The organism is Pseudomonas sp. FG98, assembly GCF_057808595.1.
Genome location: NZ_JBMDIJ010000004.1, coordinates 112175 through 169845, shown reverse-complemented (window position 1 = coordinate 169845; position 57671 = coordinate 112175). Strand labels below are relative to the sequence as shown.

The window sequence follows — 57671 nt, the reverse complement described above, 5'->3', positions numbered from 1 at the left end:
TTGAGCAGCGCCAAGCGCTCCTTGAAGCTGGCGCGGAAGTCCAGCTCGCCGCGCATGGCGCGCTCGGTGATTTCCGAAACCTGCTCGCCGACGCCGGCGGCCTTGGCCAGTTCGTCGATCACTTCGGCTTCGATCAGGGTCGAGTCCATGTCGAACACCGCCAGGCGACGGTTACGGCGGAACAGCGAGTCCTGCTGGAAGGCGATATCCACACCCAGCTCCTGGGCGACGCTGAGGAACTCGGCACGCAGGGCCTGCGGGTCAGCCGGCTCGCCGCGCACGGAAAACTCGATGCAGCCCTTGCTCTGCTCCACCGGGGTATCCAGCGCAACGCGACCGGACAGACGGTCGATATGATCGATGTTCAGCCCGTACTTGGCAGTGATGGAGCTGACCCGTTGCAGTTGCTCGGCGGTCACCTTGCGGGTCAGCAGGGTCACGATATGGCGCGGCTTGCCCTGGTTGGCCACCCAGTTGCGGTAGTCGTCTTCCGACACCGGGGTGAAGCGCACCTGCTGGTTCAGTTCGTAGCCGGTGAACAGCAGGTCCTTGAGTACCGAGGAGCCCTGTTCCGTACCGGGAATCTCGACCAGGATGCCGAACGACAGGGTGTCGTGGATCACCGCCTGGCCAATATCGAGGATATTCACACCGCCACGGGCCAGAACGCCGGTAATGGCCGCGGTCAGACCCGGACGGTCCTCACCGGTGATGTTGATCAAGACGATTTCGCGCAAGACGAGCTCCAGGACGTGCAAAAAATGCGCATTCTACCGCCTTTTACGGACCATCGGGCGCAGTCGATGCTTTGCCGTCCCGAGGCCGCTCGCTATACTGCGCAGCAATTTCTCCGTCATAAAGAGCCGCGCTCAGTGAACCGGCCCACGCCCGTCAAAACCGACAACTTCTTCCTGCTGATCTTCCGTGCCCTGCGTCAGCGTCGCGTGCCACTGGCACTGCGCATCGCCTGCCACAACGTCTTCCTGGTTGCCCTGGCGCTGGTGATCTATGCCTGCGTGATGGGTTTGCAGTTCAAGGAAGCCATGCACGAGCAGGCCGACGCCCTGGGCCAGAGCCTGACCACCCAGACCGCGACCTCGGCCACCGAGCTGCTGGTGTCCAACGACATCCTCAGCCTCAACGTGCTGCTCGGCAACCTGGTGAAGAACCCGCTGGTGGCCCACGCCGCCATCTACAGCGTCGACAACCGCATCCTCGCCGAAGCCGGCCAGCGTCCGAAGAACAGCCTGCTGGGCGAGGCCGAAGGCCTGTACCAGACCAAGATCACCTTCCAGGACGTCACCGCCGGGCAACTGCGCATCAGCCTGGACATGAGCCAGTTCCAGCAGCCGATGACCATCAGCCTGCAGAGCATGGGCATCCTCGCCGGCATCCTGCTGGCCCTGGCACTGACCATGAGCCTGCGCCTCGGCCGCTACATCTCCACGCCGCTGCTGCAACTGCGGGTGTGGCTGCGCGACCTCGACGAATACACCCCGGCCACCGAGCGCCAGGACGAGATCGGCGACCTTGCGCGCCAGTTGCACTCGCGTTTCGCCCCGCCACCGAAGCCGGTCGAGCCGGAACCGGAGATCGAGGGCGGTTTCGAGGAAGAAGACGCCGAACCGTTCGAGGTCCGCGACCTGCGGGATCCGGACTTCGACGAGGCACCTGCGGTGGTGCGCGCGCCCAAGCGCGTGGTGGAAGCCGAAGAAGACGAGGACGACGACGCCTTCGCCGACCTGCGTGATGATGTGGCCCCGGCTGCTGCCCCGCTCGCCGCCAAGCCTGCCGCACCGCGTGAACCGACGAAAAGCGCCGTGCTTGCCGTACAACTGGGCTCCCAGGAGCAACTGCGGCGCCTGCCCCGCACCCGCCTGACCGAGCTGCTGGAACGCTATCGCGACTGCCTGGAGCAAGCCGCTTCGCTGTATGAAGGCGAAGTGCAGACGCTCAACGACGGCAGCACCCTGCTGCTGTTCCACAGCCAGGACAGCGGCGAAGACTACCTGACCAATGCCATCTGCTGCGGCGAGCTGTTGCGCGCCCTGGGCCATGCCTTGCAAGTGGAGGTGGCCGACAGTGGCATCACCCTGCAACTGCAATTGGGCCTGGCCCTGGGTGAAGACCTGAATGGCCTGAGCCAGATCGACCTGCTGCTGACCGAAAAGGCCCAGGACGCCCTGGCGCTGTCGCAACACAGCCGCAACTTGCTGCTGGTGGAGCGCAAGATCAGCGATGACGCCCTGATCCGCCAGCGTGCGCGGATTCGCCCGATTGCCAGCCCTGAAGGTGCTTGCTGCGTAGAGCGGTTGATGGAGCCCTATCCGTCGATGCTGGAGCGCCAACTGGCGCGGATGCATGAGCGGCAGGTGAAAAGCTGAGGGTTGTAGTGCTGCTGATAGCCTCATCGCTGGCAACGCCAGCTCCCACAGTGACCGTGGACACCACTGAACCTGTGGGAGCTGGCGTTGCCAGCGATAGGGCCAGTACAGACAAAGCTGTTTCCAGCACCCAATAAAAAAGCCCGCATCGCTGCGGGCTTTTTCATTGGGCCTCCGGTCAGAACCGGAACACTTCCATATCAGTACGGATCGGCGAAGCCATCGGAATCTTCGGCTTCTCCGGTTCCTTGCGCACCTGAACCGGTGCCGCCGGTTTCTTCGCAGGCGCCTCTTCGGCGATCGCTGGCTGGTTGGCCAGCGGCTTGAGCGCGGTGCTCAGTTGTTCGGCGAGCTTTTGCAGCAACTGGCCCTGGGCCTGCACCTGCGCCGCCGAACTACCTGCATGCGGTTGTTCGAGGTGGACGATACGGTTGTCCCGCACCTGGCCGCGGCGGTCGAGCAAACGCCATTGGGCATCGAGGATCGCCGGCTGGTTGGCACCGGAATCCAGGCGAGTGATCGACAGCAGCACCTGCACATCCGGGTTGAAACCGGTACTGGCAGGCGCCAGGACTACCCGCTGGCTATCCAGGCGCCAGGCCAGCTGACGTACCAGCAATTGATCGATATCGGAGGACAGGCTACCCGCCCAGCGACCGTCCGTCGCCGCAGTGAGGCTGCCGTCGGGCTGGCGCTGCAGCAGGGTCTCGCGTTGCAGGTAGTCAGCGACCGAAACCGGTCCCAGCACCACCGACATGCCGGCAGCCTGCTTTGGCTGCCCCGGCTCACCACTGTCGAGCTGATAGAGCGCGACCGGCTGGTGCATGCTGCACCCGGCCAGGCCGAGCACACCGGTCAGCAAAAGAACAAATGGAAGGCGCAGAAAAGTCATCATCCCATCCAGGCGGCCACCACACGGCACCGCAGTGATACTCAAGAATTCAGTCGGGCACCCGGCCACGCCGACGCCACAAGCGGGCTATCATCCGCGAAAACACGCTCTGACTCCAGCATTTACGCCCGGAACGCGTAGGAAATTACCGTTTCCGGGCGTGTACAAGTCCTACTCGGGAGTGTCGACCAACAACGCATCGACCCGCTGGAAGCCCCGTGGCAGCTTGTTGCCGCGGCGCCCACGCTCGCCCTTGTAGTGCTCCAGGTCTTCACCCTTGAGTGACAGGGTACGCTTGCCGGCTTGCAATACAAGGGTCGCTCCGTCGGCGAGCACAGCCATGTCCGTGACGTATTCCTCACGGCTGGCCACCCGATCACCGGGTATACCGATGATCTTGTTGCCCTTGCCTTTGCCCAGTTGCGGGAGGTCGCTGATCTTGAACACCAGCAGGCGCCCTTCGGTGGTGACCGCCGCCAGCCAGTTCTGCTCGCGATCGGCCACCGGCCGCGGTGCCAGCACCTTGGCGCCATTGGGCAGGCTGAGCAGGGCCTTGCCCGCCTTGTTCTTGGCTTGCAGGTCCTCGCCCTTGACCACGAAGCCATAGCCCGCGTCGGAGGCGATCACGTACAGGGCGTCGTCATCCGGCAGCAGCACGCATTCGAATGCCGCCCCCGGTGGTGGCGTCAGACGGCCGGTCAGCGGCTCGCCCTGGCCCCGTGCCGACGGCAGGGTATGGGCGGCCACCGAGTAGCTGCGTCCGGTGGAGTCGATAAACACGGCGAACTGGTTGGACCGCCCCGCCGCCGCCACCTTGAAGCCATCACCCGCCTTGTACGACAGCCCGGTAGCATCGATGTCGTGGCCCTTGGCGCAACGCACCCAGCCTTTCTCGGAAAGCACCACCGTGACCGGCTCGGTCGGCATCAGCTCGTTTTCGGACAAGGCCTTGGCCTCGGCACGGGCAACGATCGGCGAACGACGATCATCGCCGTAGGTTTCCGCATCCTTGATCAGCTCGCTACGCACCAGCTTGCGCAGCTTGGTGTCGCTGCCCAGCAGGGCCAGCAGCTTGGCCTGTTCTTTCAGCAGCTCTTCCTGCTCGCCGCGGATCTTCATCTCTTCCAGCCGCGCCAACTGGCGCAGACGGGTTTCGAGGATGTAGTCGGCCTGGATCTCGGTCAGGTCGAAGCGGGCGATCAGGGCCTGTTTCGGCTGGTCCTCGGTACGAATGATGTGGATCACTTCGTCCAGGTTGAGGAAGGCGACCAGCAAGCCGTCCAACAGATGCAGGCGACGCTCGACCTTGTCGAGGCGGAACTTCAACCGGCGACGAACGGTAGCGATGCGGAATTCCAGCCACTCCAGCAGCAGCGCCCGCAGGTTCTTCAATTGCGGCCGGCCGTCGAGGCCGATGATGTTGACGTTGACCCGGTAGCTCGATTCCAGGTCGGTGGTGGCGAAAAGATGCTGCATCAGTTCGTCGAGATCGACCCGGTTGGAGCGGGCGATGATGACGATACGGCACGGGTTCTCGTGGTCGGACTCGTCACGCAGGTCGGCGACCATCGGCAGTTTCTTCGCCTGCATCTGCGCGGCGATCTGCTCCAGCACCTTGGCCCCGGAGACCTGGTGCGGCAGCGCGGTGACAACGATATCGCCGTCCTCGATGCGATAGACGGCACGCATGCGGATCGAGCCGCGGCCGCTTTCGTAGATCTTCAGCAGTTCGGCACGGGGGGTGATGATTTCCGCTTCGGTCGGATAGTCCGGCCCCTGGATATGCTCGCAAAGCTGTTCGACCGTGGCTTTCGGCTCGTCCAGCAGGCGCACGCAGGCGCTGGCGACTTCCCGCAGGTTATGCGGCGGCACGTCGGTGGCCATGCCCACGGCGATACCAGTGGTGCCATTGAGGAGGATATTCGGCAAACGTGCCGGCAAAACGGCAGGTTCTTCCAGGGTACCGTCGAAGTTCGGTACCCAGTCCGCAGTGCCCTGGCCCAGCTCGCTGAGCAGCACTTCGGAATAACGCGACAGGCGCGCCTCGGTGTAACGCATGGCGGCGAAGGACTTCGGATCGTCCGGCGCACCCCAGTTGCCCTGGCCATCGACCAGGGTGTAGCGATAGCTGAACGGCTGCGCCATCAGCACCATGGCCTCGTAGCAGGCCGAATCGCCATGGGGGTGGAATTTACCGAGCACGTCACCGACGGTACGCGCCGACTTCTTGTGCTTGGAGTCGGCATCCAGGCCCAGTTCGCTCATGGCGTAGACGATACGCCGCTGTACCGGCTTCAGGCCGTCGCCGACGTGCGGCAGGGCCCGGTCCATGATCACGTACATGGAATAGTTGAGGTAGGCCTGTTCGGTGAAGTCGGCCAGTGACCGGCGCTCTACGCCATCGAGGCTCAGATCAAGGGAGTCGCTCATGCGGGCCTCATCAGTTCAAGGTCTGGCGCAGCAGCAAGGTGCCGCCGCGCTGGGTGAATTCAAGTTGTTTCAGGGCACTCATGCCCAGCAATACCTGGCTGCCATCCAGTCCCGGGACCACCAGGGCGCGAACATCGCGCAGCAGGATATCGCCCAATTGCACGCTGTCCAGACGGGTGCGATAACCCTCGGCGCGGCCATTGGCGGTACTCACGGTCACCGGAGCGCCGCGCTCCAGGCCGAAATCACGGGCCACGGACTCGGGAATCGCCACATCGGTAGCACCTGTATCGAGCAGGAAATGCACGGCCTGACCGTTGATCAGGCCGTCGGCGACAAAATGCCCCTGGCCATTGCCGGCCAGACGTACTTCGACGAAACCTTCGCCATGTTGCGAGGTGATCTGGCTGTTGGGATTGACCTGCTTGTCTTCCCAGGCGCCGAAAAAGCGCGTGGCAAGAAACAGCCCGGCCGCCCAGGCCAGAACCATGAACACCCGCCCGATGCGCTGACCCGGTGCCTGGCTCATTTCTTCGCGCTCCAGCCGCCTTTCGGTGCGGCGAATCGCCAGATGATCGGGCGATCCTCGCCATCGGCACGCACACCGCTGTTGTTGTCGATGCCGATCCAGGCACCCTCGGCGTCAATCACCATGGCTTCGGCCAGTCCGTAGGGCTGGCTGTATTGACGCTGTTCCGTGAGCGCCTCGCCGGCGAACGACCAGCAACGCTCCACCTGCCCGCTCTGCGCGTCGCGGCGACAGATGCGGTAGGCATTGCGTTCCAGGGTGAACAATTTGCCCTCGAACAGGGCCAGGTCGGAGAAGTCCCGGGATACCTCACGGGCCTTGGGGAACTGGTCCGGCTGCATTTCGGTGCCGGCCTCGCTGAGCAGCACGCAGGCGTCGCCGCAGGTCCAGGTGCTCTGCTTGCGGTTGACCAGCAGCAGCCCGCGTCGCTCACGCTCGGCGGCGAGCCACAGGCGGTCACCCGCCGGACTGATGGCAAGGCCTTCGAACAGCGCATTGAAGTGCAGTAGCATGCCGCTGGCCCGTGCCTGGCGAATCATCGCCGGATCGATCTTCAGCCAGTTCGGCTCACCTTCCACCGGCACTTCCAGCACCGCGGCGTGGGCCTCGCTGACGATATAGCGATTGCCCGCCGCATCGCAGCTGATGCCCTCGAAGTCGAGATCACCACCGCGCACCAGCGAAGCGGCCCACTGCCGCGAACGCAGGCCCAGCGGGAAACCGGCATCCGGTACCGGCGGCGCGGCCAGCGGCTCGCCGAGCGCCTGCCACACATGGCTGGCGGTATCGAGCTTGTACAGCAGGTCGTCGTCGCGGTCGGACACGGTCCACAGCACACCGTTGCACTGCGCCAGTCCGGACAGGTTGCCGCCGCGCATACCTTCGACCGGATGCTCGGAGACCAGGCTCAGTTCAGGCCACGGATCGGCCATGGCCGGCACTGCGAGCAGCGCCAGCAGTGCCGTCAACAGCGTACGGATCAAGCCATGACCTCGGCCAGGTTGCCGTTGCTCTCCAGCCAGCTCTTGCGGTCGCCCGCGCGTTTCTTGGCCAGCAGCATGTCCATGACTTCCCGGGTCTGCTCGAAGTCGTCGAGGGTCAGCTGGACCAGGCGCCGGGTGTTCGGATCCATGGTGGTTTCGCGCAGTTGCGGTGGGTTCATCTCGCCGAGGCCCTTGAATCGGGTGACCTGCGGCTTGCCACGCTTCTTCTCGGCCACCAGGCGGTCAAGAATGCCGTCGCGCTCGGCTTCGTCGAGGGCGTAGTAGATTTCCTTGCCCAGGTCGATGCGGTACAGCGGCGGCATCGCCACGTAAACGTGGCCAGCCTCGACCAGCGGGCGGAAATGCTGGACGAACAGGGCGCAAAGCAAGGTGGCGATGTGCAGGCCGTCGGAGTCGGCGTCGGCGAGGATGCAGATCTTGCCGTAGCGCAACTGGCTGAGGTCCGCCGCGCCCGGATCGACGCCGATGGCGACGGCGATATTGTGCACTTCCTGACTGGCGAGCACTTCGCCGCCATCCACTTCCCAGGTGTTGAGGATCTTGCCCCGCAGCGGCAGGATCGCCTGGAATTCCTTGTCCCGCGCCTGCTTGGCCGAACCACCGGCGGAATCACCCTCGACCAGGAAAAGCTCGGCGCGCATCGGGTCCTGGCCCGCGCAGTCGGCCAGCTTGCCGGGCAGCGCCGGGCCCTGGGTGACGCGCTTGCGCTCGACCTTCTTGCTCGCCTTGAGGCGACGGCCGGCGTTGCTGATGGCCAGCTCGGCCAGTTGCATGCCCATTTCCGGGTGAGCGTTGAGCCACAGGCTGAAGGCGTCCTTGACCACGCCGGAAACGAAGGCCGCGGCCTCGCGGGACGACAGGCGTTCCTTGGTCTGCCCGGAGAACTGCGGCTCCTGCATTTTCATCGAAAGAACGAAAGTGATGCGCTCCCAGACGTCTTCCGGAGCCAGCTTGACGCCGCGCGGCAGCAGGTTGCGGAACTCGCAGAACTCGCGCATCGCATCCAGCAGGCCCTGGCGCAGGCCGTTGACGTGGGTGCCGCCCTGGGCGGTGGGAATCAGGTTGACGTAGCTTTCCTGGACCGCATCGCCGCCTTCCGGCAGCCACAGCAGGGCCCAGTCCACGGCTTCCTTGTTGCCGGCCAGGCTGCCGCAGAACGGCTCGTCCGGCAGGCGCAGGTACTCGCTGACCGAGTCGACCAGGTAGGAACGCAGGCCGTCCTCGTAGTGCCACTCGACCTTCTCGCCGGTGCTCTTGTCCTCGAAGGTCACCGTCAGGCCCGGGCACAACACGGCCTTGGCCTTGAGCACATGCTTGAGGCGGCTGACGGAGAACTTCGGCGAATCGAAATACTTCGGATCCGGGGAGAAATACACGCTGGTGCCGGTATTGCGCTTGCCGACCGTACCGATGACTTCCAGCTCGCTGGCCTTGAAGCCGTCGGCGAAGGTCATCTGGTATTCGTTGCCGTCGCGCTTGACCCGCACCCGGACCTGGGTCGACAGGGCGTTGACCACCGAGATGCCAACGCCGTGCAGGCCGCCGGAGAACTGGTAGTTCTTGTTGGAGAACTTGCCGCCGGCATGCAGCTTGGTGAGGATCAGCTCGACCCCGGACACCCCCTCTTCAGGGTGGATATCCACCGGCATGCCGCGACCGTCGTCGCAGACCTCCAGGGAGTGGTCGGCGTGAAGGATCACCTGCACCGAACGGGCATGGCCGGCCAGGGCTTCGTCGACACTGTTGTCGATGACTTCCTGGGCCAGGTGGTTGGGGCGGCTGGTGTCGGTATACATGCCCGGACGCTTGCGCACCGGGTCAAGGCCCGAGAGGACTTCGATGGCGTCTGCGTTATAGGCGCTAGCGCTGGGATTGGCCATGGGGTCTCGTCGTCATTCGTGGGTGAAAATAAGCAATCAAAATACAGAAAAATCCAGGTCCTGATACGTCTTCGCATCAATACCCGCGTAGCTCAGCAGGGCCGGCAGGTGCTGGGCGAAGCGCTGGAAGCTGTGATCGCCTCCGGCCTCGATACGCAGGGCGCAGGCCCGGTAGAAGCGTTCGGCGCGGCGGTAATCCAGGGTTTCGTCGCCGGTCTGCAGCCATACCTGGTAGCGCGCGGCGTCCTGGGGTGGCGCGACTTCCAGCTCGGCCAGGGCGTCCACATGATCATGGGTCAGTTCCCAGGTTTCGCCGGTGTAGTGGTTGGTCTGGGTGCCCAGGTAGCCGTCGAACAACTGGTGCGGATTGACCGCCGGGTTGATCAGCAGCGCTTTCAATCCGTGGCGTTCGGCCAGATGAGTCGCATAGTAGCCGCCGAGGGAACTACCGACCAGCAAAGGCCGGCCCAGTTCGGCGATATCGGCCTCCAGCTGCGCGATGGCCTGGCGCGGATGGTGATGCAGGGCCGGCACGCGCAGTTGCCCGGCCAGGCCGATGCGCTGCATGACCGCCAGCAACTGGCTGGCCTTCATCGAGCTCGGCGCACTGTTCAAACCATGGATGTAAAGGATCGAGCCCGACATTCCGCCCCCGGATTTCCTTGGAGCGCCCGCGAGCAGCGGGCACAAAGACGCGCAGTTTAGCCTGATAAGAGGGAAATGATTCAGCTTTAGAGATTGCGCGATGCTTCAGTAGCCGTTGCCGTAGTCCACGCTGAAGGCAAAATCCTTCAGACGGGAAACTCCGGTCTCCAGCCGACCGTCGTCGTGCAGCGCCAGCCAACGGTAGCCGGGCGGACGCTGTTCATCGACCTTGAAATCGTCGCTGCCCGGCTCGAACTGCACACAGGTCGATGGCGAGGCCAGCAAGCGCAGGTCGCCGCGTTGCTGGTCCCACTCCTGGTGGATATGCCCCCAAAGCAACGCCCGGACCTGGGGGAAGGACTCCAGGCGCTGGAACAAAGCCTCCGGATTGCGCAGGCCAATGGGGGCCATCCAGGCGCAATCGATGGACACCGGCTGGTGATGCAGGCAGACCAGGCAATGGCGCTCGCCGGCGTCCGCCAGGGCCTGTTCCAGCAGTTGCAGCTGGCGTTCGTCGAGATAGCCTGGCACGGAGCCGGGAATCGACGAGTCGAGCATCACTACCCGCCAGTTGCCGATATCGGTCACCGCGTCGAGCAGATCGGTCCCGGCCGCGGCACGCTCCATCGGCAGCGGCTCGTCGTGATTGCCCGCCAGCCAGCGCGCCGGTGCCTTGATGGCTGCGGTCATGTGCCGGAATTGCTGGTAGGACGCATCGGTACCGTCCTGGGAGAGATCCCCGGTCGCCAGCACCAGGTCAACCCGCTCCTGCTCGGCCAGCACCCGCTCGATCACCCGCCGCAGGCTGTCGTGGGTATTCATGCCCAGCAGCGAGCCGTCCGCATCGGCAAACAGATGGCTGTCGGAAAGCTGCACCAACAGGATCGGCGCCGCCTCGGTGGTCGGGCTCGGCAAGGCATAGTCCTCGTAAGAAAGTTCGAATTATGCGGCCAGCGAATGGGACGGCCAACCCCCGGAATGCGCGACCGGTCACACATGCTCCGTCGACCTCAGCATTTCATGGGTCTGCAGGTCGGCGGTATTCGCCTCACCGGCCTGTGGTTTTTCGACAATCTCGCGCCGGGCGCTGTCCAGCACTCCGCCCCGCACATGGCGCAAGCCATCCTTCACGATGCAATCGCTGTCCTCCAGCAACGCCAGCACCTCATCACCCGCTTGCAGTACGTGGGTGATCTTTCCCGGAAACACATGGATGATGCCGGCCTGCTCGAACACCACCGCGCCGCGAAACTCCGAGCGGGTCCTGAGCTTGGCGAGCACCACGCCCTTCCAGCCGGTATAGCGAAAGCGCGGCCGGAATCCGGGCCAGAAACGACACATCTGCTGCTCGCTGAGCAGGCGGACCTTCGACTCGACGAATGCGTCATCCAGGGACTCCAGCAATGCCCGGGCCCGCCCTGGCGTCGGGAACGAGCCGAGGATCGTGTAGCTGCCGTGGGTCAGCACGTAGTTGCGGGGAAGCTGGTCGTGACGGTCGATGCACGGCATCAGGCACGGAAACCACCCATCCATGACAATGAACGAGATCGGCTTCTGCCCGGGCTCGCGGTCTTCGTAGTCCAGGCCCAGGCACACCTGGTAGACCACGTCCAGCACGGGCACGGCCGGCGGGACCAACGACTGGTAGCCGGTGGTATTGACCAACCGATCGACCTCCACGGACTCACCGCCGTCCAGCGACAGGCGTACCCGCCCACCGCCCGCATGCGCCTCCAGCACCTGGCGCTGGCAGCGGACCTCGACACCCGCCGTCGCCAGCCGGGCGCGGAAGTAATCGCGCAAACGCCCACCCAGTACGGCGCTAGGCTCATTGAGGTCGTAGGCCGCCTCCAGGTTCCGATAGCCCGACGCGGAAAGATCGATCCGCCGGCAGCCCGGCGATTCGTGGCAGACCTCGGCAAAGACCTCGCCGGACACCTTCGACGGACGCCCGATGGCATCCAGCGTGCCGTGGGCATAGACCGCGGCCTCATGCGCCACCACCAGCTCCGGGTAGTGCGCGCAAAAGCGCTGCAAGGTGGTTGCGCAGAGATCGCGCGTCGCGCGCGAACGCGGGTAATGCGGCCCTTTGTGCAAGCGGATGCCGAAGCTTCCGGACACCCCGTTGAAAATGTCCGCTTCACGCTCGATCAGCAGTACCCGATGCCCGCGCGCTGCCAGTTCAAGGGCAATGTGACACCCACTCCATCCCGCTCCTGCCACTGCAATATGCATACGTTGCTCCACGTTCGATCACAAAAGCGTGATGGAACGCAGGCTGGCATACAGCAGGACCAACAGTTCGGCGGGAAACAGCGGTGTTGAGCTTTCCTACGCAATTCAGCGAACGATCGCCAATTCATGGCCGCAAGCAAGGCAGTGGGTCAGCCATTCGCCCAGGAACAGGTTGAGCTGGGCCTTTTCGTCCGGCTGGTGCATCGCTTCGTTGGGGTAGGGATAGACGCTGCGGAAACGCCGGGCATGCTCGGCGCTGACCACCTCGGCCATGCGCGCGTCGTGATAGACCTGCACTTCCAGTTGTGGCACCGGCAGCCAGGGCAGGCTGTGCTCCTGGCGTACGCGCAGGGTGGTGGTGTACGGGCAGGCCAGCACCACCTCGAGGGTCAGCACGCCGAGCATCTGGTCGCCCTGGGTCATGCCGATGCGTCGCGAGCTGAGGGAGGTGCGCATTTCCGGCAGCAGGCGCATCAGGCGGGCATAGTTCGCCTCGCAGGCAGCCTGCAAGCCAACCAGATCGACCCGATAGCGCTCGCGCACAAGATTCACGACCACATCCCCCTCACTTCGTCGCGGTTCAGGGCCAGCCATTGCAAGGCGATGATCGACGCCGCATTGGCAATCTGCCCGTCGCGCACGGCCTGCAGGGCATCTTCCAATGCCCAGACCCGCACGCGGATATCTTCACCCTCTTCTTCCAGGCCATGCAGCCCGCCAGCCCCCTCGCTGCTGCAACGACCGAGGTACAGATGGACCAACTCGTCGCTGCCGCCGGGTGACGGGAAATACCGGGTCATCGGCCACAGCGCGGAGAATTCCAGGCCAGCTTCCTCCTGCGCCTCGCGATGCGCAACCTCTTCCGGCTGTTCGTCCTTGTCGATCAGACCGGCGACCAGTTCCACCAGCCAGGGGTTGGCGGTCTTGTCCAGGGCACCAACGCGGAACTGCTCGATCAGCACCACTTCGTCGCGCTGCGGATCGTAGGGCAGGACGCACACGGCATCGTGGCGAACGAACAGCTCGCGGCTGATCTCGCGGCCCATGCCACCGGCGAACAGTTCGTGGCGCAAGCGCACCCGGTCGAGCCGGTAGAAGCCCTGGAAACAGGTCTCGCGCTGAACGATATCAACGGCCGTTGGAACGCTATTCAACTTGTCTGTCATGGAAATCCTCAATGCCTTACGTGCAGCTTCGCGCAATCCTACCCCGCGGACCCTCGGCTTTCACCCTCTTTAAAGTCAACCCGAGGGCTGCGAGGATAGGCGCCATCCGTCTATTCAAGATTAGTGGCGAACCGAAGGCCCTGCCGACGGTCCAAGGCCGATCACCGTCGTTCCAGAAGGATCATCATGACGCTTGTCAAACTGACTACCGTGGCTGTCCTGGCCCTTGTCCTGGGGGCGTGCCAGAGCGTTTTCCAGCCCAATATGCGCAAGCCGCTGGAGGTCAAGCGCGAGGCCTGGGAGCACATCAAGCCCGGCTGCAGCGCCAGCGACTGCCCGCTGGTGAACATCGACACCCTGCACTTCCCGGCACAGCCGCAACTGGATGCCGTGGTCGAGCGCGGCCTGCTGCAACTGACCCGCGACGGCGAAGGCGCAGCGCTGCCGACCTCGCTCAAGGCCTACGAAGACAGCTTCATGCGCTCGGCCGAAAGCCGCCACAGCACCTATTTGCAGGCCAAGGTACGCGAGCAGCATGACGGACTGGTGATCGTCGAACTGTCCAGCTACCTGGACACCGGCGGCGCCCATGGCAGCCCGGGGCGCGCCTTCATCAACTGGTCGCGCCAGCAGGAAAAGGTCCTGACCCTGCAGGACATGCTGGTGCCGGGTCAGGAAGACACCTTCTGGAAGACCGTGGAAGAGGCCCACCGCGGCTGGCTGATCGCCAACAAGCTGGATCAGGACGCGGAGTTCGTGAAGAACTGGCCATTCCAGAAAACCGCGAACATCGCCCTGACCTACGGCGCGGTGCTGCTCAAGTACGACGTGTACGCCCTGGCACCCTACGCCATGGGCCACGTCGAACTGAAGATCCCCTACCCGCGCCTGAACGGCGTGATCAAGCCGGAACTGTTTCCCGGCCGCGGCTGAAGCTGAACACCGCGTGGAGCACACCTGCCAGCAGCAGCGCCGGCAGGGTTGCCCCGACATCCGGCGCGTAGTTGGCCAGCAGGTGATAGGTCGCCACCCCACCCGCCCAGGCCAGCACGGCACCCAGGTGCAGTGAGCCGACCTGGGCCGGCAGACGGCGGCGACGCAGCACGAAGTGATCCACCAGCACCACGCCGAACAGCGGCGCGAACACCGAGCCGATCAGCAGCAGGAAGTTCTGGTACTGCGCCAGCGGCGCGAAGCAGGCGATCAGGGTGCAAACCACGCCGATTGCCAGGGCCAGGTGCTCCACCTTCAGGCGCAGCAGCAGACCGCTGGACACCGCCGCCGAGTGGATATCGGCGAAGGCGTTTTCGGATTCGTCGAGCAGGATCAGCAGCAGCGGAAGCCCCAGGCCAGCACCGGCCAGTGCCAGCAGCAGCGCATTGACCTCACCGCTCGGCGCGAAGGCCAGGGTGTAGGCCACGCCCAGGCTCATCAACCAGAAGTTGCCGATGAAGAAGCCCAATGCGGTACCGCCGAACACCCGGCTGGCACGCTTGCCGAAACGCGAGTAATCGGCGATCAGCGGCAGCCAGGACAGCGGCATGGCAATGGCGATATCGAAGCCTACCGCCAGCGACATCGAACCATCACCAGCCTTGACCCAGAGCGCCGCCAGATCGGCCTTGGCGAACAGGTTCCAGGTCAGCCACAGGCAAGCGCCCAGCAGCAGCCAGATTCCCCATTTGCGCAGGATGCGGCGGACGAAGGTCAGCGGACCGCTCACCGCCAGCAGGGTGGCCAGGCCGCCGAAGAACAGGGTCCACAGCAGTGGGCTGTTCCAGGCGCTGTGCTCGCCGAACGACTGGGCGCCGAGCAGGCTGGCGGCATCGCGCATGACGATGATCTCGAACGAGCCCCAGCCGATCAGTTGCAGCAGATTGAGCACCGCCGGCAGCGCCGCGCCGTGCTTGCCCAGGCTCAGGCGCAGGGCGGCCATGGCCGACAGGCCGGTATCACTGCCGATCACCCCGACCGCCGCCAGCAACAGAACCCCCACCAGAGTACCCATGGCGATCGCCAGGACCGATCCGGCCAGGCCCAGGCCCGGCGCCAGCAGCGCGCCGGTCTGCAGCACCATCAGGCCGATGCCGAGGGAGAACCACAGGGAGAACAGGTCACGGGCGCCGAAAATGCGCTGGTGGCCGGGGACGGGGGAATCGGGAGAGTAGTTGCTGGGTAGGGACACGATGGTGGTCTCGGCAGATGTTTTTTTGTTGATTTCAAGGGCCCTATCGCTGGCAAGCCAGCTCCCACAGGGACTGCATGCACCGCGGCCCTTGTGGGAGCTGGCTTGCCAGCGATGGGCTCACCTCAGACTTTCTTGTACAACTGGCTGCCTTCCTGGCGGAACCGCTCGGCCTGCTCGCGCATGCCGTCCTCGACCGCCACGTCCACCACGTCGATGCGCTGGTTGGCGGCGTATTCGCGGACTTCCTGGGTGATCTTCATCGAGCAGAACTTCGGCCCGCACATCGAGCAGAAGTGCGCAACCTTGGCCGAGTCCTTCGGCAGGGTCTCGTCATGGAACGACCGGGCGGTGTCCGGATCCAGGCCGAGGTTGAACTGGTCTTCCCAGCGGAACTCGAAGCGCGCCTTGCTCAGGGCGTTGTCGCGGATCTGCGCACCCGGGTGGCCTTTGGCAAGGTCGGCGGCATGGGCGGCGATCTTGTAGGTGATGATCCCGGTCTTGACGTCATCCTTGTTCGGCAGGCCGAGGTGCTCCTTGGGCGTGACGTAGCAGAGCATGGCGCAACCGAACCAGCCGATCATCGCGGCACCGATACCGGAGGTGATGTGGTCGTAGCCCGGGGCGATGTCGGTGGTCAGCGGGCCGAGGGTGTAGAACGGCGCCTCGTCGCAGCACTCCAGCTGCTTGTCCATGTTCTCCTTGATCAACTGCATCGGCACGTGGCCCGGGCCTTCGATCATGCACTGCACGTCATGCTTCCAGGCGATCTTGGTCAGTTCGCCAAGGGTTTCCAGTTCGCCGAACTGCGCTTCGTCGTTGGCGTCGGCAATCGAGCCCGGACGCAGGCCGTCGCCCAGCGAGAAGCTGACGTCGTAGGCCTTCATGATTTCGCAGATTTCGTCGAAGTGGGTGTAAAGGAAGTTCTCCTTGTGATGCGCCAGGCACCACTTGGCCATGATCGAGCCGCCGCGGCTGACGATGCCGGTGACCCGCTTGGCGGTCAGCGGCACATAGCGCAGCAGCACGCCGGCGTGGATGGTGAAGTAGTCCACGCCCTGCTCGGCCTGTTCGATCAGGGTGTCGCGGAACAGCTCCCAGGTCAGGTCCTCGGCCACGCCGTTGACCTTTTCCAGGGCCTGGTAGATCGGTACGGTACCGATCGGCACCGGCGAGTTGCGGATGATCCACTCGCGGGTTTCATGGATGTGCTTGCCGGTGGACAGGTCCATCACCGTGTCCGAACCCCAGCGGATGCCCCAGGTCAGCTTGGCCACTTCTTCCTCGATCGAGGAACCCAGGGCGCTGTTGCCGATGTTGCCGTTGATCTTCACCAGGAAGTTGCGGCCGATGATCATCGGCTCCAGTTCCACGTGGTTGATGTTGGCCGGGATGATGGCGCGACCGCGGGCGATTTCCTCGCGGACGAACTCAGGGGTGATTTCCTTCGGAATGCTCGCGCCGAAGCTGTGACCGGCGTGCTGCTGGTCGAGCAGGCCGGCGGCACGGGCTTCCTGCAGCTTCATGTTTTCGCGCAGGGCGACGTATTCCATCTCCGCAGTGATGATGCCTTTGCGCGCGTAGTGCATCTGGCTGACGTTGGCCCCGGCCTTGGCCCGGCGCGGGTTGCGCACGTGGGCGAAGCGCAGCTTGGTCAGCTCGGCGTCGGCCAGGCGCTGCTGGCCGAAGTCGGACGACAGACCGTCGAGACGCTCGGTATCGCCACGGTCGTCGATCCAGGCCGAACGCACGTCCCCCAGACCCTTGCGCACGTCGATGATGACGTTCGGATCGGTGTATGGGCCGGAGGTGTCATAGACCAGCACCGGGGCATTGGCTTCGCCGCCGAAATCGGTAGGGGTGTCGTCGAGGCTGATTTCCCGCATCGGCACGCGGATGTCCGGGCGCGAGCCCTCGACATAGACTTTGCGCGAGCGGGTGAAAGGCTGTACGGATTGCTGGTCGACCTGGGCGGATTCGCTCAGGTTGGTCGGGTATTTTTCTTGTTTGGTCATCACAGGCTCTCCAGACGGGTTGGATGTCGGAGTGAACCTGATGAAGGCACGGACGCACCGGGGGCGGTGCTGTGCTGAATACGGAGATGCCTGTTGCCATCGTGGCTGACTCGACATTCCCGGACCCGGCACAAGAGGGCTCGCGGGAAGCGAGCAATCTTGTTCCCTACGCAGGCGCTAACCTGATCAGGTTCAACGGGATCCGGAATTTTCCGATCTCAGCCTCAACGCAAGGCACCCCGACAAGAACCCGGCCACTCTAGACCAGAGTGAGGACAAACGCCAACTCTCCAAGCACATGCATGACAAATGGCGCAAATGTCAGATTGTTGCAAGATGCCTGCGCAACTACACTCGCAAGTTCAGAATTACCCTCTTCGTTCAAGGATCGCCCTATGCTGCGCAAACTTTCACTGGCGCTTGCCGTGTCTTGTGCTTCCAACGGATTGGTCTGGGCAGCAGACTTGCCGCTGTCGAGCAGAACCGATCTGGTCAGCGTCTACAACGAGGCGGTGAACAACAACGCCGACCTCGCCGCCGCCCGCGCCGACTACGGTGCCCGTCGCGAAGTGGTGCCCCAGGCCCGTGCCGGCCTGCTGCCGAACCTCTCCGCCGGCGCCGAGATGATGAACACCCGCACCAGCATCGACCAGCCCTCGGTCACCGCCAGCCGCAGTGGCAATACCTGGAGCGCGACCCTGGCCCAGCCGATCTTCCGCGCCGACCGCTGGTTCCAGTTGCAGGCTGCCGAAGCGGTCAACGAACAGGCGGCACTGGAGCTGTCGGCCACCGAGCAGAACCTGATCCTGCAAAGCGCCGAGAGCTACTTCGCGGTGCTCCGTGCCCAGGACAACCTGGCCTCGACCAAGGCCGAGGAAGCAGCGTTCAAGCGCCAGCTCGACCAGTCCAACGAGCGCTTCGATGTCGGCCTCTCCGACAAGACCGACGTCCTGCAATCCCAGGCCAGCTACGACACCGCCCGGGCCAACCGGCTGATCGCCGAGCGCCGCGTGGCCGACGCCTTCGAAGCCCTGGTGACCCTGACCAACCGCGACTACAACTCGCTGCAGGGCGTGGTCCACAGCCTGCCGGTACAGGTGCCGACGCCGAACGACGCCAAGGCCTGGGTCGACACCGCGACCCAGCAGAACCTCAACCTGCAAGCGACCAACCACGCCGTGCAGGCGGCCGAGGAAACCCTGCGCCAGCGCAAGGCCGGACATGCCCCGACCGTCGACGCGGTGGCGCGCTACCAGAAGGGTGACAACGACAGCCTGGGCTTCACCAACCCGAACTACACCGGGCAGCGCTACGGCGGTGACGTGGAGCAGACCAGCATCGGCCTGCAACTGAACATCCCGATCTACAGCGGCGGCCTGACCAGCTCGCAAGTGCGCGAGGCCTACCAGCGCCTGAGCCAGAGCGAGCAGCAACGGGAAAGCCTGCGCCGCCAGGTGGTGGAAAACACCCGCAACCTGCACCGCGCGGTGAACACCGACGTGGAGCAGGTGCAGGCGCGCAAGCAGTCGATCATCTCCAACCAGAGCGCGCTGGAAGCCACGGAAATCGGTTATCAGGTGGGAACGCGGAATATCGTCGACGTGCTCGATGCGCAGCGCCAGCTGTACACCTCGGTGCGTGACTACAACAACACCCGCTATGACTACATCCTCGACAACCTGCGCCTGAAGCAGGCGGCAGGCACCTTGAGCCCGCAGGACCTGCAGGACCTGGGCCACTGGCTGAAGCCGGACTACAACCCGGACAAGGACTTCCTGCCGCCGGACCTGGCGGCGGCGGCCAAGGCCAATTTCGAGGCTCGCCCGTGAAGATTTAGCCCCCTGTGGGAGCGGGTTCACCCGCGATGAGGTCAGTGAGTTCACCGGCCTCATCGCGGGTGAACCCGCTCCCACAAGGTCCGCGCAAAGCCTTAACGGATCAGAACACCCAGCCCATCCAGCAAGCGTCGCAACGCCCCCTGATTGGCGCGCATCACCGCCAACCCCGCCTCGCCCATACGCCGCCCATCCTGCGGCAACTCGATCAGCCGGCGCACCTCGGCGGCCAGCCCCTCGGCATCATCGACCTGCTCCAACGCTCCCGCCTCGCGCAACATCGCGCTGATTTCGAGGAAGTTGAATACATGCGGCCCCATGATCACCGGCAAAGCCAGCGCCGCCGGCTCCAGCGGGTTGTGCCCGCCGGTGGGCACCAGGCTGCCGCCGACGAAGGCGATATCGGCCAGGGCATAGAGGAACAGCAACTCGCCCATGGTGTCGCCGAGCAACACCCGGGTCTGGGCGTCCACCGGTGTCCCCGAGGAGCGGCGCACGGTGGCGAACTGCTCGGCACACAACTGATGGACCGCGTCGAACCGCTCCGGATGACGCGGCACCAGGATCAGCAGGGCATCGGCATGGATTGCCAGCAGTTGCTTATGCGCCGCCAGGATCAGCGCATCCTCGCCATCGTGGGTACTGGCAGCGATCCACACCGGGCGCTGGGTCGCGCCCCATTGCGCGCGCAGTTCACCGGCCCGGGGCAGCAACTGCTCATCGATCTTGAGGTCGAACTTGATCGAACCGGTCACCTGCACCGCCGCCGACCGTGCCCCCAACTGGCGGAAGCGCTCGGCTTCGGCCTCGGTTTGCACGGCGAACAGGCTCATCTCTTCAAGCATCGGCCGGGTCAGCCCGGCAAACCGCGCATAACCACGGGCCGAGCGCTCTGACAGCCGGGCGTTGGCCAGGGCCACCGGAGTCCCGCGCTTGGCGCACTGGTGGATATGGTTGGGCCACAGCTCGGTTTCCATGATGACCCCCAGCTTCGGCCGGGCCTTGTCGAGGAAACGCGCTGCCGCCCACGGCAGGTCATAAGGCAGGTAGCAGTGCTGGATACGCGGCTCGTTGGCGAACATGGCGCGGATCCGCTCCGAACCGGTCGGAGTCATGCAGGTCACGGTGATCGGCAGCTGTGGATAACGTTCCAGCAGCGCGCGGATCATCGGCGCGGCGGCGATGCTCTCGCCCACCGACACCGCGTGCACCCAGATCCCGCCGGGTTTCAGCGGCGGCAGGCCGAAGGCAAAGCGTTCGCCGATGCGCTCGCGATACGCCGGCGCCTTGCGCCCGCGCAGGAACAGGCGCAGCGCGACCAGCGGCAGGCCCAGGTGGAATAGCAGGGTATAGAGGGTTCTGTTCATGGCGCGGGAGTTTACAAGGAAGCACTCGGCAATGCCTCCCTGTTGCCCTTCAGATCGCTATCGCCGGCAACGCCGGCTCCCACAGGTTTTGTGATCGCCATCGAACCTTGTGGGAGCCGGCATTGCCGGCGATAGGGCCCGCAGGATCACCCCATCTCCCGCAGATGCACCGCGAACCTTTCAGCCAACCATTGCGCCGCCGGCCCCAGCGGCTCATCACGGCGCCAGGCCAGTTCCACCACCAGCGCTGGCGGCCGCCATTCACAGTCCAGCTCGACCATATGCTGCTGATAGGTCGGGTACTGCACCACATGCCGCGGCAACCACGCCCAGCCCAGCCCGCGCACCAACAACTCGGACATCGCATAGAAACTGTCCGCCCGCCACACCAGCGGACTGGCCGGCTCGCCTCCGGCATAGCCACTGTCCCGCGGATTGACCAACAACTGCCGGTGCCGCGCCAGATGCTCGCAACTGACCCGCCCCACCTGCGCCAACGGATGCCCCACCGGGCATACCGTGACCATCTCGATGCTGCCCAGCACCCGCCGCTCCAGGGCATCGGGCACACGCTCGTGGTGGAACATCAGCCCCAGATCGGCACGCCGCTCCACCAACTGGCGCGCCACATCGCCCTGGGCACTGCTGGCCAGTTGCACTTCCAGCAGCGGGAATTGCCGCGACAACTCATCCAGGCTCTCGATCACCGGCGGATAGGGCATGGCCTCGTCCTGAGCCAGACGCAAGCGCGGCTCCTGCCCGCGCATCAGCGCCGAAGCGCGGCCGTCGAGACGCTCGCACTGGCGCAGTAATTCCCGGGCGTCCTCCAGCAAGGCGGCGCCGGCCTCGGTCAATTGCGGCTGACGGCCGCTGCTGCGCTCGAACAGGGTGAGCCCCAGGTCGGTCTCCAGCAAGGCGATCGCATTGCTCACCGCCGACTGCGCCCGCCCCGCTGCCCGCGCCACGGCAGAAAACGAGCGCTGCTCGGCCACTTCGACGAACAGGCGAACCTGCTCCAGACTCCATTGCGGTTGCACCATCGAACCTATCTCCCCAGCAGATAGGAAATGACTTTACCGCATCCAGCCAGGACCTAGAATGCGCAGGCCATCAGAGGAGCCCTAACCATGAATGCCTACGCCTATCTCGCCATCGCCATCTGCGCCGAAGTCATCGCCACCGCCTCGATGAAAGCGGTCAAGGGCCTCAGCACACCACTGCCGCTGGCCTTGATGATCTGCGGCTACGCGGTGGCGTTCTGGATGCTGACCCTGGTGGTGCGTAGCATTCCGGTGGGCATCGCCTACGCCATCTGGTCGGGCCTGGGCATCGTGCTGATCAGCGTCGCCGCCCTGGTCATCTACGACCAGAAGCTGGATGTCCCGGCCATGCTCGGCATGGCGATGATCGTCGGCGGCGTGGTGGTGATCCAGCTGTTCTCGAAAACCGCCGGGCATTGACGGCGGCAACAGGCTGTATACTTGCCCGCCTGTCCAGCTTGTCGAGGTAACTGCATGTCAACGGTCATTTCCACCGACGTCCTGATCGTCGGCGCGGGGGTCGCGGGTCTTTGGCTCAACGCTCGCCTGCGGCGCCTGGGCTACTCGACGGTGCTGGTGGAACGCGCCAGCGTCGGTGGAGGGCAGACCCTCAAGTCCCAGGGCATCATCCACGGCGGCGCCAAGTACGCCCTGCACGGCGCCCTGACCGGCGCCTCGGAGGCCATCGCCGACATGCCGCGGCGCTGGCGCGAGGCCCTGGCCGGCACCGGCGAGCTGGACCTGTCCGGCGTACGCCTGCTGTCCGAAGCACATTACCTGTGGTCCCCCGGCACTATCGCCGGCAACCTCACCAGCTTCTTCGCCAGCAAGGCGGTGCGCGGCCGGGTCGACCAGGTCAAGGGCGACCAGTTGCCGCCGGCCCTGCAGGATCGCGGCTTCAAGGGCAAGGTCTATCGCCTGGCCGAGCTGGTGGTGGACGTGCCGAGCCTGCTGCAGCGCCTGGCCGAACTGGCCGGCGACAGCCTGCTCGCCGGCGAACGCATCGAGCCGCTGCGCGAAGGTGATGAACTGGTTGGCCTGCGGGTCGACGACCGCGAAATCCGCGCCCAGCGCGTCGTCCTCAGTGCCGGCGCCGGCACCGCCGACCTGCTCGCCGACCTCGGCCTGAACCAGCCGGCCATGCAGCGCCGGCCGCTGCACATGGTGATCGCCAAGGGGCCGAGCCTGAAACCTCTGTACGCCCACTGCCTCGGCGGCGGCCCCAAGCCGCGCATCACCGTGACCACCCACCCGGCGGCGGACGGCCAGTGGGTCTGGTACCTCGGCGGCGACCTCGCCGAAGCCGACGGCGTGGCCCGCGAACCGGAAGCGCAGATCGCTGCGGCGAAGAAAGAAGTCGCCGGCCTGCTGCCCTGGGTCGACCTGAGCCAGGTGCGCTGGGCCACCCTGCGGGTCGACCGGGCCGAACCGGCGCAGTCCGGCCTGGTGCGTCCGGACAACGCCTTCCTCGCCGACCAGCAGCGCTTGCTGGTGGGCTGGCCGACCAAGCTGGCCCTGGCCCCCGACTTCGCCGACCGGGTCCTGCACGCCCTCGACCGCGACGGCATCAAGCCAGCCAACCTCCCTGCCCTGCCCGACCTGCCGAAGCCGCCGCTGGGCCAGGCAGAATGGGAGCGCCTGCTGCCATGACCCTGCCAACCCTGCACGATCTGCATCGCCCGCTCGGCAGTACCGGCCTGCTGGTTTCGCCGCTGGGCCTGGGCACCGTAAAGCTGGGGCGCGACCAGGGGGTGAAGTACCCCAACGGCTTCACCATCCCCGATGACGACAGCGCCCGCCTGCTGCTGTCCCAGGCCCGCGACCTGGGCATCAACCTGATCGATACCGCGCCGGCCTACGGACGCAGCGAGGAGCGCCTCGGTCCGCTGCTGCGCGGCCAGCGTGATCAATGGGTGATCGTCAGCAAGGTCGGTGAGGAGTTCGATGACGGCCAATCCAGCTTCGACTTCAGCGCCGCCCACACCCGCGCCTCGGTGGAACGCAGCCTGAAACGCCTTGAAACAGAGCATATCGATCTGGTCCTGGTCCACTCCAACGGCGACGACCTGCATATCCTGCAAGCCGAGGAGGTCTACCAGACCCTCGCCCTGCTCAAGCAGGAGGGCAAGATCGGCGGCTTCGGCTTTTCCGGGAAGACCGTCGAAGGCGGGCTGAAAGCCCTGGAACAGGGCGACTGCGCAATGGTCACCTACAATCTCAACGAGCAGGCCGAACGCCCGGTCCTCGATTACGCCGCTGCCCATGGCAAGGCGGTGCTGGTGAAGAAGGCCCTGGCCAGCGGTCATGTCTGCCTGGCCCCTGGGGTCGATCCGGTGAAGGCCAGCTTCGAGCTGCTGTTTGCCCACCCCGGGGTCAGCAGTGCTATTGTCGGGACCATCAATCCCCTGCATCTGGCCCATAACGTGGCGACCGTCGCCCAGGTGCTGCGCCAGCACTGAGCCGCCGCCGCGGCCGACCCCAACGCAAGAAGGAGCCGACATGCCGCGAACGCTGATCCGCAAGAACCCGAGCAACTTCAAGACCTTGCCCCTCCATGTCGAAGCCGGCCCGGAGGGGTTGAACTATCAGAGCATCGGCCGGCCGCTGAACTTCGCCCAGACCCTGCAACGGCGCAAGGCCATCCAGTTGCCCGACCACCGACGCTTCGCCGTGGAACTGGCCAACCTAGGCGTCTCGGTGCGCCTGACCCTGTGCTGGCAGCACCGTGATTACTGGGTACTGGTGCGCCAGCGTCGGCAGGATCGTGGCGATGTGGTGCTCAAGCTGATTTCCGGCTACGTGCCGGCCCAGGAACTCAACCTGCCCCTGCACACCGCCGTGCAGGAAGTCGCCGAGGAGTGCCTGCTGGAAACCCCCGAGGGCTGGCTCGGCGGGCGCTTCAACGACACCTGGCTGCCGGCCCCCTACGCGGCGGCCCTGCACTATCGCGAGGCGCTGTCCTTCAACCTCACCCCGCATACCGGCGCGGCGTTGCCGGTACGCTGCGGCAACCAGCAACTGATCGAGCGACCGCGCGCCTACGTGCACTTGCCGACGGCATCGCTGCAACTGATCTACGACCTGCGCCTGCAGGTACCGAAGGACGCCAAGTCGCTGAGCCTGTTCCATGTCGATGAGCGCCTCGAAGGCGACCAGTTGGTCGCCCGCCTGGACCGCGCGCGCCCCGACCTGTACCTGATGCCGCTGGAAGACGGCAAGCCGCTGCCCGAGCTGTACACCCTGAAAAAGGACCAGTTGGTGCCCGCCAGTACCCGCGGCCTGCACCTGGCGGAAAGCTTCGCGCCCCAGGACGGCTGGGTGGTCAGGGACGAGCGGATTCGCTGGAAGGACTGGGTGCGCCAGCAAGGCCTGACACCGAGCAAGCCGGCCAGTGGCTTGCAGCGGATTACCGGGAAGGCGAAGGCGTTGTTGCAGATGGCCCGGGGCGGGCTGAGCAAATAAGCCTGGAAAGCACCTGAATGAAGAAGGGCCTGCAATGCAGGCCCTTCTTCATTTCAGTTCTTGCGGATCTTCTCGACGATCGCCGTGGTCGAGCTGTTTTCCACCAGCCCCAGCACCTTCACCGTGCCGCCGTAGGCCTTGACGATATCCGCACCGACCACCTGGTCGATGCCGTAGTCGCCGCCCTTGACCAGCACGTCCGGCTTGACCTGGCTCAGCAGGTTTTCCGGGGTGCCCTCGGCGAAGCTGATCACCCAGTCCACCGCACCCAGTCCGGCCAGCACCGCCATGCGCCGGTCGACGCTGTTGATCGGCCGGCCCGGCCCTTTCAGGCGGCTGACCGAGGCATCGTCGTTGACCGCGACGATCAGCCGGTCACCCTGGGCCCGCGCCTGCTCCAGGTAGGTCACGTGACCGGCATGGAGAATGTCGAAGCAACCATTGGTGAAGACGATCTTCTCGTTGTGCGCGCGGGCGTCGTCGATCGCCAGGAGCAATTGCTCAAGGCCGAGGACACCGCGCTCGGAGCCTTCTTCGCGCTGGATCGCCCGGCGCAGCTCAGGGGCGCTGATGGCCGCCGTACCCAGCTTGCCGACCACGATACCGGCCGCCAGGTTGGCCAGGCCGACCGCGTGGGGCAGGTCTTCGCCGGCAGCGATGGCGGCAGCCAGGGTGGAAATCACCGTGTCGCCGGCACCGGTCACATCGAAGACTTCACGGGCACGGGCCGGCAGGTGCAGCGCCGGGTGATCCGGGCGCAGCAGGGTCATGCCGTGTTCGCCGCGGGTCACCAGCAGGGCACCCAGTTCCAGCTCATTCATCAGTTGGCCGCCCTTGGCCACCAGCTCGGCCTCGTCGGCGCAACGACCGACGATGGTTTCGAATTCGCTGAGGTTCGGGGTGATCAGGCTGGCACCGCGGTAAATGGAGAAATCCTTGCCCTTGGGGTCGGCCAGCACCGGGATACCGCGCTCGCGAGCAGCCTGGATCAGGCTCTGGTGGTTCTTCAGCGCGCCCTTGCCGTAGTCGGACAGCACCAGCACCTTGACCCCTTCGAGCAGGGTGTCGACTTCCGCACCGAGGGACAGCGGGTCGGTGGCGAAAGGCTCTTCGAAATCGATGCGCAGCAATTGCTGGTGACGGCTCATCACCCGCAGCTTGACGATGGTCGGCTGGTGGGCGATGCGCTGGAACACCGAACGCACCCCCGCCGCCTGCAGGCTGTTGGCCAGGCTGTCGGCCGCCTCGTCCTGGCCGGTGACACCGATCAGCGCTGCCGGCGCACCCAGTGCGGCGATGTTCAACGCGACGTTGGCCGCGCCGCCTGGACGATCCTCGATCTGCTCGACCTTGACCACCGGTACCGGCGCCTCGGGCGAAATCCTCGAAGTACCGCCATGCCAGTAGCGGTCGAGCATGACATCGCCGACCACCAATACCGGGGCTTGATCGAAACGCGGCATGGACAACTTCATGGAGAACCCATCAGACAAAATGAACAGGGGCGGGATATTAGCACAGGGCTAATGACACCACTTCAATCGGGGACCCGCCGTACCCAGAACAGCTCGTGGCGCCGGACTGCCTTGCGGAAGAACTCGTCTTCTCCGGTGGTCGGCCAACGGCGCCCGCTGAGCACGCGCTGGATGAGCCGGCGAGCGCGCCGCTTGAGCGCGAGCGGCCCCTGCAGGTCGTGCTGCATGCCCAAGGCCATGGCCTTGTCCAGTTGCAGCGCCGGATCCAGCAACGGACTCCACAGGCGATCCGCCGGCAACGCCTCGATCGCTGGCGGCAGGGCGATGCCCATGCCAGCAGGCCCCATGGGCCAGCGATCGTTGTCGTGCAGGTGGTTGGCGTAGAACAGCGCGGTGTGCGGCTTGCTGCGGCTCAGGGCGATGGCCTGGAATATCGCCTGGGTGGTGGCGACATGATCGGCGTGAGGGTCAAGTTCCGGGTGCGGCGTAATGATCACCTCGGGCTGATAGTGCTCGAGCAGGGCCACCAGGTCGGCCACCAGGTTGTTCCAGCTCGGCACGCCGTCCCTGTCGCCGGGAAGCGGCAAAGGGTTATGCCCGCGCACACTGCGAATATCGCTGTCCCCCGACTCTCGCGAGCCGAATGGAGTTTCCGGCGCTTGTGCCATGGGCGGCAATTGCAGGCAGTAGTAGCCCAGTTGCACGCAGTGACTGGCCTTGACCCCTCCCCACAACGGTACCGCGAGGCTGTCCCAGCTGCGCAGCCGGCCTTTCAACCGCGCGGCCTGGGCCAGGTCGAGGCCCAGGCGCTGCAACGACTCGGCCTCGATCTCGCCCTGGGTCAGGGTGACGATGCTGATGTCACTGCTGCGGCTGTAGAAACCGAAGGCGGCCAGCTCCGCGTCATCGGCATGGGGGGCCAGGATCATGCTGCGCTGGCGAGTGAAGTCCGGATTGGCCATGACATGCAGGGTACCGCTGTCGGCGAGACGGCAGCGACGGCCGCGCAGCGTCAGCTCGCCACGCTCCAGCAGCTCGCGCTGGCCGGAAAGATTGAGGTAGCGCAGGCCGTCCACACCGCGCTCGAAGTCCTGACGGTCGGACCCGATTTCAACAAAAGGATCCAGCCAGCGCCCAGGCCAGCGATGCCGCACCTTCAGCGCCAGCACCAGGGTCTCGCCCTCGGCCAGCGGCGCACTCAGGCGCAGGCGACCTTGCTCGAGGCTGACCGGCTGCGCGGGCGTCCCCTCGGGAAAGCGGTACTGATAGTCATCGCTGCCGCGATAGAACAGATGATCGGCAAACCACGCCTCATGGGCGATCCAGCCCAGCAGCATGAGCAATGGCACCAGCCACCAGGCCAGGGTTACCCCCAGCCCGATCAGTACCAGCAACGCCCCGATCAGAGTGAGGCGCTTGTTGCGCCGATGGGCCTTCAACAGCTTTTGCTTGCGCACGGTCATGGGTCAAACCTGATAAACCGGCACCGTCCGGCACCAGCGGTCCTTGTATTCGCGGTCGGCACGACCAAACGAGTAACGCAGCGGCTTGCCAAGTGCCCGGGCGTCCTCCCAGGCCTGCTGGGTGTTGACGAAGCTGAGCACGCTGCCAGGGCTGAACTCACGGCTCTGCGGGTCGACACCACCATTGATGTACTCCAGCGACACCCAGTTCGGGGCTTCGACCCGGTACAGCACCTGGATCGCCACCGGCGCATCTTCGAGCATCACCACCGAGCCGGTCATGAACTCGCGCAACAGGCCGAACACCTCTGCCAGCCCTTGCTTGCCCGGCACCTCGAAGCCCCAGCGACGCTCGAACAACCCGGTGTACATGGCCGCCCGCTCGGCAGGGGTGAAGTCGCTCATGGGGCGCAGGCTTCCGCCGGCCTCTTCGAGCAGACGCAGCTCGCGACGCTGGTTATAGCGAAACTTCTTCGAGTAATCCTCCGGCTCACGGGCCAGGGCCAGGCCCTCCGGCTGAGGGCGCAGCGTGCTGATCCGCCCGGCATTCAGCTCGGAGACATAGCGCATGCTGTGCCGCACGGGCACCTCGGCCGACTCGGCCACTGGCAGGATGATCTCGGCGTTGCCCATGTCGAGCAGGCCGCGCTTGCCTTCACGCTTGAGCACGTCCTTGGCCAGGGCGATATGCCGCCCCCAGCACGGGACCGCGGCAACGATCTGATCGCCGACCTGCCAGCCGAGATAGCGCACCGGCAACCCGAGAAAGCCGGACAGACGTGCGACCACCTCGGGATGGGTCGCGACACTGCCGCCGTACTGCGACCAGGCCTGGGCGTAGCTCGCCTGGTCGATTTCACTCCAGCCTCGTTCACGCCACCAACGCAACGCACTCAGCATGCGTCGACCGCTTGTGTCGGCTTGCCATCTTCGCCCTCTACGAACTCGCGGGCATGCAGACGGGCATAGTGGCCATTCTGCGCCAGCAGTTGCGGATGACTGCCACGCTCGACGATACGGCCATCCTCCATCACCAGGATGATGTCGGCCTTCTCGATGGTCGACAGCCGATGGGCGATCACCAGTGTGGTGCGGTTCTGCACCACGTGGTCCAGGGCCGCCTGGATGTGTCGTTCGGATTCGGTGTCGAGGGCCGAAGTAGCCTCGTCGAGGATCAGCACCGGCGCATCCTTGAGCAATGCACGGGCAATCGCCAGGCGCTGGCGCTGGCCGCCGGAAAGCAGCACGCCGTTCTCGCCCACGAGGGTTTCATAGCCTTGCGGCATCTTGCGGATGAATTCGTCGGCGTAGGCCTCGGAGGCCGCCTTCTGCACGTCCTCGATCGGCGCTCCGGCAAGGTCGCCGTAGGCAATGTTGTTGGTCACGGTGTCGTTGAACAGGGTGACCTGCTGGCTCACCAGTGCGATGTGGCGACGCAGGTTGCGCAGGGTGAATGCCTGGATCTCGTCGCCATCGAGGAGGATCTGCCCGTGCTCGTGCTGGTAGAAGCGCGGGATCAGGCTGGCCAGGGTCGACTTGCCGCTGCCCGAGCGCCCCACCAGGGCTACCATCTGGCCCGGTTCGACGACGAAGCTGATATCGTCCAGCACCTTCTTCTCGGTACCCGGGTACTGGAAGCTCAGGTTGCGGACTTCCAGACGCCCCTGAACCTGATCGCGCTCGATGGTGCCGGCATCGATTTCCGGCGCCTCGTCCAGTTGCTCGAAGATGCTTTCCGCGCCGGCCACACCACGCTGGATGGTGGAGCTGACTTCCGACAGTTGGCGAATCGGCTTGGGCAGCAGGCCGGCCATGGTGATATAGGCCACCAGATCACCGGCGGAGGCCTCGCCGCGCAGCAGCAGGACCAGGAACATCACCACCGCCATGGCGCTGTAGGTCACCAGTTGCAGGGTCGGGGTATAGACGGCGCCAGTCTTGGTCATCGACAGTTGTCTGTCGGTATTGCTCTGGCTGGCCTGCTGGAAACGTGCCTTCTCGTAGGCTTCGCCGCCAAAGCTGCGCACCACGCGGTAGCCGTGAATGGTTTCGGAAGCAACATGGGTGACGTCGCCCATCGAGACCTGGATCTTCTTGCTCTGCTTGCGGAACTTGCGGCTGGTGCTGCTGACCATCAGGGCGATGATCGGCAGGATGGCGACCATCACCAGGGTCAGCTTCCAGTTCATCCACAGCAGGGTGCAGAACAGGAACACCACGGTCATGCCTTCGCGAATCACCACCTTGATGGCGTCGGTGGCGGCACCGGTCACCATGGTGACGTTGAAGGTGATCCGGGAAATCAGATGCCCGGAGTTGGTCTGGTCGAAGTAGCGGTTGGGCAGTTCGAGCAGCTTGTTGAACAGCACGACCCGCAGGTCGTGCACCAGGCCAAGGGATACCCGGGCCAGGAAGTAGTTGCCGAGGTAGGAGCCGATGCCCTGCCAGGCAGCGATCGCCACGATCAGCAGCGGCACTGCCTGCAGCAATTGCAGCTCACCCAGGTAGGGATTGCCGGGGAACAGTACGGCTTCCGGGTTGGCCAGGCCGTCGACGAAGTACTTGAGGATGTAGGCCAGCATCGGCTGCGTCGAAGCGAAGATCAGGAAACCGGCGATGCTGAGCAGGAACAGCCCAATGTAGGGCCGCACATACGCCAGCAGGCGGAAATAGATCGCCAACGTTGACTGGGGGCGAGGATCAGGAGTGCTCATGGGAATCCGCACATGACAATGAGGCGCAGATCATATCACAGCGACTTTTTCCCCCCGATGAAAGCGAGCGCCAGGCAAGTCGGCTAAGATAGCCGGCTTCTTTGTCGGAGGTACCGCATGCGAGCTATGGATCACACCACCTACCTGGCCCTGCGCGAAGGCGCCCGGGTGCTGGAAGCCGACGGCTCCGGCGACAAGGTGCTGCGCTTGCGTGACGGAAAGATGCTCAAGCTGTTCCGGCGCAAGCGCCTGCTCAGCTCGGCGCTGCTGTTTCCTTACGCCGAACGCTTTGCCCGCAATGCCCGGACCCTGCACGAGCAGCAGATCCCCAGCCCGGACGTGATCGACACCTTCCGCATCCCCAGCATCCAGCGCGATGCGGTCTACTACTCGCCCCTGCCGGGCGACACTCTGCGCCAGCTGCTGGACGACCACACGCGGGCCCAGACGCTGCGGGCCGAGCTCGGGCGCTTCGTCGCCCATCTGCATGAACTGGGGGTGTACTTCCGCTCGCTGCACCTGGGCAACGTGGTGCTGACCCCCGACAACCAGCTCGGCCTGATCGACATCGCCGACCTGCAGCACCAGCGCCGCGCACTGCGCGATGGCCAGCGCGAGCGCAACTTTCATCACATGCTGCGCTACCCGCAGGACCGCCAGTGGCTATTGGGAGAAGATGCCGGCGCGACCTTTCTCGAAGGCTACCGCCAGGAACTGGAACGGGGCCAATCCAGGCCCCGTCCTCGTTTGCTGAACAACCTGAAACAGTTGCTCGGCTGACTCAGCGACCGATCACCACCACGGTCGCCTTCTTGCGGTTCTGGAAGCTGGCCAGGATCCGCATCTGATGCTTCTGCAGCCACTCGACCAGCCACGGTTCATCGGGGCGGGACTCAAACACGAAGTAGCTGTAGCGACGGACATCTTCGAGAGCCCGTTCCCGCGGGATCAGCCCCGGGTAGCCTCGGTCGGCGTAGTAACTGATACGACCGTCCTCGTAGTAGACCCTCGCCTTGGCATCGATGTTCGCGGCGATCCAGCGGCCGGCATCCACGTATTGCGTCTTGCGCGCACCCGTGGAGATCACATTGCTTAGCATCACCAGCATTCCCACTACCACCAGCACCTTGCCCAGTCGAGGGAAACGCCGGGCGAAAAGCATCAGCCCCGTCGCCAGCAACGGCACGACCAGCAGATTCAGGAAGCTGATATAGCGTGAGTTCATGAACTGCTGAATCACGAAGAACAGCAGCAGAATCACCAGATACAGCAGCGCCGCCCAGGCGAACGACTGATAGTCGCGCAGATAGGTGCGCAACGCCTGCCAGCTGGGACGGCTGAGAAACGCCAGCGAGAACGGCCCCATCAGCGCCACGAACTTGATCAGCACCGCCGCCAGCAACCCGAAGAACACGATCCGACCAGCTTCATCCCTGGAAAAGTCGTATGCCAAGCTGTTACCGAACTGTTCGGACAGTTGCGTGAATGCGTCCAGCACGCGATGAGGGTTGAGCATGCCGGCATAGTTTGCGACGCGCTCGGAGGACAGCCCTCCCTTCAGCATCAGCACCAGCAGCACGGCCACGCCGGCAAACAGCGGAAGCGAAGCGTACTGGACAAAGCGCTGCCAGTTTCCACGCAGCAACCCCACGCACTGCCACAAGCCCATCGCCGCCACCAGCATCACCGCCTCGAGACGGAACAGCATCGCGGCGCCAATCGCGACATGGATGGCCGCAGCACGCTGCCAGCCACCACGTTCCTGCCAGCGCAACGCGAACCACAACGCGAGGAAACTAAAGAACCAGAAGCCCTGCTCACGAATGATGTCATTGCGAAACTGGTTGGCAGCCGGCATCGCCAGGACGACCAGGCAAGCCCAGGTTGCCGCTTCCGGAACCCGCTGGCGCACACAGTCGACCAGCACGGCGCAGGTCCCCGCCATGAATAGCGCGCACCATAGATAGGCGCACCACTCCAGCGGCAAATGCGTGAGGGAATGGGTTCCGGCCAGCAGCAAGGTGAACCAGGGCCAGTCGAACACTTGCCAGGCTACCCTCGGCCCCTGCTCGCTCACCTGCCGGGCGATGTCCAGGTACAACGCAGCGTCGCGGCCGACTACAGCGACACCGAGTACGGCAATGAGCGACAGCAGCAGACTGCCGATGAACGCCAGGCGTACCGGGTACATGCTGATCGTCCTTGAAATGAAAGTACCCACTGCGGAATCCATACTGCCAACCGTCCCCATCGAAATTTCTAGACCATCATCAGACGCGTAGCCTTGCGCAGGTAAGTCCAGCGCATGGCCTGCAACGGACTCAGGCAGAGCGCCCGAGCGTAGAACCGACGCGCAGCACTGCCGTCACCCGACAGTAACGCTGTGCGAAACAGCGACAGATAACGCTGCGCCTTGTAGCGCGAGCGGAGGTCCTGGCATTCGGCGGGCAGGCTGGCGAACACCTCGTGCACCATGCCCAGCGCATATTCCTCTTCTTTTTCCCGGTTGTGACGCAGGCTGTCGGCGTGCTTGTAGATCCGCGCCAGCGGCACATCGGTGGTCACCACTTGAGCATTGACCACCAGGTAAGCGAACACCGGGATGTCCTCGCCAGAGCGCAGGCTTTCGGGGTACGGACGGCGCAATAGAAGCTCGCGGGCGAACAGCGTGCAGCAGTGCGATACGGAAATGCGTTTTTGCAGAAGGTAGCGCCGCGCCAATTCCCGCGGACTGAGGCGCGGTACCGGCGTGGGCGAGGACAGCCGCTCGCGGCCGTCGGGATAGACCGAAATCTGCCCGCCCAGCACCATCCCTACGCCGGGGTTGGCGCCCAACACATCGCGTAGTGTCGGAATCGCCGTTGACGTCAGTTCGTCATCGGCGTCCAGCAGCAGCACGTAACGACCGCTGGCTTGGGCAATGGCCCGGTTGCGCGCCGCTGCGACTCCGGCATTGGCCTGGTCGATGACCTGCAACTGGGTATATCGCGACGCGTAGTCGGCCAGAACTTCAAGGGTGTTGTCCCTGGAGCCGTCGTTGACCACGATCAGCTCCAGATCGTCCGCCCACTGGCACAGGACGGAATCCAGTGCCCGTGGGAGTACTCTCGCGTAGTTGTAGGTCGGGATGACAACGCTGATCAGAACATCACGGCTCGCCATATTCCGCCGCACCCTCTTTGATCACAAGGATGTCTTCCATGATCAAGTACTGCAGGTCGGAGCCGAAGAACATGTTCAGCGCATCGGTCGGCGAGCAGATCATTGGCTCGCCGCGACGGTTCAGCGAGGTATTCAGGGACACACCGTTGCCGGTCAGCACTTCCAGCGCCTTCATCATGTCGTAGTAGCGCGGGTTGTACTCGCGCTTTAGCACCTGGGCACGGGACGTACCGTCCTCGTGGACGACTTCCGGTACGCGGGTCTTCCACTCTTCCGCCACTTCGAAGGTGAAGGTCATGAACGGCGCCGGGTGATCGACCTTGATCATCTGCGGGCCGACGGTGTCCAGCATGGACGGGCAGAAAGGCCTCCAGCGCTCGCGGAACTTGATCTGCTCGTTGATCCGGTTGGCCACGCCCGGCACGCTCGGGCAACCGATGATGGAGCGACCACCGAGGGCGCGCGGACCGAACTCCATGCGACCCTGGAACCAGGCCACCGGGTTGCCGTCGACCATGATCCGGGCGATGCGCTCGGGCATGTCGTCGATCTTGCGCCATGCCGGCTTGCTCGGGTGACGGGCACAGGCGGCGATCACGTCTTCGTTGGAGTACGCAGGGCCGAGGTAGACGTGTTCCATCTTCTCGACCGGCACGCCGCGGGCATGGGACACATAGGCCGCCGCACCAACTGCAGTACCGGCGTCGCCGGAGGCGGGCTGGACGAACAGCTCCTTCAGGTCCGGGCGGGCGATGATCTTCTGGTTCAGCTTGACGTTCAGCGCGCAGCCGCCGGCGAAGGCCAGCTTGCCGGTTTCCTTGAGAATGTCGCCCAGGTAGTGGTCGATCATCTGCAGCGCCAGCTTCTCGAACAGCGCCTGCATGCTGGCGGCGTAGTGGATGTACGGCTCGTCGGCGATGTCGCCTTCGCGCTTCGGACCCAGCCACTCGATCAGCTTCGGCGAGAAGTAGAAGCCCTTGCCCTTCTCTTTATAGCGACGCAGGCCGATGACGTTGGCGTACTCGGTGTTGATCACCAGTTCGCCGTTCTCGAAGCTGGCCAGGCGCGAGAAGTCGTATTTGCTGGCATCGCCATACGGCGCCATGCCCATGACCTTGAACTCGCCGTCGAGCATCTCGAAGCCGAGGAATTCGGTGATCGCACCGTACAGGCCGCCCAGGGAGTCCGGATCGAAGAACTCCTTGATCTTGTGGATCTTGCCGTTCTCGCCGTAGCCGAAGAAGGTGGTGGCGTACTCGCCCTTGCCGTCGATCCCGAGGATCGCGGTCTTCTCCTTGAAGCCGGAGCAGTGGTAGGCGCTGGAGGCGTGGGCCAGGTGGTGCTCGACCGGTTCGATCTTGATCTTCTTCGGATCGAAGCCCAGTTGCTCCAGGCACCAGACGATCTTCTTGCGATAGCGCTTGTAGCGGCGGTTGCCCATCAGGATCGCGTCGAGGGCGCGGTCCGGGGCGTACCAGTAGCGCTTGGCGTAGTGCCAGCGGGCCTTGCCGAACAGGCTGATGGGGGCGAACGGAATCGCCACCACATCGACGTCGGACGGCTTGATGCCAGCCTGTTCCAGGCAGAACTTCGCCGATTCGTAGGGCATGCGGTTCTTTGCATGTTTATCGCGCACGAAGCGCTCTTCTTCAGCGGCGGCGATCAGCTTGCCGTCGATGTACAGGGCCGCGGAAGGATCATGGCTAAGGGCGCCGGACAGGCCAAGAATCGTCAATGCCAAGGGTCTAGCCTCTTCAATCGGTAAAAATGCGCCCCGGCCTCGTAGGCGGGCGGCGGCGAAAGGGCGGGATTATAACGCAAAGCGGGTGGGCAATAGGAGGGGCGGACTGTGACCGATCCTGATGGCCCCATCGCCGGCAACGCCGGCTCCCACAAGGTTGGCGGTGCACGCAATACCTGTGGGAGCCGGCGTTGCCGGCGATGAGGCCATCAAGGACGACGGATAAACCCGACCTTACTCGGCAATCAACCAGTCCATCCGCCAGCTCCCGCCAGTCTGCCCCAGGCACTGGGCCAGCCAAGGCAGGAATTCACGCAACTCCTCTTCCAGCCCCCACGGCGGATTGGCGATGGCCAGGCCGGAGCCGTTCAGGCTCTGCGGGGTGTCCTGCGGATGCACATACAGCTCGATGCGCAGCAGCTTCGGCGCACCGGTGCTGGTCAGATCCTGGTAGAAGCGCACCAGTTGCTTCTGTTCCTTGATCGGATACCAGATCGCCGCGACGGTCTGGCGCATGCGACCGATTGCCTCCTTCATCGCGGTGGAGCAGCGCTTGAGCTCGTCCGGCTGCTCGAACGGCGGGTCGATCAGCATCACCGCACGCTTTTCCTGGACCGGCAGCAGCGCCCGCGGCACATGCCAGCCCTCGCCCAGGTGCACGGCGACCCGCGGATCCTTCTTCATGTTGTCCTTGAGCAGCGCACCGTCTTCCGGGTGCTTCTCGTTGAGCAGCACGCGATCCTGCTGGCGCGCCAGGCGCCGTGCCAACTCGGGCGAGCCCGGGTAGTAGCGCAGTTCGCCATCGGCGTTCAGGCGCTTGACGATACGCAGGTAGTCGGCGGTGATCTCCGGCAGGTCGTCGCGCCCCCAGAGCCGGCCAATACCTTCGATCCACTCGCCGGTACGGGTCGCCTGATCGCCCTGCAGGTCGTACAGGCCCAGGCCGGCATGGGTATCGATATAGGCGAACGGCGACTCCTTGCGCGACATCAGGGCAATGAGGCGGGTCAGCACGATGTGCTTGAAGACGTCGGCGTGGTTGCCGGCGTGGAAGGCGTGACGATAGTTCATGGCAACTCCTGAGGGGCCGGGAAGTTTACCCGTTCGGGCGCCCGACGTCAGGTTGCAGCCGCCGAAACGACAGCGGCCCGCCTCCGTGAAAGAGGCGGGCCGCTGCTTCAACCGGCGTCAGTCATCACTTGTTGGCGTGATAGTCCGCGTCGGCTTTTTCGAAGCGCGCCACCATGGTGGACGACGCCCGGCCCATGCTGCTCACCAGCACGATGGCGAGGGTGGCGAAGATGAAGCCCGGGATGATCTCGTACAGGCTGGTGCCCGAGTAGTTCTTCCACAGGATCACGGTCAGGGCACCGACCACGATACCGGCCAGCGCGCCGTTGCGGGTCATGCCTTTCCACAGGACCGACAGCAGCACAACCGGACCGAAGGCGGCACCGAAGCCGGCCCAGGCGTAGGCCACCAGGCCCAGTACGCGGTTATCCGGGTTGGCAGCCAGGGCGATGGCGATCAGGGCCACGGCCAGGACCATCAGGCGACCGATCCAGACCAGCTCGCCCTGCGAAGCTTTCGGGCGCAGGAAGGTCTTGTAGAAGTCTTCGGTCAGGGCGCTGGAGCAGACCAGCAGCTGGCAGCTCAGGGTGCTCATCACCGCCGCCAGGATGGCCGACAGCAGGACACCGGCGATCCATGGGTTGAACAGGATCTTGGCCAGCTCGATGAACACGCGCTCGTGGTTCTCGGAGACCGGACCGGCCACTTCAGGATGCGCCGAGAAGTAGGCGATACCGAAGAAGCCTACGGCGCAGGTACCGGCCAAGCACAGGATCATCCAGGTCATGGAGATGCGACGGGCGTTGGCGATCGACTTCACCGAATCAGCCGCCATGAACCGCGCCAGGATGTGCGGCTGGCCGAAGTAGCCCAGGCCCCAGCCCATCAGCGAGATGATGCCGATGAAGCTGGCATTGCGGAACATGTTGAAGTTTTCCGGGTTCTGCGCCTCGATCGCCAGGAAGGTAGTGTCCACGCCGCCGGTAGCGAGCAGCACGAAGATCGGCGTCAGCAGCAGGGCGAAGATCATCAGGCCGGCCTGCACGGTATCGGTCCAGCTCACCGCGAGGAAACCGCCGACGAAGGTGTAGGCGATGGTCGCCGCAGCACCGGCCCACAGCGCAGTCTCATAGGACATGCCGAAGGTGCTTTCGAACAGGCGGGCACCAGCGACGATGCCGGAAGCGCAATAGATGGTGAAGAACACCAGGATCACCACGGCGGAGATGATCCGCAGCAGGCCGCTCTGGTCTTCGAAGCGGCTGGCGAAGTAGTCCGGCAGGGTGAGCGCATCACCGTTGTGCTCGGTCTGTACCCGCAGGCGACCGGCGACGAACAGCCAGTTGAGGTAGGCACCGACGGTCAGGCCGATGGCGATCCAGGCTTCCGACAGACCCGACATGTAGATGGCGCCCGGCAGGCCCATCAGCAGCCAGCCGCTCATGTCCGAGGCGCCGGCAGACAGCGCGGTCACCACGCTGCCAAGGCTGCGACCGCCAAGGATGTAGTCGGAAAGGTTCTTGGTGGAGCGATAGGCCATGAAGCCGATCAGCACCATTGCCGCGATATAGATCACGAACGTAATCGTGATGGGATTGTTAGTCATGTCTTGCGCCCTGGCGTTTGTTTTTATGTAGCAACAACCCTCGTGGGGTTGCACCCAGGCCGCGAACCCTATGTCACAACCCAAATTCGGTGCAACCTTTTTTACAAAGGCAGTTGCACCTTGAATGAAAAATCCGACAACAACACTTTTTTGCTCCTTTTTGGCGCAAAAAACACGGTTTTCATAAGAAAATGCACTGTTAAAAGCCGTTTCTGTCGTGGGGTTTTCATCGGCCTGATGAGTTGCACCACCGCTCGGAAAAATTTGGGTTGCACTAGGTTGCACCCAGAAACGCGCACCGCTAATCTTGGCCGCAGCTTAGCCACGCCCGGTGGCAATAAAGAGGATAAGAAATGGCGACGACCACCCTGGGGGTCAAACTCGACGACCCGACCCGCGAACGACTCAAGGCAGCAGCGCAGTCCATCGACCGCACGCCGCACTGGTTGATCAAGCAGGCGATCTTCAACTATCTGGAGAAGCTGGAGGGTGGCGCCACCCTGACCGAGCTGAACGGTCAGGCCGGACACAATGGCGATGATGCGGGCGACGTGCAGCCCGACCACAGCCACCAGTGCTTCCTCGAATTCGCCGAAAGCATCCTGCCGCAATCCGTGCTGCGTGCTGCCATCACCGCCGCCTATCGCCGCCCCGAGCAGGAAGTGGTGCCGATGCTGCTGGAGCAGGCTCGTCTGCCGGCCGCTCAGGCCGAAGCCACCAACAAGCTGGCCGCCGGGATCGCGGAAAAACTGCGCAACCAGAAGAGCGCCAGCGGTCGTGCCGGCATCGTCCAGGGCCTGCTGCAGGAATTCTCCCTGTCGTCCCAGGAAGGCGTGGCCCTGATGTGCCTGGCCGAAGCCCTGCTGCGCATCCCTGACAAGGGCACCCGCGACGCCCTGATCCGCGACAAGATCAGCACCGGCAACTGGCAGCCGCACCTGGGCAACAGCCCGTCGCTGTTCGTCAACGCCGCCACCTGGGGCCTGCTGCTGACCGGCAAGCTGGTCAGCACCCACAACGAATCCGGCCTGACCTCGTCCCTCAGCCGCATCATCGGCAAGAGCGGCGAACCGATGATCCGCAAGGGCGTCGACATGGCCATGCGCCTGATGGGCGAGCAGTTCGTCACCGGCGAGACCATCGCCGAAGCCCTGGCCAACGCCAGCAAGTTCGAAGCCAAGGGCTTCCGCTACTCCTACGACATGCTCGGCGAGGCGGCGCTGACCGAGCACGACGCACAGAAATACCTGGCGTCCTACGAACAGGCCATCCACTCCATCGGCAAGGCCTCCCATGGCCGCGGCATCTATGAAGGCCCGGGCATCTCGATCAAGCTCTCGGCCCTGCACCCGCGCTACAGCCGCGCCCAGTACGAACGAGTGATGGAAGAGCTGTATCCGCGCTTGCTGTCGCTGACCCTGCTGGCCAAGCAATACGACATCGGCCTGAACATCGACGCCGAGGAAGCCGACCGCCTTGAGCTGTCCCTCGACCTGCTCGAACGCCTGTGCTTCGAACCGCAACTGACTGGCTGGAACGGTATCGGCTTCGTTATCCAGGCCTACCAGAAGCGCTGCCCGCACGTCATCGATTACGTCATCGACCTGGCCCGCCGCAGCCGTCACCGCCTGATGATCCGCCTGGTAAAAGGCGCCTACTGGGACAGCGAGATCAAGCGCGCGCAGATCGAGGGACTGGAGGGCTACCCGGTCTACACCCGCAAGGTCTACACCGACGTCTCCTACATTGCCTGTGCTCGCAAGCTGCTGTCGGTGCCGGAAGTCATCTACCCGCAGTTCGCCACCCACAACGCCCACACCCTGTCGGCCATCTACCAGATTGCCGGTCAGAACTATTACCCGGGCCAGTACGAATTCCAGTGCCTCCACGGCATGGGCGAGCCGCTGTACGAACAGGTCGTGGGCAAGGTCGCCGATGGCAAGCTGAACCGTCCGTGCCGCGTGTACGCTCCGGTCGGTACCCATGAAACGCTGCTGGCCTACCTGGTCCGCCGCCTCCTGGAAAACGGCGCCAACACCTCGTTCGTCAACCGTATCGCCGACCACTCGATCTCGATCCAGGAACTGGTCGCCGACCCGGTCGCCACCATCGAACGCATGGCCACCCAGGAAGGCAGCGTCGGCCTGCCGCACCCGCGCATCCCGATGCCGCGCGAGCTGTATGGCAGCGAACGGGCCAACTCGGCCGGTATCGACATGGCCAACGAACACCGCCTGGCCTCGCTGTCCTGCGCTCTGCTGGCCAGCGCCCACACACCGTGGAAAGCCGAGCCGCTGCTCGGTTGCGCCGCCAGCCAGGAAGCCGCCGCCCCGGTACTCAACCCGGCAGACCACCGCGATGTGGTCGGCCACGTCCAGGAAGCCACCGTCGGCGACGTCGACAATGCCATCCAGTGTGCACTGAACGCCGCTCCGATCTGGCAGGCCACCCCACCGGCCGAGCGCGCCGCGATCCTCGAACGCGCTGCCGACCTGATGGAAGCCGAAATCCAGCCGCTGATGGGCCTGCTGGTCCGCGAAGCGGGCAAGACCTACGCCAACGCCATCGCCGAAGTCCGCGAAGCCGTCGACTTCCTGCGCTACTACGCGGTACAGGCACGCAACGACTTCAGCAACGACGCCCACCGCCCGCTGGGCCCGGTGGTCTGCATCAGCCCGTGGAACTTCCCTCTGGCGATCTTCAGCGGCCAGGTGGCTGCCGCCCTCGCCGCCGGCAACCCGGTACTGGCCAAGCCTGCCGAACAGACCCCGCTGGTCGCTGCCCAGGCCGTGCGCCTGCTGCTCGACGCCGGTATTCCGGAAGGCGTGGTGCAACTGCTGCCGGGCCGTGGTGAAACCGTCGGTGCCCGCCTGGTCGGCGACGATCGGGTCAAGGGGGTGATGTTCACCGGTTCCACCGAAGTCGCCCGCCTGCTGCAACGCAATATCGCCGGACGCCTGGACAACCAGGGCCGTCCGATCCCGCTGATCGCCGAAACCGGCGGCCAGAACGCCATGATCGTCGACTCCTCGGCCCTGACCGAGCAGGTGGTGATCGATGTGGTGTCCTCGGCCTTCGACAGTGCTGGCCAGCGTTGCTCGGCCCTGCGCGTACTGTGCCTGCAGGAAGACTCCGCTGACCGCGTCATCGAAATGCTCAAGGGCGCCATGGCCGAAAGCCGCCTGGGCAACCCGGAGCGCCTGTCGGTGGATATCGGCCCGGTGATCGACGCCGAAGCCAAGGCCGGCATCGAGAAGCACATCCAGGGCATGCGCGAGAAAGGTCGTGCGGTCTACCAGGTCGCCCTGGCCAACGCCGAGGAATGCAAGCGCGGCACCTTCGTCATGCCGACCCTGATCGAGCTGGACAGCTTCGACGAACTGAAACGCGAGATCTTCGGGCCGGTGCTGCACGTGCTGCGCTACAACCGCAAGGACCTGGACCAGTTGATCGAGCAGATCAACGCTTCCGGCTACGGCCTGACCCTCGGCGTGCACACCCGCATCGACGAGACCATCGCCAAGGTCATCGACAACGCCCATGCTGGTAACGTCTACGTCAACCGCAACATCGTCGGTGCCGTGGTCGGCGTGCAGCCGTTCGGCGGCGAAGGCCTGTCCGGCACCGGTCCGAAGGCCGGCGGCCCGCTGTACCTGTACCGCCTGCTGTCGACCCGTCCGGCCGATGCCATCGAGCAATCGTTCCAGCGCAGCGACGCCGGCAACACTCCAGACAGCCGCCTGCGCGAAGTACTGCTGAAACCGCTCGAAGCCTTCAAGGCCTGGGCTGCCAGCAAGCAACAGAACGACCTGGTGCAGACCTGCGAGCAGTTCGCCCGCCAGTCGCAGGCCGGTATCAGCCGACTGCTGGCCGGCCCGACCGGCGAGCGCAACAGCTACACCATCCTGCCGCGCGAGCATGTGCTGTGCCTGGCCGACAACGAAGCCGACCTGCTGACCCAACTGGCTGCGGTGCTGGCCGTGGGCAGTTCGGCAGTGGTGCTGGACGGCGAACCGGGCAAATCGGTGCGCTCGCGCCTGCCGAAGGAAGTCCAGGCACGGATCAAGCTGGTCAGCGACTGGAACAAGGAAGACGTGGTGTTCGACGCGGTCCTGCACCACGGCGACTCCGACCAGTTGCGCGGCATCTGCGAGCAGATCGCCAAGCGTCCGGGCGCGATCGTTGGTGTTCACGGCCTGTCGTCGGGTGAAACCGCCGTGGCGCTGGAACGCCTGGTGATCGAGCGGGCGCTGAGTGTGAACACGGCGGCTGCCGGTGGTAACGCGAGCCTGATGACTATCGGCTGATAGTCGGCGGAGAACGAAGCGGAGCGGGTTTTGCAAACTCCTGAAGGAGTTATGCGGAACCCGCTCCGTTTTTGTATTTGCGAAAAACTCGACCGTCAAGATTGAAACTGGAACCGCACTTCACAAACCACCACGGCCATTCATTGCAAGTTAGCTAAATTAAGTGGAGCCGATAGAAGCCGTAAAAAATCCTCACCTACATTAACGCGATTAACCCTTTATGAGTGCCACCTGAATTACACCTGCCGGTGGATGCTGACTATAGAATCCTTGCCCGCGACTCGCAACCTTCGATGAATAACTGATACATGCAGAATTATTTAAATTAAATATATAAAATCAAAAAAGCATCCATAAAGGAATCCCAATCACAACATTCACCCCCCATACAATAACTCCCGGAACCATAAACACCCAATTCACAAAGGACAAGCCTGACAAACCCCGCCCCTCACTACCCTCGTAAAAGTTAATGGCCCTCTGCACAATCACAATCAACCATAGCAAAACCCCGAGAATTACTGGCACCAAGACCCCGTAATACTCAAGCGCCATATGCAATGCAAACCAAGGATATCGCAACAAATCCGAAACAACTCGCCCAGCATCATAGTAGTTATACCATGAAGTTGAAACCCCAATCGCCACACCCGCGACTACGGCCGATGTCAAAAGCGGCGAAGGCCAGAAGCAACCGCGTCCTTTATCCCGAATGCATTTATCCAGCCTTTTCAATAAAAAATATAGAAACCACAAGAAAAATAAAGAGCGCCAAAAGGGACTTACACTCTCACCTGTAGCCCTACGATATCTTGACCAAGATTGATAACTCCAATAAAAGCCGTACAACCCAAAACTAAAAATCACCATTACAATTACTTTCACAACCGAAACAGCGTAAAACTCTGCATTAGCCTCTACAGACTCAGCAGATTGTTTCTCGGCGAACACATTTACCGACATACTACTTTCTCCTTTTTTATAGCACTGATCGCCATCGATTCCATTATCGATATGCAAGGTGAGCAGGCAGCGCCCGAATAAACCACAGAGGGTGTCTTTTCCGAGGACACGCGATGTAACTCTACCTGCAGGAAAAGCCATGCAAACCATGTCGCAAGATACTACCCTCACGAAATAAGCGCACCGTCACCCTGAAGATTCGGTTTAATACCATTAAGTTAAATACACGTACGCCCAGAAAATCCAGGGAGCCAAAATATAAACCATCACCAAGATCAACATTCCGACCCCGGGAATCACCCACAGCCACTCGACCAGCTTCCAACGGCTGTTAGTAGCAGCGCACGAATGCGGCTCACGCGAATTTATGGACCGCTGGACTGCAGCCATAAACCAAAGGTGCCACCCCCACAACACAAGAGAAACCACATAGAGCACTTGAAACCCCAAATTAGTCTGCAGCACTGAAGCCGCCCTCAACAACCCAGACGGATACCACCCTCTCAATAGAATCTCTGACAATAACGCCAACATACCTGTTGAAATCAGACAAACCGCTAATCTCTTAGGTGACCATTTTAAATCGGAGCTTGTAGAGCGCTGCCCTTCATCAACCAGAACAAGCAACCTATAAAGGAACAGCGGAGCCAACAAGGCTCGCAGTACAGGGCTAACCCGAAGCCCGGTGGCTCGACAATAAATAGCCAGATTTCGATAATGCCAGTACAAAAGATAGATGCAGAAACTGAAAATCGAAAGAATCACCAGCTTCCTTACCGACATCACATGAAACATTGGTGGCGTGAGAGCCGGCGTGGAAATTGGGGTAGTAGACATGAGGAGAACCTCTCGACTGAATGGTCTCTAATCAGATACGCACATTCTGAGATTCGCTATAGGACGATTCTCAAAAGTCACCGAGAAAAATCTCTCCGTAAGGCACTCTCGAATTTTTTCTCCATCTTAGACGCCAGTTTTGCCTTAAATGGGTGGGCCGCCAGCGCTCAGCAGAACGGCTTGATGGTCGAGGGTGAGCCAGGCAAATCGGTGCGCTCGCGCCTGCCGAAGGAAGTCCAGGCACGGATCAAGCTGGTCAGCGACTGGAACAAGGAAGACGTGGCGTTCGACGCGGTCCTGCACCACGGCGACTCCGACCAGTTGCGCGGCATCTGCGAGCAGATCGCCAAGCGTCCGGGCGCGATCGTCGGCGTTCACGGCCTGTCCTCGGGTGAAACCGCAGTGGCGCTGGAACGCCTGGTGATCGAGCGGGCGCTGAGCGTGAACACGGCGGCTGCCGGTGGTAACGCGAGCCTGATGACTATCGGCTGATAGTCGGAAGGAAAAGAAGCGGGGCGGGTTTTGCGCACTCCAGATGGAGTGGCGCGAAACCTGCCCCGTTTTTTTGGTCAATCAAACACCGACCAGTACTGCCGCTTTCAGTAAGCGAGCGACAACAGCATCGCAACCGAAATGAAATACACCAGCCAGATGACAATACCCAATCCGATCCAGCCGTTGTTGGCTCCGTTGAAATGTGCGTTTGACTCTCCTTCCGGGTCCCCTTCTGCAACATTTACAGCTCGCTGGATCTTGCAAACGACCCAAACGAGGGCTACCAATTGCACTATCGTCAGAATCAAGTTTTGCAAGTTCATGAGCGCAATATCCTTCAACTGCTCCGTGGGTGCGGAAATCAGCATTGATACGCCGAAACTGGCAAGCAGAATTAACCACATGCTCATGGCCAGCGGTTTCGGTGACCACTCGTACTGGACGCCTGAACGCTTCAAGCTCTGGTCGATCCGCCAGAGCAACGAATACAAGAAAATTACGGGAATGATGCTGCGGAGGATAGGAATCAAATGTTCTCCAGTGGCATCTCTGTAGGTAGCCCAGTTTCGATAGAACCAATATAAAAGATAAAGCCCAGTAGTAAGAACCGACATGTAAATCAACTTATTTATCGAAACCACATAGAACTTCTGAGCTACCGCTTGAGCAGGTTCACCTTCCACTAACTTCATGCTTTCGGACATAAAAACCTCGTAATTTAAGGGCCGCCAATCAGATACTTATTTCCCAAATATCTCTGTAGGCCGTGTCTGAAAAACCAAGGAGAAAAGTCGAAAAGACTGGAGATCAATCTGCCCCCCCCCCTCCGGGACCGCTTCCCCAAGCAGGCCGTCTTCCTGATTGCACGAATCCCCCAGCACCAGCCACCCCGAAGTCACGATCAGTATCCACAGCCAATTGATCACCGAGAGATGTGCATTCCCCGCCCCTTGCGGATCGCCCTCACAAAAGTTGATTGCCCGCTGGGTCCGCGCCAGAACCATATGGAACAGCACAACCACCAGTAACAACGGCACCGCAAAACCCGGCAGGGGCAACATCACCATCAGCAACTCAATGCCGCCGATGAATGTCAGCAGCAGCCCGAACGCCAACCACCAAGGTGACCATCGATAACAACGCCCAGATGCAAGGATCCGCTGATCGACCCGATGCAGCAGCGAATAAAGGAAATACGAAGGCCACAGGAGGCGCGGCAGCAACATCACCGAACCGGTGGCCCGCTGATAGAGGTCCCAATTGCGCAGATACCAGAACACGCCATAGAGCCCGGACGTGAAGAACGTCATGATGATCAGCTTCGGAACCGCCACCACGAAGAAGAACGGTCGGGCCGAATGCGAGGGGGAAAAAGTGCTTGTGGACATGGGTTGGACCGCCGTGCTGGAGAGCACTCATCAAACCGCACCCACAAGTCTCAGGGCTGCCGGCTCGGTCCCGATGCAGAGCGCGAAATCTCCGACAACGGATCGGAGTTGGACTACAAAGCTGAACGAGCTTCAGACCTGATCCGGTCGCAGCCCCCTACGCCGTGCTTCGCCCTTCTACCCCACCATCACCCAAACCTATTTCCCTGTGCACCCTCCCCCCGCCTGCCTAGACTCGCTCCACCCCCGATCAAAGGACCGCCGCCATGACCGAGACCCTGCTCAGCGCCCGCAACCTGGCGTTCGAACTCTATGAAGTGCTGGATGCCGAAGCCCTGACCCGCCGCGAGCGCTTTGCCGAGCACAGCCGCGAGACCTTCGATGCGGCGCTGTCCACGGCGCGGAGCATCGCCGAGAAGTATTTCGCTCCGCACAACCGCAAGGGCGACGAGAACGAGCCGCGCTACGAGAACGGCGAGGCGGTGCTGATCCCCGAGGTGAAACCGGCGGTCGATGCCTTCCTCGAAGCCGGCTTCCTCAACGCCAACCGCGATTTCGAGGCCGGTGGCATGCAGTTGCCGACCCTGCTGTCGCAGGCGTGCTTCGCCCATTTCCAGGCGGCCAACGCCGGGACCACGGCCTATCCGTTCCTGACCATGGGCGCAGCCAACCTGATCGAGAGCTTCGGCAGCGACGAGCAGAAGCGCCTGTTCCTCCAGCCGATGATCGACGGACGTTTCTTCGGCACCATGGCCCTGACCGAACCCCACGCCGGATCGTCCCTGGCCGATATCCGCAGCCGCGCCGAGCCGGCCGGCGATGGCAGCTACCGGCTGCGCGGCAACAAGATCTTCATTTCCGGCGGCGACCATCCACTTTCGGAAAACATCGTGCATATGGTCCTGGCCAAGCTGCCGGATGCGCCGCCCGGGGTGAAGGGCATTTCCTTGTTTATCGTGCCCAAGTTCCTGGTCAACGCCGACGGCAGTCTCGGGCAGCGCAACGATGTGACCCTGGCCGGACTGTTCCACAAGATGGGCTGGCGCGGTACCACCTCGACGGCGCTGAACTTCGGCGATAACGGCAATTGCGTCGGCTATCTGGTGGGCAAGCCGCACCAGGGCCTGGCCTGCATGTTCCAGATGATGAACGAGGCGCGCATCGGCGTCGGCATGGGCGCGGTGATGCTGGGCTACGCCGGCTATCTGTACTCCCTCGACTACGCCCGCCAGCGTCCGCAGGGTCGCCTGCCGGACAACAAGGACCCATCCACCGCCGCCGTGCCGATCATTGCCCACAGTGATGTGAAGCGCATGCTGCTGACGCAGAAGGCCTATGTGGAAGGTGCCTTCGATCTGGGCCTGTATGCTGCACGGCTGTTCGACGACACCCAGACTGCCGACACCCCCGAGGCGCGCCAGCAGGCCCACGAGCTACTCGACCTGCTCACCCCCATCGTCAAGTCGTGGCCATCGGAGTTCTGCCTCAAGGCCAACGAGCTGGCGATCCAGATCCTCGGCGGCCATGGCTACACCCGCGAATACCCGGTGGAGCAGTACTACCGCGACAACCGCCTGAACCCGATCCACGAAGGCACCCACGGCATCCAGTCCCTCGACCTGCTCGGGCGCAAGCTGGCGCAGAACGGCGGCGCCGGGCTCAAGCAACTGGTGCGGCTGATCGCCGGCACCTGCGAGCGCGCCCACCAGCACCCGACGCTGGACAACCTGCGCCAGCCGCTGGAGCAACTGCTCAACCGCCTGCAAGGCGTGACCCTTGGCCTGCTTGGTGACCTGGCCACTGGCAAGGTCAACGCCGCCCTGGCCAACTCGGCGCTGTACATGAAGGCCTTCGGTCATTGCGTGGTCGGCTGGCGCTGGCTGGAACAGGCGATCCGCGCCGAACAGGGCCTGGCCAAGGCCAGCGAGGCGGATCGCGACTTCTATAAAGGCAAGTTGCAGGCGGCGAGATTCTTCCTCACCTGGGAAGTACCTCCCTGCCATAATGACCTGGCATTGCTCGAAGCCCGCGACGACACCTGCCCGAGCATGCAAGACGAGTGGTTCTGAGGGGGAACCACCGGTATCCGGAGTTCCGCGCATGTTCGATTCCACCACGCCGCTGCGCCAGCGCTTCGCCGCGCTGCGCAGCGGCGGCGAGTTTTTCTCCCTGCGCCATGTGCGCCAGTCCAACCAGCACCTGTCGGTGCGCAAGAACATCGCCGAGCCGCCGAGCCTGGGCCGTGACGAAGGCGCCATGCTCACCGTGCGGGTCAACGGCGTCGAGGCCTACGCGGCCACCGCCGATCTGTCCCAGGCCGGTCTGCAGCAGGCCCTGGACCGCGCCGAGGCCCTGGCCCGGCAGATCGCCGCCCACGCCCTGCTCGACCTGCGCGACCAGCCCGTACCCGACCACCGCGCCGATTACCTGTCACCGAATCTCGACAGTGCCTTCCCGTCCCTGGCCGACTGCTACGACCTGCTCAACCAGGAATCGGCCTCGGTACCGGCGGACCAGCGCCTGGTCAACTGGCAGGCCAGCCTCGGCCTGACCGAGGTCGAGCAGATCTACTTCAACAGTGCCGGCGCCGAACTGCGCCAGGCCCAGCGCTTTGTCTTCCCCGGTTTCAGCGTCACTGCGTTCGACGGCAGCGACAGCCAGACCCGCACCCTGGGCCGGGAGAACTTCGGCCAGCAAGGCGGTTTCGATGTAATCCAGCGCTGTGGCCTGGTCGGTGCCGGCGCCCGTGTCGCCGACCAGGCCCTGCAACTGCTGCTGGCACCCAACACCCCGAGCGGCGTGCGCGACCTGCTGCTGATGCCGGACCAGATGATGCTGCAGATCCACGAATCCATCGGCCACCCGCTGGAGCTGGACCGCATCCTTGGCGACGAGCGCAATTACGCCGGCACCAGCTTCGTCAAGGCCAGCGACTTCGGCCAACTGCAATACGGCTCGAAGCTGCTCAATGTGACCTTCGACCCGGAAATCCGCGAGGAACTGGCCAGCTACGGCCATGACGACGACGGCACCCCGGCCACCCGCCAGTTCCTGATTCGCAACGGCTTGCTGGAACGTCCGCTGGGTGGCGCGCTGTCGCAGTTCCGCTCTGGCCTCGACGGCGTTGCCAACAGCCGCGCCTGCAACTGGAACCGCGCGCCCATCGACCGCATGGCCAACCTCAATATCGAGCCGGGGGACAAGTCCCTGGAGCAACTGGTCGGTGGCATCGAGCGCGGCATCCTGATGCGCACCAACCGCTCGTGGTCCATCGACGATGCGCGCAACAAGTTCCAGTTCGGCTGCGAGTGGGGCCAGTTGATCGAGAACGGCGAGCTCAAGGGCGTGGTGAAGAACCCCAACTACCGCGGCATCTCCGCCGGCTTCTGGCGCAACCTCAGCGCCGTGGGCGACGCCAGTACCTTCCAGGTGCTGGGCACGCCGAACTGCGGCAAGGGCGAGCCGAACCAGGTGGTACGGGTCGGGCACGCTTCGCCCGCCTGTGTCTTCAGCCAGATCGACGTATTCGGAGGAGACGCCTGATGGCCGCCCGCTTCCTGCACAACTTCCAGGCCCTGGTGGCCTGGCTGCGCGACAACGTTCACGCGCCCGAACAATTCACCCTGAGCTACGCCGCCGAACATTCGCAGTTCATCCGCTTCAACCACGCCAAGGTTCGCCAGGCCGGTGATGTGCGCCAGTCCGACGCGACCCTGAAGCTGATCGCCGACGGCCGCCAGGCCGACCTCAACCTGACCCTCAGCGGCGACGACGAGCTCGACCGCCAGCGTCTGGCCGAGGCCCTGGCCCAACTGCGCCAGACCTTGCCGCTGATCCCCGCCGATCCGTACCTGATGCTCAACGACAGCGCCTGGGACAGCCGCCTGCAACAGGAACAGCCGCTGCCCGACAGCACCCAGGTACTGACACGCATCGAGGCTGGCGCCGGCGATCTCGACCTGGTCGGCATCTACGCCGCCGGGCCGGTCTGCCGGGGCTTCGCCAGCTCCTTCGGGGCGTTCGGCTGGCACCAGGCCAACAGCTTCAACTTCGACTGGAGCCTGTTCCACGCCAACGGCCAGGCGGTCAAGGCCAACTACGCCGGGCAGGTGTGGGACGACGAGCAGTTCGCCCGACGCCTGGCCCAGGCCCGCGAGCAACTGGACTACCTGGGTCGACCGCTGAAGACACTCACGCCCGGCGAGTACCGCGCCTACCTGGCCCCCGCCGCCCTCGACGAGATCGTTGGCATGCTCGGCTGGGGCGGGTTCTCCACCCAGGCCATCGCCAGCAAGAACAGCCCGCTGCAAAGGCTTTACGCCGCCGAGGCCGAACTCAGCCCGCTGGTCAGCATGACCGAGCAGGTCAGCGGCTCGTTGAGCCCGGCGTTTTCCGGCGAGGGTTATCCGCGCAGCGACGTCCGCCTGATCGATCGCGGCCAAGCCCTGGAGCAACTGACCAACGCCCGCAGCGCCGCCGAATTCGAGCGCCAGGCCAACGGTGCAGAGCCCTGGGAGGCACCGGCCTGCCTGAGCATGGCTGGCGGAGCACTGGCCGAGGCCGACGTGCTGCAACGACTGGGCACCGGCCTGTACATCGGCAATCTCTGGTACCTGAACTACTCGGACCAGAGCGCCGCCCGCCTGACCGGCCTGACCCGCTTCGCCTGCTTCTGGGTCGAGGACGGACGGATCCAGGCACCGGTCAGCACCATGCGTTTCGATGACAGCGTCTACAGTCTGCTGGGTAGCCAGCTGGAAGCCCTGACCGAGGAACGCGAGCTGATGCTGTCGACCGGCACCTATGGCCAGCGCCAGACCGGATCGAGTCATCTGCCGGGGGCGCTGGTCAAACGGCTTACCCTGACCCTCTGAAGGTTTTCACCGACCTTGTGGGAGCTGGCTTGCCAGCGATAGGGCCAGACGTGACAACACAGGTGCCTGTACCGGCCTCATCGCTGGCAAGCCAGCTCCCACAAGGACCGCGCATGCAAGGACTTTCCATGCCCGAACGCACGCCCCTGGACCCCACCACCGCCCGCTGGATCCCCTGGGTGGTGGCCATCGCCTTCTTCATGCAGTCCCTCGACGGCACCATCCTCAACACCGCCCTGCCGGCCATGGCCCGCGACCTGGCAGAGGACCCGCTGCGCATGCAGTCGGTGATCATCGCCTACATGCTCACCGTGGCCCTGCTGATCCCCGCCTCCGGCTGGATCGCCGACCGCTTCGGCACCAAGCGGGTGTTCTTCGGCGCGATCCTGCTGTTCAGCCTCGGTTCACTGCTTTGCGCCATCGCCAACAGCCTCGGCCTGCTGGTCGGCGCCCGGGTCATCCAGGGCCTCGGCGGCGCGCTGATGCTACCGGTCGGGCGCCTGGTGGTGCTGCGCGCCTATCCGCGCTCGGAGCTGGTGCGGATCATGAGCTTCATCACCATCCCCGGCCTGCTTGGCCCGTTGATCGGCCCGACCATGGGCGGCTGGCTGGTGGAAATCCTCAGCTGGCACTGGATCTTCCTGCTCAACCTGCCGGTGGGCGCTCTCGGCTGCTACGCGGTGTGGAAGTACATCCCCGACCTGCGCGGCTCCGAGCGCACGCGCTTCGACGGCATCGGCTTCGTCCTGTTCGGCGCGGCGATGGTGCTGATCACCATCGCCATGGAAGGCCTCGGCGAACTGCACCTGCCGCACCTGCGGGTGATGTTGCTGCTGTTCGCCGGCATGGCCTGCCTGGCCGCCTACTGGCTGCGCGCCGGCAGCATCGACAATCCGCTGTTCTCGCCCAAGCTGTTCCGCGTGCGGACCTTCTCCGTGGGCATTCTCGGCAACCTGTTCGCCCGCCTGGGCAGCGGCGCCCTGCCGTTCCTGGTGCCGTTGCTGTTGCAGGTGGCGCTAGGTTATTCGCCGGCCGAAGCGGGGATGAGCATGATCCCCCTGGCCGCCGCGGCGATGCTGGCCAAGTCCATCGCCCGGCCGCTGATCGAGCGCTTCGGCTACCGCAACGTGCTGACCATCAATACCCTGCTGCTCGGGCTGATGCTGTGCAGTCTCGGCCTGGTCAACGAAAGCACGCCGCACGCGGTGCTGCTGGTGCAACTGGGCCTGCTCGGGGCGATCAACTCGATGCAGTTCACCGCGATGAACACCGTGACCCTGATCGACCTCGACGACGCCAGCGCCAGCAGCGGCAACAGCCTGCTGTCGGTGGTGGCGCAGCTGTCCCTGAGCCTCGGCGTGGCTTGCGCCGGCGCCCTGCTCGGCGGCTTTACCGCCGCAGGCAGCGCCGAGGGCGTGGAAACCACCCTCGGCGCCTTCCAGCTGACCTTCGTCACCATCGGCCTGATGGCCATGCTGGCGGCGGCGATCTTCCTGCAACTGGCAAAGACCGACGGACGCCGCGCACGGCGCGAAGATGCCGCACAGGAGCACGGAATCGACCACTGAACCCGGCAGGAAAGGCGCCCCACCACTCGGCGCCTTTTCCGACAAAGGCAGGGCGAATGGCCATGAGGCTGGTACACTGCGCGACATTTTGTTTTGCAGGCCCGTCTCGTGACCACCAACGCCACCGCTTTCGCCACCTTGCCGCTGTCCGCCGCCATGCTGGCCAACCTGGACGCCCTCGGCTATGCCGAGATGACCCCGATCCAGGCCCAGAGCCTGCCGGTCATCCTCAAGGGCCAGGACCTGATCGCCCAGGCCAAGACCGGCAGCGGCAAAACCGCCGCCTTCGGCATCGGCCTGCTCAACCCGATCAACCCGCGCTATTTCGGCTGCCAGGCCCTGGTCCTGTGCCCGACCCGCGAGCTGGCCGACCAGGTCGCCAAGGAGCTGCGCCGCCTGGCCCGCGCCGAGGACAACATCAAGATCCTCACCCTGTGCGGTGGCGTCTCCCTCGGACCACAGATCGCCTCGCTGGAGCACGGCGCGCACATCATCGTCGGTACCCCGGGCCGGGTGCAGCAGCACCTGAGCAAGGGCACCCTGGTGCTGGACGGCCTTAACACCCTGGTCCTCGACGAAGCCGACCGCATGCTCGACATGGGCTTCTTCGACGCCATCAGCGATATCGTCGGGCAGACCCCGAAGCGCCGTCAGACCCTGCTGTTCTCCGCCACCTACCCGGCCGGGATCAAGCAACTGGCCTCGTCGATCATGCGCGACCCGCAGCAGGTCAAGGTCGAAGCGCTGCATGACGACAGCCAGATCGAACAGCATTTCTACGAAATCGACGCCGAAGACCGCCTGAGCGCCGTGACCCGCGTGCTCGGTCACTTCCGTCCGCAGTCCTGCGTGGCGTTCTGCTTCACCAAGCAGCAGTGCCAGGAGCTGGTCGACCACCTCAAGGCCAAGGGCATCGCTGCCGAAGCCCTGCACGGCGACCTGGAACAGCGCGACCGCGACCAGGTGCTGACCGTGTTCGCCAACCGCAGCCTGTCGGTGCTGGTAGCCACCGACGTGGCGGCCCGCGGGCTGGACATCGATGCGCTGGACATGGTGATCAACGTCGAGCTGGCCCGTGACGCCGAGATTCATGTGCACCGTGTCGGCCGTACCGGTCGGGCCGGCGAGAAAGGCCTGGCGGTGAGCCTGGTGGCCCCGGCCGAGGGCCATCGCGCCAAGGCCATCGAAGACCTGCAGAAGAAACCGCTGCGCTGGGAGCAGCTGGACAGCCTGAAGAGCAAGGCCGGCGAGCCGCTGGTGCCGGTGATGAGCACCCTGTGCATCGCCGCCGGGCGCAAGGACAAGCTGCGCCCGGGGGATATCCTCGGCGCCCTGACCGGCGATGCCGGGATCGATGGCAAGAAAGTGGGCAAGATCGCCATCTTCGATTTCCAGGCCTTCGTCGCGGTCGAACGGGCGCTGGCCAAGCAGGCCATGCAGCGGCTCAACAGCGGCAAGATCAAGGGGCGTTCGCTCAAGGTCCGGATCATCTGAGTTCTTGAGGGCCTCATCGCTGGCAAGCCAGCTCCCACAGGTGCGGTGCATGCAGTACCTGTGGGAGCTGGCTTGCCAGCGATGAGGGCCTAACATCTAGAGAAAAATCATGCACTCCACCGATGTGATCATCATCGGCGCCGGCGCTGCCGGGCTGATGTGCGCCCGTACCGCCGCCCTGCGCGGCCGTCGGGTCGTGCTGCTGGACCACGCCAACAAGCCGGGCAAGAAAATCCTCATGTCCGGCGGCGGTCGCTGCAATTTCACCAACATGTACACCGAGCCGGGCAATTTCCTCTCGCAGAACCCGCATTTCTGCAAGTCCGCCCTGGCCCGCTATACCCAGTGGGACTTCATCGAGATGGTCGCCAAGCATGGCGTGCCCTATCACGAGAAGAAACTCGGCCAGCTGTTCTGCGATAACAAGTCCAGCGACATCCTGCAGATGCTCCTCGACGAGTGCGACAGCGCCGGCGCCACGTTGCGCATGGACACCCGCATCGAGCAGATCGAGAAGCTCGAACACGGCTATCTGCTGACCACCAGCGCCGGCCAGTTCCAGTGCCAGTCCCTGGTGATCGCCACCGGCGGCCTGTCGATCCCGACCCTGGGCGCGACCGGCTTCGGCTACCAGGTCGCCCGCCAGTTCGGCCACGCCCTGCTGCCGACCCGCGCCGGCCTGGTGCCCTTCACCATCACCGACCAGCTCAAGGCCCTGTGCAGCGAGCTGTCCGGCACCTCGGTGGACTGCATCGCCAGCTGCAACGGCACCAGCTTCCGCGAAAACCTGCTGTTCACCCACCGCGGCCTCAGTGGCCCGGCGATCCTGCAGGTTTCCTCGTTCTGGGAAGCCGGCGACACGGTGGAGATCAACCTGCTGCCGGACCACGACGCCCTGACCTGGCTGCAACAGCAGCAAGCCGAGCGCCCCAACAGCGAGCTGAAGACCCTGCTCGGCGAGATCTTCACCAAGAAGATGGCCAACCTGCTGGCCGAGCACTGGTTCGCCTCCAAGCCGATGAAGCAGTACACCCCCGGCGAGCTGGCCCAGGTCGCCGACAAGCTGGGCAACTGGCAACTGGTGCCGGCCGGCACCGAGGGCTACCGCACCGCCGAAGTGACCCTCGGTGGCGTGGATACCCGCGAGGTTTCGTCGAAAACCATGGAATCGCTGAAAAGTCCTGGCCTGTACTTCATCGGCGAAGTGCTCGACGTCAGCGGCCACCTCGGCGGTTTCAACTTCCAGTGGGCCTGGGCCTCGGCTTACGCGGCGGCGCAGTTCGTCTAGAATCAGCGCCAATCACGGAACGCATTTTGCTGGTACGTGACCACCGCGACGACTTTACGTCGCGGTGACCGCTCACTTCAGCTCCCCCGTTCGGCAGGCCCCGTCGTCCATCATGTCTTCTTCTTCGTTTCGTCAGTCGTTGCGTCGTTTGTGGGCGCTGGACAAATTCAGCTACAGCATTCGGGTATTGATCGCCCTGACCGGCAGCATGGCGCTGTGCTGGTACCAGGACCAGATGAACCTGCTGATCCCGCTGTTCCTCGGCATCATCGCCAGCGCCCTGGCGGAAACCGACGACAGCTGGCAGGGCCGCCTCAACGCCCTGGCGGTGACCCTGGTGTGCTTCACCGTCGCCGCGCTGTCGGTAGAGCTGCTGTTCCCCTATCCGTGGATCTTCGTCATCTCCATGGCCCTGGCGGCGTTCGGCCTGACCATGCTCGGCGCCCTCGGCGAGCGCTACGGGGCGATTGCCCAGGCCACCCTGATTCTCTCGGTGTACACCATGATCGGCGTGGACCAGCGCGGTGGCGAGGTCGCTGACTTCTGGCACGAACCGCTGCTGCTGGTGGCCGGTGCGGCCTGGTACGGGCTGCTCTCGGTACTGTGGCAGGCGATGTTTTCCAACCAGCCGGTGCAGCAGAGCCTGGCCCGGCTGTTCCGTGAGCTGGGTACCTACCTCAAGCTCAAAGCCACCCTGTTCGAGCCGATCCGCGGCCTCGACGTGGAAGCCCGCCGCCTGGAGCTGGCGCAGCAGAACGGCAAGGTGGTGGCGGCGCTGAACAGCGCCAAGGAAATCATCCTGCACCGGGTCGGCAATGGCCGCCCCAGCTCCAAGGTCAGTCGTTACCTGAAGCTGTATTTCCTCGCCCAGGACATCCACGAACGGGCCAGCTCCTCGCACTACCCGTACAACGCCCTGACCGAGGCCTTCTTCCATAGCGACGTGCTGTTCCGCTGCCAGCGCCTGCTGCGCCAGCAGGGCAGCGCCTGCCAGCAGTTGTCGACGTCGATCCAGTTACGCCAGCCGTTCGTCTTCAACAGCAACTTCGCCGAGGCCCTGGAAGACCTCAACGCCTCGCTGGAGCACCTGCGCATCCAGAGCAACCCGGCCTGGCGCGGCCTGCTCCGCTCACTGCGGGCGCTGGCGGCCAACCTGGCGACCCTCGACCGCCTGCTCAGCGATGCCAGCAACCCGGACAACCTGGCCGACAACACCGACTCCAGCCTGCTCGACCGCTCGCCGCGCAACTTCAAGGACGTCTGGACCCGCCTGCGCCTGCAACTGACGCCGACCTCGCTGATCTTCCGCCACGCCCTGCGCCTGCCCCTGGCCCTGTCGATCGGCTACGGCATGGTGCACCTGATCCACCCGACCCAGGGCTACTGGATCATCCTCACCACGCTGTTCGTCTGCCAGCCCAACTACGGTGCAACGCGGCGCAAGCTGGTGCAGCGGATCATCGGCACGGCCATCGGCCTGACGGTCGGCTGGGCGCTGTTCGACCTGTTCCCCAACGCGCTGATCCAGTCGCTGTTCGCGGTGGCCGCGGGGGTGGTGTTCTTCGTCAACCGCACCACCCGCTATACCCTGGCGACCGCGGCGATCACCCTGATGGTGCTGTTCTGCTTCAACCAGATCGGCGATGGCTACGGCCTGTTCCTGCCGCGCCTGTTCGATACCCTGGTGGGCAGCCTGATCGCCATTCTCGCGGTATTCCTGTTCCTCCCGGACTGGCAGGGCCGCCGCCTGAACAAGGTGCTGGCCAACACCCTGACCTGCAACAGCCTGTACCTGCGCCAGATCATGCAGCAGTACGCCCAGGGCAAGCAGGACGACCTCGCCTACCGCCTGGCCCGGCGCAACGCGCACAACGCCGATGCCGCGCTGTCGACCACCCTGTCCAACATGCTCATGGAACCCGGGCACTTCAGGAAGGAAGCAGATACCGGCTTCCGCTTCCTGGTGCTCTCGCACACCCTGCTCAGCTACCTCTCGGCCCTTGGCGCACACCGCGAAAGCACCCTGCCGGCCGAAGCCCATGCGCAACTGATCGACGGTGCAGTGGCCAAGCTGGCGCAAAGCCTCGACGAGATCGCCAGCGGCCTGGCCGGCAAGCAGCCGGTGGCGATCCACAGCGACGCCGAGGAAGCCCTGG

The 57671-nt window shown here is 64.0% G+C and carries 44 protein-coding genes, 1 pseudogene and 1 riboswitch (2 of these 46 running past the window's edge); of the genes and pseudogenes, 17 read left to right on the top strand and 28 right to left on the bottom strand.

All coding sequences use genetic code 11. From position 1 onward, the window contains the following. Nucleotides 1-737, bottom strand: the 5' portion of a protein-coding gene (serB, locus tag ACODSK_RS04745) for a phosphoserine phosphatase SerB (protein WP_489014209.1). It extends 478 nt beyond the left edge of the window; the window shows 737 of its 1215 coding nt (coding positions 1-737); the start codon lies at nucleotides 735-737; its stop codon lies off the left edge, out of view. A gap of 135 nt (nucleotides 738-872) precedes the next feature. On the opposite strand from serB, the gene ACODSK_RS04740 reads away from it, so the two are divergent. Then, a complete protein-coding gene (locus tag ACODSK_RS04740) occupies nucleotides 873-2384 on the top strand; it encodes a histidine kinase (RefSeq protein WP_489014208.1) in 1512 nt (503 codons plus the stop codon). Nucleotides 2385-2562: 178 nt separating this feature from the next. Here ACODSK_RS04740 and ACODSK_RS04735 read toward each other — a convergent pair whose 3' ends face one another. From ACODSK_RS04735 to ACODSK_RS04690, 10 genes are all read right to left on the bottom strand, one after another. After that, entirely contained in the window at nucleotides 2563-3276 is a 714-nt protein-coding gene (locus ACODSK_RS04735) for a PqiC family protein (protein ID WP_489014207.1), read from the bottom strand. 171 nt (nucleotides 3277-3447) lie between these two features. Further along, nucleotides 3448-5706, bottom strand: a complete 2259-nt coding sequence (gene parC / locus ACODSK_RS04730) for a DNA topoisomerase IV subunit A (protein WP_489014205.1) — start codon at nucleotides 5704-5706, stop codon at nucleotides 3448-3450. Between the two features lie 10 nt (nucleotides 5707-5716). Beyond that, nucleotides 5717-6235, bottom strand: coding sequence for a retropepsin-like aspartic protease family protein (locus ACODSK_RS04725; RefSeq protein WP_489014203.1), 519 nt, complete (start codon nucleotides 6233-6235; stop codon nucleotides 5717-5719). Then, nucleotides 6232-7218, bottom strand: coding sequence for an esterase-like activity of phytase family protein (locus ACODSK_RS04720; RefSeq protein ID WP_489014201.1), 987 nt, complete (start codon nucleotides 7216-7218; stop codon nucleotides 6232-6234). The genes ACODSK_RS04725 and ACODSK_RS04720 overlap by 4 nt, the downstream gene beginning before the upstream one ends. Beyond that, nucleotides 7215-9119 (bottom strand): DNA topoisomerase IV subunit B, encoded by a 1905-nt coding sequence (gene parE / locus ACODSK_RS04715; RefSeq protein ID WP_489014199.1) that lies wholly within the window; start codon nucleotides 9117-9119, stop codon nucleotides 7215-7217. Before parE ends, ACODSK_RS04720 begins: the two co-directional genes overlap by 4 nt. A gap of 36 nt (nucleotides 9120-9155) precedes the next feature. Further along, nucleotides 9156-9764, bottom strand: coding sequence for a YqiA/YcfP family alpha/beta fold hydrolase (locus tag ACODSK_RS04710; RefSeq protein WP_489014197.1), 609 nt, complete (start codon nucleotides 9762-9764; stop codon nucleotides 9156-9158). A gap of 105 nt (nucleotides 9765-9869) precedes the next feature. Further along, nucleotides 9870-10679 (bottom strand): 3',5'-cyclic-AMP phosphodiesterase, encoded by an 810-nt coding sequence (cpdA, locus tag ACODSK_RS04705; protein WP_489014196.1) that lies wholly within the window; start codon nucleotides 10677-10679, stop codon nucleotides 9870-9872. Nucleotides 10680-10754: 75 nt separating this feature from the next. After that, nucleotides 10755-11999 carry an FAD-dependent oxidoreductase gene (locus tag ACODSK_RS04700; protein WP_489014194.1) on the bottom strand — a complete coding sequence of 415 codons (1245 nt, stop codon included), beginning with the start codon at nucleotides 11997-11999 and terminating at the stop codon, nucleotides 10755-10757. 105 nt (nucleotides 12000-12104) lie between these two features. Continuing rightward, complete coding sequence (locus tag ACODSK_RS04695) at nucleotides 12105-12557, bottom strand: DUF1249 domain-containing protein (protein WP_489014193.1); 453 nt, start codon at nucleotides 12555-12557, stop codon at nucleotides 12105-12107. Continuing rightward, nucleotides 12548-13165 carry an NUDIX domain-containing protein gene (locus ACODSK_RS04690; protein ID WP_489014192.1) on the bottom strand — a complete coding sequence of 206 codons (618 nt, stop codon included), beginning with the start codon at nucleotides 13163-13165 and terminating at the stop codon, nucleotides 12548-12550. The genes ACODSK_RS04695 and ACODSK_RS04690 overlap by 10 nt, the downstream gene beginning before the upstream one ends. A gap of 186 nt (nucleotides 13166-13351) precedes the next feature. On the opposite strand from ACODSK_RS04690, the gene ACODSK_RS04685 reads away from it, so the two are divergent. Continuing rightward, nucleotides 13352-14098: an RsiV family protein gene (locus tag ACODSK_RS04685; protein WP_489014190.1), complete on the top strand. Its 747-nt coding sequence runs from the start codon at nucleotides 13352-13354 to the stop codon at nucleotides 14096-14098. Here ACODSK_RS04685 and cytX read toward each other — a convergent pair. Together cytX and thiC are read right to left on the bottom strand one after the other, a co-directional pair. After that, the gene (cytX, locus tag ACODSK_RS04680; RefSeq protein ID WP_489014188.1) at nucleotides 14067-15350 is read right to left on the bottom strand and encodes a putative hydroxymethylpyrimidine transporter CytX; all 1284 of its coding nucleotides are present in this window, start codon (nucleotides 15348-15350) and stop codon (nucleotides 14067-14069) included. The two genes, ACODSK_RS04685 and cytX, sit on opposite strands and share 32 nt — an antisense overlap. A gap of 125 nt (nucleotides 15351-15475) precedes the next feature. Continuing rightward, nucleotides 15476-17365: a phosphomethylpyrimidine synthase ThiC gene (thiC, locus tag ACODSK_RS04675; protein WP_489014186.1), complete on the bottom strand. Its 1890-nt coding sequence runs from the start codon at nucleotides 17363-17365 to the stop codon at nucleotides 15476-15478. A 146-nt stretch (nucleotides 17366-17511) separates the two neighbouring features. After that, nucleotides 17512-17617: riboswitch (TPP riboswitch) on the bottom strand. A 143-nt stretch (nucleotides 17618-17760) separates the two neighbouring features. On the opposite strand from thiC, the gene ACODSK_RS04670 reads away from it, so the two are divergent. Beyond that, a complete protein-coding gene (locus ACODSK_RS04670) occupies nucleotides 17761-19194 on the top strand; it encodes a TolC family outer membrane protein (RefSeq protein WP_489014185.1) in 1434 nt (477 codons plus the stop codon). A gap of 101 nt (nucleotides 19195-19295) precedes the next feature. Here the strand turns inward: ACODSK_RS04670 and waaA are convergent, their stop codons facing one another. Continuing rightward, a complete protein-coding gene (gene waaA / locus ACODSK_RS04665; protein ID WP_489014183.1) occupies nucleotides 19296-20567 on the bottom strand; it encodes a lipid IV(A) 3-deoxy-D-manno-octulosonic acid transferase in 1272 nt (423 codons plus the stop codon). 146 nt (nucleotides 20568-20713) lie between these two features. After that, nucleotides 20714-21604, bottom strand: coding sequence for a LysR family transcriptional regulator (locus tag ACODSK_RS04660; RefSeq protein WP_489014294.1), 891 nt, complete (start codon nucleotides 21602-21604; stop codon nucleotides 20714-20716). A gap of 90 nt (nucleotides 21605-21694) precedes the next feature. On the opposite strand from ACODSK_RS04660, the gene ACODSK_RS04655 reads away from it, so the two are divergent. The 4 genes from ACODSK_RS04655 to ACODSK_RS04640 are packed head-to-tail and all read left to right on the top strand — an operon-like array spanning nucleotide 21695 to nucleotide 25069. Next, nucleotides 21695-22027: a DMT family transporter gene (locus tag ACODSK_RS04655; RefSeq protein WP_489014182.1), complete on the top strand. Its 333-nt coding sequence runs from the start codon at nucleotides 21695-21697 to the stop codon at nucleotides 22025-22027. 54 nt (nucleotides 22028-22081) lie between these two features. Next, nucleotides 22082-23257: an NAD(P)/FAD-dependent oxidoreductase gene (locus tag ACODSK_RS04650; protein ID WP_489014181.1), complete on the top strand. Its 1176-nt coding sequence runs from the start codon at nucleotides 22082-22084 to the stop codon at nucleotides 23255-23257. Continuing rightward, nucleotides 23254-24066: an aldo/keto reductase gene (locus tag ACODSK_RS04645; RefSeq protein ID WP_489014180.1), complete on the top strand. Its 813-nt coding sequence runs from the start codon at nucleotides 23254-23256 to the stop codon at nucleotides 24064-24066. Before ACODSK_RS04650 ends, ACODSK_RS04645 begins: the two co-directional genes overlap by 4 nt. Nucleotides 24067-24106: 40 nt before the next feature. Then, a complete protein-coding gene (locus tag ACODSK_RS04640) occupies nucleotides 24107-25069 on the top strand; it encodes a metal ABC transporter ATPase (RefSeq protein WP_489014179.1) in 963 nt (320 codons plus the stop codon). 53 nt (nucleotides 25070-25122) lie between these two features. On the opposite strand, the gene hldE is transcribed toward ACODSK_RS04640, so the two are convergent. The 4 genes from hldE to msbA all read right to left on the bottom strand — a co-directional run bounded on the left by hldE (nucleotide 25123) and on the right by msbA (nucleotide 30721). Further along, complete coding sequence (gene hldE / locus ACODSK_RS04635) at nucleotides 25123-26544, bottom strand: bifunctional D-glycero-beta-D-manno-heptose-7-phosphate kinase/D-glycero-beta-D-manno-heptose 1-phosphate adenylyltransferase HldE (protein WP_489014178.1); 1422 nt, start codon at nucleotides 26542-26544, stop codon at nucleotides 25123-25125. 62 nt (nucleotides 26545-26606) lie between these two features. Next, on the bottom strand, nucleotides 26607-28007 hold the full coding sequence (locus ACODSK_RS04630; RefSeq protein WP_489014177.1) for a PIG-L family deacetylase: 1401 nt from the start codon (nucleotides 28005-28007) through the stop codon (nucleotides 26607-26609). A gap of 3 nt (nucleotides 28008-28010) precedes the next feature. Continuing rightward, the gene (locus tag ACODSK_RS04625) at nucleotides 28011-28907 is read right to left on the bottom strand and encodes a GNAT family N-acetyltransferase (RefSeq protein ID WP_489014176.1); all 897 of its coding nucleotides are present in this window, start codon (nucleotides 28905-28907) and stop codon (nucleotides 28011-28013) included. After that, nucleotides 28901-30721 carry a lipid A export permease/ATP-binding protein MsbA gene (gene msbA / locus ACODSK_RS04620; RefSeq protein ID WP_489014175.1) on the bottom strand — a complete coding sequence of 607 codons (1821 nt, stop codon included), beginning with the start codon at nucleotides 30719-30721 and terminating at the stop codon, nucleotides 28901-28903. Before msbA ends, ACODSK_RS04625 begins: the two co-directional genes overlap by 7 nt. 117 nt (nucleotides 30722-30838) lie before the next feature. Between msbA and ACODSK_RS04615 the strand changes: the two genes are divergently transcribed. Continuing rightward, the gene (locus ACODSK_RS04615) at nucleotides 30839-31501 is read left to right on the top strand and encodes a lipopolysaccharide kinase InaA family protein (protein WP_489014174.1); all 663 of its coding nucleotides are present in this window, start codon (nucleotides 30839-30841) and stop codon (nucleotides 31499-31501) included. Nucleotide 31502: 1 nt separating this feature from the next. Here the strand turns inward: ACODSK_RS04615 and ACODSK_RS04610 are convergent, their stop codons facing one another. The 5 genes from ACODSK_RS04610 to putP all read right to left on the bottom strand — a co-directional run bounded on the left by ACODSK_RS04610 (nucleotide 31503) and on the right by putP (nucleotide 38301). Further along, entirely contained in the window at nucleotides 31503-32912 is a 1410-nt protein-coding gene (locus tag ACODSK_RS04610) for an ArnT family glycosyltransferase (RefSeq protein ID WP_489014173.1), read from the bottom strand. A gap of 68 nt (nucleotides 32913-32980) precedes the next feature. Next, nucleotides 32981-33883, bottom strand: coding sequence for a glycosyltransferase family 2 protein (locus tag ACODSK_RS04605; RefSeq protein ID WP_489014172.1), 903 nt, complete (start codon nucleotides 33881-33883; stop codon nucleotides 32981-32983). Further along, nucleotides 33870-35624, bottom strand: coding sequence for a carbamoyltransferase family protein (locus ACODSK_RS04600; RefSeq protein ID WP_489014170.1), 1755 nt, complete (start codon nucleotides 35622-35624; stop codon nucleotides 33870-33872). The genes ACODSK_RS04605 and ACODSK_RS04600 overlap by 14 nt, the downstream gene beginning before the upstream one ends. Nucleotides 35625-35858: 234 nt before the next feature. After that, nucleotides 35859-36695, bottom strand: a complete 837-nt coding sequence (locus ACODSK_RS04595) for a 23S rRNA (adenine(2030)-N(6))-methyltransferase RlmJ (RefSeq protein ID WP_489014169.1) — start codon at nucleotides 36693-36695, stop codon at nucleotides 35859-35861. A gap of 124 nt (nucleotides 36696-36819) precedes the next feature. Continuing rightward, nucleotides 36820-38301, bottom strand: a complete 1482-nt coding sequence (gene putP, locus ACODSK_RS04590; protein WP_489014168.1) for a sodium/proline symporter PutP — start codon at nucleotides 38299-38301, stop codon at nucleotides 36820-36822. A 353-nt stretch (nucleotides 38302-38654) separates the two neighbouring features. On the opposite strand from putP, the gene putA reads away from it, so the two are divergent. After that, nucleotides 38655-42608, top strand: a complete 3954-nt coding sequence (gene putA / locus ACODSK_RS04585) for a trifunctional transcriptional regulator/proline dehydrogenase/L-glutamate gamma-semialdehyde dehydrogenase (protein WP_489014167.1) — start codon at nucleotides 38655-38657, stop codon at nucleotides 42606-42608. A gap of 339 nt (nucleotides 42609-42947) precedes the next feature. Here the strand turns inward: putA and ACODSK_RS04580 are convergent, their stop codons facing one another. Beyond that, on the bottom strand, nucleotides 42948-43712 hold the full coding sequence (locus ACODSK_RS04580) for a hypothetical protein (RefSeq protein ID WP_489014166.1): 765 nt from the start codon (nucleotides 43710-43712) through the stop codon (nucleotides 42948-42950). Nucleotides 43713-43784: 72 nt separating this feature from the next. Beyond that, nucleotides 43785-44408: a hypothetical protein gene (locus ACODSK_RS04575; RefSeq protein WP_489014164.1), complete on the bottom strand. Its 624-nt coding sequence runs from the start codon at nucleotides 44406-44408 to the stop codon at nucleotides 43785-43787. A gap of 213 nt (nucleotides 44409-44621) precedes the next feature. Between ACODSK_RS04575 and ACODSK_RS04570 the strand changes: the two are divergent. After that, nucleotides 44622-44900 (top strand): annotated as a pseudogene (locus ACODSK_RS04570) (hypothetical protein); the annotation flags it as partial. Between the two features lie 107 nt (nucleotides 44901-45007). Here ACODSK_RS04570 and ACODSK_RS04565 read toward each other — a convergent pair. Continuing rightward, nucleotides 45008-45607 carry a hypothetical protein gene (locus tag ACODSK_RS04565; RefSeq protein WP_489014163.1) on the bottom strand — a complete coding sequence of 200 codons (600 nt, stop codon included), beginning with the start codon at nucleotides 45605-45607 and terminating at the stop codon, nucleotides 45008-45010. Nucleotides 45608-45643: 36 nt separating this feature from the next. Then, on the bottom strand, nucleotides 45644-46291 hold the full coding sequence (locus tag ACODSK_RS04560; RefSeq protein WP_489014162.1) for a hypothetical protein: 648 nt from the start codon (nucleotides 46289-46291) through the stop codon (nucleotides 45644-45646). Nucleotides 46292-46557: 266 nt separating this feature from the next. Between ACODSK_RS04560 and ACODSK_RS04555 the strand changes: the two genes are divergently transcribed. The 7 genes from ACODSK_RS04555 to yccS all read left to right on the top strand — a co-directional run. Then, complete coding sequence (locus tag ACODSK_RS04555; protein ID WP_489014161.1) at nucleotides 46558-48360, top strand: acyl-CoA dehydrogenase; 1803 nt, start codon at nucleotides 46558-46560, stop codon at nucleotides 48358-48360. 31 nt (nucleotides 48361-48391) lie between these two features. Beyond that, nucleotides 48392-49834, top strand: coding sequence for a TldD/PmbA family protein (locus ACODSK_RS04550; RefSeq protein WP_489014160.1), 1443 nt, complete (start codon nucleotides 48392-48394; stop codon nucleotides 49832-49834). Continuing rightward, a complete protein-coding gene (locus ACODSK_RS04545) occupies nucleotides 49834-51165 on the top strand; it encodes a TldD/PmbA family protein (RefSeq protein WP_489014159.1) in 1332 nt (443 codons plus the stop codon). The genes ACODSK_RS04550 and ACODSK_RS04545 overlap by 1 nt, the downstream gene beginning before the upstream one ends. 128 nt (nucleotides 51166-51293) lie before the next feature. Further along, nucleotides 51294-52733, top strand: a complete 1440-nt coding sequence (gene mdtD / locus ACODSK_RS04540; protein WP_489014292.1) for a multidrug transporter subunit MdtD — start codon at nucleotides 51294-51296, stop codon at nucleotides 52731-52733. Between the two features lie 156 nt (nucleotides 52734-52889). Next, nucleotides 52890-54227, top strand: coding sequence for an ATP-dependent RNA helicase DbpA (gene dbpA / locus ACODSK_RS04535; RefSeq protein WP_489014290.1), 1338 nt, complete (start codon nucleotides 52890-52892; stop codon nucleotides 54225-54227). 109 nt (nucleotides 54228-54336) lie between these two features. After that, entirely contained in the window at nucleotides 54337-55515 is a 1179-nt protein-coding gene (locus tag ACODSK_RS04530) for a BaiN/RdsA family NAD(P)/FAD-dependent oxidoreductase (protein WP_489014158.1), read from the top strand. 112 nt (nucleotides 55516-55627) lie between these two features. Further along, nucleotides 55628-57671 carry the 5' portion of a YccS family putative transporter gene (gene yccS, locus ACODSK_RS04525; RefSeq protein WP_489014157.1) on the top strand. The gene runs 137 nt beyond the window's last position, so 2044 of the gene's 2181 nt are visible here — the first part of the coding sequence; it begins with the start codon at nucleotides 55628-55630; the stop codon falls past the right edge of the window.

Excerpts from the sequence above, each read along its gene's own strand:
- ACODSK_RS04735 (WP_489014207.1), bottom strand. The coding sequence starts at position 3,276 with ATGACTTTTCTGCGCCTTCCATTTGTTCTTTTGCTGACCGGTGTGCTC.
- parC (WP_489014205.1), bottom strand. The coding sequence starts at position 5,706 with ATGAGCGACTCCCTTGATCTGAGCCTCGATGGCGTAGAGCGCCGGTCA.
- ACODSK_RS04725 (WP_489014203.1), bottom strand. The coding sequence starts at position 6,235 with ATGAGCCAGGCACCGGGTCAGCGCATCGGGCGGGTGTTCATGGTTCTG.
- parE (WP_489014199.1), bottom strand. The coding sequence starts at position 9,119 with ATGGCCAATCCCAGCGCTAGCGCCTATAACGCAGACGCCATCGAAGTC.
- ACODSK_RS04710 (WP_489014197.1), bottom strand. The coding sequence starts at position 9,764 with ATGTCGGGCTCGATCCTTTACATCCATGGTTTGAACAGTGCGCCGAGC.
- ACODSK_RS04700 (WP_489014194.1), bottom strand. The coding sequence starts at position 11,999 with ATGCATATTGCAGTGGCAGGAGCGGGATGGAGTGGGTGTCACATTGCC.
- ACODSK_RS04690 (WP_489014192.1), bottom strand. The coding sequence starts at position 13,165 with ATGACAGACAAGTTGAATAGCGTTCCAACGGCCGTTGATATCGTTCAG.
- ACODSK_RS04685 (WP_489014190.1), top strand. The coding sequence starts at position 13,352 with ATGACGCTTGTCAAACTGACTACCGTGGCTGTCCTGGCCCTTGTCCTG.
- thiC (WP_489014186.1), bottom strand. The coding sequence starts at position 17,365 with ATGACCAAACAAGAAAAATACCCGACCAACCTGAGCGAATCCGCCCAG.
- ACODSK_RS04670 (WP_489014185.1), top strand. The coding sequence starts at position 17,761 with ATGCTGCGCAAACTTTCACTGGCGCTTGCCGTGTCTTGTGCTTCCAAC.
- waaA (WP_489014183.1), bottom strand. The coding sequence starts at position 20,567 with ATGAACAGAACCCTCTATACCCTGCTATTCCACCTGGGCCTGCCGCTG.
- ACODSK_RS04655 (WP_489014182.1), top strand. The coding sequence starts at position 21,695 with ATGAATGCCTACGCCTATCTCGCCATCGCCATCTGCGCCGAAGTCATC.
- ACODSK_RS04650 (WP_489014181.1), top strand. The coding sequence starts at position 22,082 with ATGTCAACGGTCATTTCCACCGACGTCCTGATCGTCGGCGCGGGGGTC.
- ACODSK_RS04645 (WP_489014180.1), top strand. The coding sequence starts at position 23,254 with ATGACCCTGCCAACCCTGCACGATCTGCATCGCCCGCTCGGCAGTACC.
- ACODSK_RS04640 (WP_489014179.1), top strand. The coding sequence starts at position 24,107 with ATGCCGCGAACGCTGATCCGCAAGAACCCGAGCAACTTCAAGACCTTG.
- hldE (WP_489014178.1), bottom strand. The coding sequence starts at position 26,544 with ATGAAGTTGTCCATGCCGCGTTTCGATCAAGCCCCGGTATTGGTGGTC.
- ACODSK_RS04630 (WP_489014177.1), bottom strand. The coding sequence starts at position 28,007 with ATGACCGTGCGCAAGCAAAAGCTGTTGAAGGCCCATCGGCGCAACAAG.
- ACODSK_RS04625 (WP_489014176.1), bottom strand. The coding sequence starts at position 28,907 with ATGCTGAGTGCGTTGCGTTGGTGGCGTGAACGAGGCTGGAGTGAAATC.
- msbA (WP_489014175.1), bottom strand. The coding sequence starts at position 30,721 with ATGAGCACTCCTGATCCTCGCCCCCAGTCAACGTTGGCGATCTATTTC.
- ACODSK_RS04615 (WP_489014174.1), top strand. The coding sequence starts at position 30,839 with ATGCGAGCTATGGATCACACCACCTACCTGGCCCTGCGCGAAGGCGCC.
- ACODSK_RS04610 (WP_489014173.1), bottom strand. The coding sequence starts at position 32,912 with ATGTACCCGGTACGCCTGGCGTTCATCGGCAGTCTGCTGCTGTCGCTC.
- ACODSK_RS04605 (WP_489014172.1), bottom strand. The coding sequence starts at position 33,883 with ATGGCGAGCCGTGATGTTCTGATCAGCGTTGTCATCCCGACCTACAAC.
- ACODSK_RS04595 (WP_489014169.1), bottom strand. The coding sequence starts at position 36,695 with ATGAACTATCGTCACGCCTTCCACGCCGGCAACCACGCCGACGTCTTC.
- putP (WP_489014168.1), bottom strand. The coding sequence starts at position 38,301 with ATGACTAACAATCCCATCACGATTACGTTCGTGATCTATATCGCGGCA.
- putA (WP_489014167.1), top strand. The coding sequence starts at position 38,655 with ATGGCGACGACCACCCTGGGGGTCAAACTCGACGACCCGACCCGCGAA.
- ACODSK_RS04580 (WP_489014166.1), bottom strand. The coding sequence starts at position 43,712 with ATGGCTTTTCCTGCAGGTAGAGTTACATCGCGTGTCCTCGGAAAAGAC.
- ACODSK_RS04575 (WP_489014164.1), bottom strand. The coding sequence starts at position 44,408 with ATGTCTACTACCCCAATTTCCACGCCGGCTCTCACGCCACCAATGTTT.
- ACODSK_RS04565 (WP_489014163.1), bottom strand. The coding sequence starts at position 45,607 with ATGTCCGAAAGCATGAAGTTAGTGGAAGGTGAACCTGCTCAAGCGGTA.
- ACODSK_RS04560 (WP_489014162.1), bottom strand. The coding sequence starts at position 46,291 with ATGTCCACAAGCACTTTTTCCCCCTCGCATTCGGCCCGACCGTTCTTC.
- ACODSK_RS04555 (WP_489014161.1), top strand. The coding sequence starts at position 46,558 with ATGACCGAGACCCTGCTCAGCGCCCGCAACCTGGCGTTCGAACTCTAT.
- ACODSK_RS04550 (WP_489014160.1), top strand. The coding sequence starts at position 48,392 with ATGTTCGATTCCACCACGCCGCTGCGCCAGCGCTTCGCCGCGCTGCGC.
- ACODSK_RS04545 (WP_489014159.1), top strand. The coding sequence starts at position 49,834 with ATGGCCGCCCGCTTCCTGCACAACTTCCAGGCCCTGGTGGCCTGGCTG.
- mdtD (WP_489014292.1), top strand. The coding sequence starts at position 51,294 with ATGCCCGAACGCACGCCCCTGGACCCCACCACCGCCCGCTGGATCCCC.
- dbpA (WP_489014290.1), top strand. The coding sequence starts at position 52,890 with ATGCTGGCCAACCTGGACGCCCTCGGCTATGCCGAGATGACCCCGATC.
- ACODSK_RS04530 (WP_489014158.1), top strand. The coding sequence starts at position 54,337 with ATGCACTCCACCGATGTGATCATCATCGGCGCCGGCGCTGCCGGGCTG.